The 57,671-nt window shown below is 38.6% G+C and carries 53 protein-coding genes and 1 riboswitch (2 of these 54 cut by a window edge); of the genes, 3 read left to right on the plus strand and 50 right to left on the minus strand.

The window, feature by feature from the left end:
- The 9 genes from essC to ABC255_RS28535 all read right to left on the minus strand — a co-directional run.
- Nucleotides 1-888 carry the 5' end (the start) of a type VII secretion protein EssC gene (gene essC / locus ABC255_RS28495; protein ID WP_412998687.1) on the minus strand. It extends 3,732 nt beyond the left edge of the window, so the window shows 888 of its 4,620 coding nt (coding positions 1-888); its start codon is at nucleotides 886-888; its stop codon lies off the left edge, out of view.
- Nucleotides 889-1,130: 242 nt separating this feature from the next.
- A complete protein-coding gene (locus ABC255_RS28500) occupies nucleotides 1,131-1,934 on the minus strand; it encodes a hypothetical protein (protein ID WP_412998688.1) in 804 nt (267 codons plus the stop codon).
- Between the two features lie 154 nt (nucleotides 1,935-2,088).
- Nucleotides 2,089-2,424 (minus strand): hypothetical protein, encoded by a 336-nt coding sequence (locus ABC255_RS28505; protein ID WP_412998689.1) that lies wholly within the window; start codon nucleotides 2,422-2,424, stop codon nucleotides 2,089-2,091.
- A gap of 118 nt (nucleotides 2,425-2,542) precedes the next feature.
- The gene (locus tag ABC255_RS28510) at nucleotides 2,543-3,709 is read right to left on the minus strand and encodes a hypothetical protein (protein ID WP_412998690.1); all 1,167 of its coding nucleotides are present in this window, start codon (nucleotides 3,707-3,709) and stop codon (nucleotides 2,543-2,545) included.
- 31 nt (nucleotides 3,710-3,740) lie between these two features.
- A complete protein-coding gene (locus ABC255_RS28515; protein WP_412998691.1) occupies nucleotides 3,741-4,076 on the minus strand; it encodes a hypothetical protein in 336 nt (111 codons plus the stop codon).
- Between the two features lie 774 nt (nucleotides 4,077-4,850).
- Entirely contained in the window at nucleotides 4,851-5,813 is a 963-nt protein-coding gene (locus ABC255_RS28520) for a carbohydrate kinase family protein (protein WP_412998692.1), read from the minus strand.
- Nucleotides 5,814-5,833: 20 nt separating this feature from the next.
- Complete coding sequence (locus ABC255_RS28525; protein ID WP_412998693.1) at nucleotides 5,834-7,309, minus strand: glycoside hydrolase family 32 protein; 1,476 nt, start codon at nucleotides 7,307-7,309, stop codon at nucleotides 5,834-5,836.
- A 58-nt stretch (nucleotides 7,310-7,367) separates the two neighbouring features.
- Nucleotides 7,368-8,819, minus strand: coding sequence for a sucrose-specific PTS transporter subunit IIBC (locus tag ABC255_RS28530; RefSeq protein ID WP_412998694.1), 1,452 nt, complete (start codon nucleotides 8,817-8,819; stop codon nucleotides 7,368-7,370).
- A 185-nt stretch (nucleotides 8,820-9,004) separates the two neighbouring features.
- Nucleotides 9,005-10,000, minus strand: a complete 996-nt coding sequence (locus tag ABC255_RS28535; RefSeq protein ID WP_412998695.1) for a LacI family DNA-binding transcriptional regulator — start codon at nucleotides 9,998-10,000, stop codon at nucleotides 9,005-9,007.
- Nucleotides 10,001-10,746: 746 nt separating this feature from the next.
- On the opposite strand from ABC255_RS28535, the gene ABC255_RS28540 reads away from it, so the two are divergent.
- Together ABC255_RS28540 and ABC255_RS28545 are read left to right on the plus strand one after the other, a co-directional pair.
- Nucleotides 10,747-11,586 carry a hypothetical protein gene (locus ABC255_RS28540; protein WP_412998696.1) on the plus strand — a complete coding sequence of 280 codons (840 nt, stop codon included), beginning with the start codon at nucleotides 10,747-10,749 and terminating at the stop codon, nucleotides 11,584-11,586.
- A 193-nt stretch (nucleotides 11,587-11,779) separates the two neighbouring features.
- Nucleotides 11,780-12,661, plus strand: coding sequence for a YsnF/AvaK domain-containing protein (locus tag ABC255_RS28545; protein WP_412998697.1), 882 nt, complete (start codon nucleotides 11,780-11,782; stop codon nucleotides 12,659-12,661).
- 186 nt (nucleotides 12,662-12,847) lie between these two features.
- Here the strand turns inward: ABC255_RS28545 and ABC255_RS28550 are convergent, their stop codons facing one another.
- From ABC255_RS28550 to ABC255_RS28745, 40 genes are all read right to left on the minus strand, one after another.
- Nucleotides 12,848-13,075 (minus strand): alpha/beta hydrolase family protein, encoded by a 228-nt coding sequence (locus ABC255_RS28550; RefSeq protein WP_412998698.1) that lies wholly within the window; start codon nucleotides 13,073-13,075, stop codon nucleotides 12,848-12,850.
- Between the two features lie 12 nt (nucleotides 13,076-13,087).
- The gene (locus tag ABC255_RS28555; protein WP_412998699.1) at nucleotides 13,088-13,537 is read right to left on the minus strand and encodes a hypothetical protein; all 450 of its coding nucleotides are present in this window, start codon (nucleotides 13,535-13,537) and stop codon (nucleotides 13,088-13,090) included.
- A complete protein-coding gene (locus tag ABC255_RS28560; RefSeq protein ID WP_412998700.1) occupies nucleotides 13,498-13,800 on the minus strand; it encodes a hypothetical protein in 303 nt (100 codons plus the stop codon). Before ABC255_RS28560 ends, ABC255_RS28555 begins: the two co-directional genes overlap by 40 nt.
- A gap of 303 nt (nucleotides 13,801-14,103) precedes the next feature.
- Entirely contained in the window at nucleotides 14,104-15,297 is a 1,194-nt protein-coding gene (gene ystJ, locus ABC255_RS28565; protein WP_412998701.1) for an NADP-dependent malic enzyme, read from the minus strand.
- Between the two features lie 52 nt (nucleotides 15,298-15,349).
- Nucleotides 15,350-17,053 (minus strand): NAD-dependent malic enzyme, encoded by a 1,704-nt coding sequence (locus ABC255_RS28570; RefSeq protein ID WP_412998702.1) that lies wholly within the window; start codon nucleotides 17,051-17,053, stop codon nucleotides 15,350-15,352.
- 63 nt (nucleotides 17,054-17,116) lie between these two features.
- Nucleotides 17,117-18,412, minus strand: coding sequence for a 2-hydroxycarboxylate transporter family protein (locus ABC255_RS28575; RefSeq protein ID WP_412998830.1), 1,296 nt, complete (start codon nucleotides 18,410-18,412; stop codon nucleotides 17,117-17,119).
- A gap of 172 nt (nucleotides 18,413-18,584) precedes the next feature.
- A complete protein-coding gene (locus ABC255_RS28580) occupies nucleotides 18,585-19,292 on the minus strand; it encodes a response regulator (protein ID WP_412998703.1) in 708 nt (235 codons plus the stop codon).
- 2 nt (nucleotides 19,293-19,294) lie between these two features.
- Nucleotides 19,295-20,890: a DcuS/MalK family sensor histidine kinase gene (gene dcuS / locus ABC255_RS28585; RefSeq protein WP_412998704.1), complete on the minus strand. Its 1,596-nt coding sequence runs from the start codon at nucleotides 20,888-20,890 to the stop codon at nucleotides 19,295-19,297.
- A gap of 107 nt (nucleotides 20,891-20,997) precedes the next feature.
- Nucleotides 20,998-21,750: a sulfite exporter TauE/SafE family protein gene (locus ABC255_RS28590; RefSeq protein WP_412998705.1), complete on the minus strand. Its 753-nt coding sequence runs from the start codon at nucleotides 21,748-21,750 to the stop codon at nucleotides 20,998-21,000.
- A 290-nt stretch (nucleotides 21,751-22,040) separates the two neighbouring features.
- Entirely contained in the window at nucleotides 22,041-22,376 is a 336-nt protein-coding gene (locus tag ABC255_RS28595; protein WP_412998706.1) for a molecular chaperone GrpE, read from the minus strand.
- A 35-nt stretch (nucleotides 22,377-22,411) separates the two neighbouring features.
- The gene (locus ABC255_RS28600) at nucleotides 22,412-23,290 is read right to left on the minus strand and encodes a CoB--CoM heterodisulfide reductase iron-sulfur subunit B family protein (RefSeq protein ID WP_412998707.1); all 879 of its coding nucleotides are present in this window, start codon (nucleotides 23,288-23,290) and stop codon (nucleotides 22,412-22,414) included.
- Complete coding sequence (locus tag ABC255_RS28605) at nucleotides 23,287-24,246, minus strand: succinate dehydrogenase/fumarate reductase iron-sulfur subunit (RefSeq protein ID WP_412998708.1); 960 nt, start codon at nucleotides 24,244-24,246, stop codon at nucleotides 23,287-23,289. The genes ABC255_RS28600 and ABC255_RS28605 overlap by 4 nt, the downstream gene beginning before the upstream one ends.
- On the minus strand, nucleotides 24,246-25,955 hold the full coding sequence (locus ABC255_RS28610) for an FAD-binding protein (RefSeq protein WP_412998709.1): 1,710 nt from the start codon (nucleotides 25,953-25,955) through the stop codon (nucleotides 24,246-24,248). Before ABC255_RS28610 ends, ABC255_RS28605 begins: the two co-directional genes overlap by 1 nt.
- A 24-nt stretch (nucleotides 25,956-25,979) precedes the next feature.
- Entirely contained in the window at nucleotides 25,980-26,540 is a 561-nt protein-coding gene (locus tag ABC255_RS28615; RefSeq protein WP_412998710.1) for a Fe-S-containing hydro-lyase, read from the minus strand.
- Between the two features lie 12 nt (nucleotides 26,541-26,552).
- Nucleotides 26,553-27,398, minus strand: coding sequence for a fumarate hydratase (locus tag ABC255_RS28620; protein ID WP_412998711.1), 846 nt, complete (start codon nucleotides 27,396-27,398; stop codon nucleotides 26,553-26,555).
- A 212-nt stretch (nucleotides 27,399-27,610) separates the two neighbouring features.
- Nucleotides 27,611-29,083, minus strand: a complete 1,473-nt coding sequence (locus ABC255_RS28625) for an anion permease (RefSeq protein ID WP_412998712.1) — start codon at nucleotides 29,081-29,083, stop codon at nucleotides 27,611-27,613.
- A gap of 331 nt (nucleotides 29,084-29,414) precedes the next feature.
- A complete protein-coding gene (locus tag ABC255_RS28630; protein ID WP_412998713.1) occupies nucleotides 29,415-30,170 on the minus strand; it encodes a response regulator in 756 nt (251 codons plus the stop codon).
- Nucleotides 30,167-31,774: a DcuS/MalK family sensor histidine kinase gene (gene dcuS, locus ABC255_RS28635; RefSeq protein WP_412998714.1), complete on the minus strand. Its 1,608-nt coding sequence runs from the start codon at nucleotides 31,772-31,774 to the stop codon at nucleotides 30,167-30,169. Before dcuS (ABC255_RS28635) ends, ABC255_RS28630 begins: the two co-directional genes overlap by 4 nt.
- A gap of 357 nt (nucleotides 31,775-32,131) precedes the next feature.
- Nucleotides 32,132-32,620, minus strand: a complete 489-nt coding sequence (gene nrdG / locus ABC255_RS28640; protein WP_412998715.1) for an anaerobic ribonucleoside-triphosphate reductase activating protein — start codon at nucleotides 32,618-32,620, stop codon at nucleotides 32,132-32,134.
- Nucleotides 32,617-34,503 (minus strand): anaerobic ribonucleoside triphosphate reductase, encoded by a 1,887-nt coding sequence (locus tag ABC255_RS28645; RefSeq protein ID WP_412998716.1) that lies wholly within the window; start codon nucleotides 34,501-34,503, stop codon nucleotides 32,617-32,619. Before ABC255_RS28645 ends, nrdG begins: the two co-directional genes overlap by 4 nt.
- A gap of 255 nt (nucleotides 34,504-34,758) precedes the next feature.
- Nucleotides 34,759-34,955, minus strand: a riboswitch (cobalamin riboswitch).
- Nucleotides 34,956-35,171: 216 nt separating this feature from the next.
- A complete protein-coding gene (locus ABC255_RS28650; RefSeq protein ID WP_412998717.1) occupies nucleotides 35,172-36,290 on the minus strand; it encodes a hypothetical protein in 1,119 nt (372 codons plus the stop codon).
- Nucleotides 36,291-36,306: 16 nt separating this feature from the next.
- Complete coding sequence (locus tag ABC255_RS28655; protein WP_412998718.1) at nucleotides 36,307-37,323, minus strand: hypothetical protein; 1,017 nt, start codon at nucleotides 37,321-37,323, stop codon at nucleotides 36,307-36,309.
- A gap of 717 nt (nucleotides 37,324-38,040) precedes the next feature.
- Entirely contained in the window at nucleotides 38,041-38,256 is a 216-nt protein-coding gene (locus ABC255_RS28660) for a hypothetical protein (protein ID WP_412998719.1), read from the minus strand.
- A gap of 136 nt (nucleotides 38,257-38,392) precedes the next feature.
- Complete coding sequence (gene nagB, locus ABC255_RS28665; RefSeq protein ID WP_412998720.1) at nucleotides 38,393-39,154, minus strand: glucosamine-6-phosphate deaminase; 762 nt, start codon at nucleotides 39,152-39,154, stop codon at nucleotides 38,393-38,395.
- Complete coding sequence (locus ABC255_RS28670; protein WP_412998721.1) at nucleotides 39,126-39,806, minus strand: bifunctional 2-keto-4-hydroxyglutarate aldolase/2-keto-3-deoxy-6-phosphogluconate aldolase; 681 nt, start codon at nucleotides 39,804-39,806, stop codon at nucleotides 39,126-39,128. Before ABC255_RS28670 ends, nagB begins: the two co-directional genes overlap by 29 nt.
- 19 nt (nucleotides 39,807-39,825) lie before the next feature.
- Nucleotides 39,826-40,764: a shikimate dehydrogenase gene (locus tag ABC255_RS28675; RefSeq protein WP_412998722.1), complete on the minus strand. Its 939-nt coding sequence runs from the start codon at nucleotides 40,762-40,764 to the stop codon at nucleotides 39,826-39,828.
- A gap of 22 nt (nucleotides 40,765-40,786) precedes the next feature.
- Nucleotides 40,787-41,755 (minus strand): phosphotriesterase family protein, encoded by a 969-nt coding sequence (locus tag ABC255_RS28680; RefSeq protein ID WP_412998723.1) that lies wholly within the window; start codon nucleotides 41,753-41,755, stop codon nucleotides 40,787-40,789.
- Between the two features lie 34 nt (nucleotides 41,756-41,789).
- Nucleotides 41,790-42,776, minus strand: a complete 987-nt coding sequence (locus tag ABC255_RS28685) for an ABC transporter permease (protein WP_412998724.1) — start codon at nucleotides 42,774-42,776, stop codon at nucleotides 41,790-41,792.
- 17 nt (nucleotides 42,777-42,793) lie between these two features.
- On the minus strand, nucleotides 42,794-44,284 hold the full coding sequence (locus ABC255_RS28690) for a sugar ABC transporter ATP-binding protein (RefSeq protein WP_412998725.1): 1,491 nt from the start codon (nucleotides 44,282-44,284) through the stop codon (nucleotides 42,794-42,796).
- Nucleotides 44,285-44,347: 63 nt separating this feature from the next.
- Nucleotides 44,348-45,361 carry an ABC transporter substrate-binding protein gene (locus ABC255_RS28695; protein ID WP_412998726.1) on the minus strand — a complete coding sequence of 338 codons (1,014 nt, stop codon included), beginning with the start codon at nucleotides 45,359-45,361 and terminating at the stop codon, nucleotides 44,348-44,350.
- A gap of 50 nt (nucleotides 45,362-45,411) precedes the next feature.
- Nucleotides 45,412-46,074, minus strand: coding sequence for a fructose-6-phosphate aldolase (fsa, locus tag ABC255_RS28700; protein ID WP_412998727.1), 663 nt, complete (start codon nucleotides 46,072-46,074; stop codon nucleotides 45,412-45,414).
- Nucleotides 46,058-47,008: a phosphoglycerate dehydrogenase gene (locus ABC255_RS28705; RefSeq protein WP_412998728.1), complete on the minus strand. Its 951-nt coding sequence runs from the start codon at nucleotides 47,006-47,008 to the stop codon at nucleotides 46,058-46,060. Before ABC255_RS28705 ends, fsa begins: the two co-directional genes overlap by 17 nt.
- Nucleotides 47,009-47,077: 69 nt before the next feature.
- Nucleotides 47,078-47,656 (minus strand): glucose-6-phosphate isomerase family protein, encoded by a 579-nt coding sequence (locus tag ABC255_RS28710; RefSeq protein WP_412998729.1) that lies wholly within the window; start codon nucleotides 47,654-47,656, stop codon nucleotides 47,078-47,080.
- A 69-nt stretch (nucleotides 47,657-47,725) separates the two neighbouring features.
- Nucleotides 47,726-49,255, minus strand: a complete 1,530-nt coding sequence (xylB, locus tag ABC255_RS28715; protein ID WP_412998730.1) for a xylulokinase — start codon at nucleotides 49,253-49,255, stop codon at nucleotides 47,726-47,728.
- A 25-nt stretch (nucleotides 49,256-49,280) separates the two neighbouring features.
- On the minus strand, nucleotides 49,281-50,021 hold the full coding sequence (locus ABC255_RS28720; RefSeq protein ID WP_412998731.1) for a GntR family transcriptional regulator: 741 nt from the start codon (nucleotides 50,019-50,021) through the stop codon (nucleotides 49,281-49,283).
- 701 nt (nucleotides 50,022-50,722) lie between these two features.
- Nucleotides 50,723-51,676: an aldo/keto reductase gene (locus ABC255_RS28725; RefSeq protein ID WP_412998732.1), complete on the minus strand. Its 954-nt coding sequence runs from the start codon at nucleotides 51,674-51,676 to the stop codon at nucleotides 50,723-50,725.
- Between the two features lie 372 nt (nucleotides 51,677-52,048).
- Nucleotides 52,049-52,198, minus strand: coding sequence for a hypothetical protein (locus ABC255_RS28730; protein WP_412998733.1), 150 nt, complete (start codon nucleotides 52,196-52,198; stop codon nucleotides 52,049-52,051).
- A 210-nt stretch (nucleotides 52,199-52,408) separates the two neighbouring features.
- Nucleotides 52,409-53,362 carry a phosphoglycerate dehydrogenase gene (locus ABC255_RS28735; RefSeq protein ID WP_412998734.1) on the minus strand — a complete coding sequence of 318 codons (954 nt, stop codon included), beginning with the start codon at nucleotides 53,360-53,362 and terminating at the stop codon, nucleotides 52,409-52,411.
- 13 nt (nucleotides 53,363-53,375) lie between these two features.
- Nucleotides 53,376-54,338, minus strand: coding sequence for an AEC family transporter (locus ABC255_RS28740; RefSeq protein ID WP_412998735.1), 963 nt, complete (start codon nucleotides 54,336-54,338; stop codon nucleotides 53,376-53,378).
- Nucleotides 54,335-55,744 (minus strand): FGGY-family carbohydrate kinase, encoded by a 1,410-nt coding sequence (locus tag ABC255_RS28745; protein ID WP_412998736.1) that lies wholly within the window; start codon nucleotides 55,742-55,744, stop codon nucleotides 54,335-54,337. Before ABC255_RS28745 ends, ABC255_RS28740 begins: the two co-directional genes overlap by 4 nt.
- 266 nt (nucleotides 55,745-56,010) lie before the next feature.
- Between ABC255_RS28745 and ABC255_RS28750 the strand changes: the two genes are divergently transcribed.
- Nucleotides 56,011-56,964, plus strand: coding sequence for a dihydrodipicolinate synthase family protein (locus ABC255_RS28750; protein ID WP_412998737.1), 954 nt, complete (start codon nucleotides 56,011-56,013; stop codon nucleotides 56,962-56,964).
- Between the two features lie 102 nt (nucleotides 56,965-57,066).
- Here ABC255_RS28750 and ABC255_RS28755 read toward each other — a convergent pair whose 3' ends face one another.
- A protein-coding gene (locus tag ABC255_RS28755; RefSeq protein WP_412998738.1) for a LacI family DNA-binding transcriptional regulator crosses the window boundary here: on the minus strand, nucleotides 57,067-57,671 show its 3' portion. 376 nt of this gene lie beyond the right edge of the window; 605 of the gene's 981 nt are visible here — the last part of the coding sequence; its start codon lies beyond the right edge, outside the window; its stop codon occupies nucleotides 57,067-57,069.

The raw sequence follows: 57,671 nt of genomic DNA on the forward strand, positions 1-57,671 counted from the left end.
GTACATTATGTCACCATTTGTTCTCATGACATTTTGAACCGCAAATAGTCCTGTGAACAGAGACGCCATCCCCATCGTAATCGACGGACCAAGCATCAGCATTAACGGTGTTTCTTCGGAATTATTTTGTTGCGGCGGGGGATCAATTTTAATGGTCTTTCGCTCAATATCCCGTTTAAACCTCGGTGAACGAAAAAACAAATCATCCTGTTCTTCTTCAATTAGAAAATCATCGAGCTCCTCTTCCTCTTTGACAATTGGCTGGTCAACAACAAAAGGTTTAAAAGCATTTCGATTTAATAACACTAATTGATGAGGGTTATTTAACGAAAGTAATCGTCCATTGTAAATAATCCGTAAGCCCATAATAGAAATCACATCACCAATGGAGAGCAATTTTTCCTTTATTCTTTCACCATTGACATATGTACCATTTGAACTATCATTGTCCCGAATTACAGCTTGACCTTTCCCATCATATTTAACGGTACAGTGTGAGCTGGATACCAATTTTTCGGTAAAACAAATATCATTATCTTTGGCTCGCCCAATCCTAATTACATCGGCTGAAGCCATATGTCTAGTAAACTCATTTCGTCCTTCACTTGCTGGTTCCACATATAATAGTGCAGTCGAATCTTGATCACGGTAGATTGTATACGTCATAAAAGGCTCTACTGGGACTTTTCCAATCTTTTCTCCAGCAGCGCCTTTCAGGTAGGCATATTTATTTGATTTTACATACCACTTGCCGTTATCTGCTTCAACAGCAATTAAATCCATCGTATTATCATCTTTATCAACCGTAGAGAGAACGTATCTCCCGGTTATTTTTTCAGGTAAAACAAGATTAAAGGCTTTACCTCTATCAAACAGCGTTACTATCAAAACAATTCTCTCCCTGCTCCAGTAGAAACAATTTCCTATATTTGTTATTATAAAGCAATTTTTCATTTGGTCCGTCATACTTTAGACACAATTTGACAAATCCATTCCAATCTTCTCAATGACTGATACAGAGCCATTCTAGCCTTTTGTTCCTAGTGATTTTTCAAAAATGAGATAAGAATAAAGAACCATTGGTCCCATAAAAAAAATCCACATGAGAGTTCTCATATGGATTTTCGTTATCATCTATTTACACTTGAAGCTTCAAGCCCTACACCATTTAACAAATCACACCACTGCTCAAATGTATTTAATTCAACCTTTACTGGTGCGGTTGGATGGTCCGTATATTCTACGACCCAAATCCCTTTCGCTGCGGGAAGAAAGAAGACAATATTTTCAAGAATCGGGTCTCTTTCAATACTTGGATTATGAAACATTGAAATATTATAAAGAGACCAGCCCTCTGATTCTAAATCATCGAGAAACAATCGAAAGCTCTGCTCTTCTATAGGTGAAAAACTGCTTAGTTTCCTTACTTTACCTGCGTTTTGATTTTCACTAAGCAAATCAAATGCCTGATCGGTGAGATGAAACATCTGGGCTCTTTCAATACCCTCTTCCGAAAAAGAATAATAGTTTCGGATTATGCTTGGAATATCTGCACCTTTGATATAGGCGAATTCATGGATAATGTCCCGATCGATGATATGAGACATCCATGTATCGTTTTCAATATGGTGTAACATTAGAATGTTGGATTGTCCCTTATTTGAGCAGCGAATCATCCATTTCGATTCAACATAGCTCTGAATAAATTGCTGAATTTCATCCTTTAATGGAATCTCTCCCTTTAACTCTCTTTCGTCATCCCAGAGCTGCTTTAGGATTAATTGGTGAGTAGTCACCTCCATAATCGCTTCCCACTCTTTTGGACCTTTCTCTCCAACAGAAGCCTCCGCAATACCTTTTGCTACACCAGGATATCCACTAAGCGTTACTAAGAGGGCAAGCTCCGCAGATGTACAAGTCATAATATAATCCATTTATTTCACATTCCTTTTTTCATTATGAAGACCAAGACCATAGGGACGGTTCTCATGGCTTTTCGCAAAGCTAGTTAAAGACCACTGGGACGGTTCTCATGGCTTTTCGCAAAGCTAGTTATGCCACAAGAACCGTCCCTATGGTCCATAGCGTTTATAGAAAAATCGCCCGAAGCAGATATTTAATCCCATAATAAACAATAACAGAGGCAAAAAGTTGGACAATAATAGAAATTAACATAAAGAACTTTCTTTTAAAAAAAGAGTACTTTAAAAATTTCTTGTTCAGATATGGTCCTATACCAAAAAAAGCATTGATCACAAACGTATACGTCCGTTGAAATACCGTTTTTGGATTTTCAGAAACACCCGCCTCGTACACATCAAGCATGATCCTGCCAAGTAAAAATACTAAGATACTGAAAATTACTTGAACTCCGAGAAAATAGATTAGTAATTCTTCGATTCGTTCCAATGTTTCTAAAGTCATTTTTCTTTCCTTATCCTTTATTCTGAGATTTGTTGTCAAGAAAACCACAAAAACCACAGGGACGGTTCTCGCGGCTTTTTTTAAAGCGAGTTATGCCACTAGAACCGTCCCCTGTTCTCTAGTTGAACCAGCTTCCAACGGATTTAAAGGTGTTATTAATCCCCTCACCAATATCTTTTATTCCTGTTTCAACTGCTCCTCCAAGCTTTTCGCCAACATCTTTAATCTGGTCTTCAAAGACAATACTTCCGACTCCACCGACTAAGGCACCCACGGCACCGCCCACTACGATTCCGGCTGGTCCGCCCACACTGCCAATCATTGCACCGACCTTAGCCCCTGCTCCGATTGCGACTAAATCGCTGGTAATTCCAGCAAATGTTCGTCCCATTCTTTCTCCACGGGTCTTATCCGCATTGTCAGGATCCCAAATTTCCGCAGCGTTGGCAGCAACTGAAATTACCATGCCAGCCAATGGGACTTTCTTTGCTACCTTGGTCCATCCCTTTGCATCGATTAGGTGCTCAGCAATTTCCTTTGTTCCCGTCGTTATTCGTTTTTGAAATGTACCCGATAAAGTATCTGCTTTTAACAGATTCAAATTCTTTGGAAAACCAGCAGCATGCTTTAATAGAGCTGAAGGATTATTATAAGAAGCTGCTATCTTTTGAAGTTGCTTTACAATCGGATTCGTAGGGCTCGATTTTGAAAAATTGTAAATGGCACGAGCCAACTTCGAGTCATATCTTCCTCTTCCTCTACTCTTCCAGGATGGATGAGCTCCAACTGTAAATTTATAATCACCCTTAATTTTCTTCCAAAACCCTGGCTTCCCGCCTATGTAATTAATTTTAAGCTTCCGTGAAATCCCAGCACTAAGTGCGATTGTGAACAGTTGTGTTCCAACTAAGGCTGCATCCCCGATACTAAGTTTTCCATTGATGTAGTTAAAGACATTTAAGATATCTGCGATGGTTGATTTCTTAGATTCAGGGGTTGAGGCAGATTCCGATTTTTTGGTTAGCTCCGTTTCTGTCCGGCAATACTGATCCATGGATTGAGCAATAAACCGGTCCAAGTTTTTTATCCGCGTCTCTAATTGATTAGCTGACGTGATAGCAGCATTGAACCTTGAACGTAAATTCCCCCGATTCATGATTTCATGATCAATTGAATACCTTAGAACGCTTAAACCATCACTAACCTCTGATACTTTTTGTGACATTGGACCAATACTGGCTCCAGTCTGTTTAACATAATCTGTTTGAATCTTTATGGGCGGCAATGTTTTGCACCTCCTATAGTTACCTTTTCAGTTAATTTCCAGCGGCGTTCGCTTTTTGTTCTGCTTCTGCTTTTGCCTTTGCTTCTGCCTCCGCTTTTGCTCTTGCTTCAGCTTCCTCTTTACGCTGAATCTGCTGTGCAGCCGAGAGGACATCCGATCCGATAGAGTTTAGTTTTGAGGAAAGGGCTGCAATTTCTTGATTAATACTGTCAATACTTTGGTTTATGTACACCATTTCTTTTGCGTTCCAACCGTTGTTGAGATCCCCTTTCACCCTATTTAAGTTATTTTTAACCTCAATTAGTTTAGAGGAATAATCGTTGATTTTATTTGCCTGCGACGCGGCTAAATTAACGTTAATACTCACATCATCACCTGCTCTTGGGTTGCCAGGTGCCATGGGGACGGTTCTTATGGTTTTTTATAAACCTAGTTATTGCCACAAGAACCGTCCCCTCGGTCCACCCTTAGTGCATTCCCTCTATTTTCCTATTTATTATAAAAGCTATTTTTTTATTATTCTATAAAAAAGAAGAAATTGGTTATTTTGTACCGGTAGTCCTCCAAAATTTATAAAAAATAACGCCTGAAGACCTAGGCGTTTTCAATGGTTCCTTTATCAACAATTTTCTTCCCACTCAGGAGGATAAAACTCACTCCCTTTTTAATAAGAAAAACAATGAAAAACCATTGGATTTGTAACCGCTTTTTAGATAAATGTTTCCGTTTTCTAGAGCTTTGTCAAAAGAAAGTTTATAAACGATAATAAGAGTATAAATTTTGAAAGGTGGTAATTTAAATGAAAAAATTTGAAAAGTTTATCGGTACTTATGGAAAATACCTAGTTTTAGCTTCTTTTGCACTCAATCCTAACTCCGTAAACCCTGCTACAATTAAAGAATTTATTGACAACCACTGATTCAAATTGATTCTCTAAGAAAAATGAGGATCTTTTTTTACCCCAAAAACCTACCTCTTTGATTTCATACGATAATTAAATTTCGTAATTCATTAATAGCACCACTTACGATAATCCACTATTTAGATTTCTCGTAAAGAAGCAAATGGGACAGTTCTTATGGTTTTTTATGAATCTAGTTCTTGCCACAAGAACCGTCCCCTTGGTCACGCTCCGATCCTATCACATAAGCTCTTCAACTTCCCTCTTACTCGGCAGTGCAGAGATAGCTCCTTTTCCTGTTGTAGTAAGTGCACCGCTAGCATTGGCAAATTTGAGGATATGTTCTTGGTGGTCACGCAGTACCTCTTCAAGGTTTTCCGGATTTGATTGCAATTCTAGCAATTGATATAAAAATCCGCCAATAAACGCGTCACCCGCTCCGGTTGTGTCCACTGGTTCAACAGAATATCCACCCGATTCAAACCTTCCATTCTTTAAAAACAGATCCGCCCCGGCAGCTCCCTTTGTGTAGACTACCGCCTTCACGTTTCCAACGAACAACGATTGTATCGCCACCGATTCATCCTTTATACGCGTAATAAATTCAAGCTCTTCATCAGAGACCTTAACGATATCAGCAGACGGTAAAAATTCTAGAATTGCTTTGCGACATTCCTCAGGGTTCTCCCAAAGCGGCAGCCGCACATTTGGGTCAAAGCTGACCAAGCCACACGCAGCAGAAACAGCAGCAATTGCTTTTTTATGAGCCTGTTTCATCGGGCTTTCCACTAAATCAACCGAACAAAAATGGAGAATATCCCCCGCTTGGAACCAAGCTGGATCGATTTCCTCTTTGCTTAACAATAAATCAGCAGAAGGATTACGGTAAAATGAAAAATCACGTTCCCCGTTTTCTTTTAATGAGACAAAAGCCAAGGCCGTATTCGCCTCACTAGTCCGGTATACTTTGTCCGTCTCAACACCAGCCTCGACAAGCTTTTCGACTAAAAAGTCGCCAAACGCATCGTTGCCTAATTTAGAAATCATCGCTGCTTTCTGCCCATATTTGGCAACGGCAGCAGCGACATTTGCCGGTGCCCCTCCTGGAGCTCTCTCAAAGGAGATAACATCCTTTAAGGCCACCCCTTTTTGAAGAGGAATAAAATCAATTAACACTTCACCAATCGAAAAAAGCTTTCCCATTTCCTCACCTCTCGTATAGCTTACTTAATATCCCATTTAACAGCCTGTACATTCGTTTGGCCACCGCGGGAAAACACAGTGATTCCATTACTAGTTTTACCAGGGAAAATCCTTCCGGTAAATACTTCCTCTCCACCATTTACAAACACTTCAATAGAGGAAACATCAACAAAGATACGGAACGAAATCTTTTCAGCGTCCAACGTGCACTTCCGAACGGTACCAAACTCCTCAGCAAAGGGTTCACCTGACTCAGTCCGATCAAACACAACCTTTTTCGCAATACGATCATATTTAATTACGGATTTCTCATTTTCTCCAACCCGGAGTTCCAAACCAAACTCATCAGCCGTATTATTAGAGAATTCCGCAAGAAGCTCATACACGTCTCCCTCAAAGTTATCCAAACAAATCGCTTCATTTTCAACCTTTTGACTAGTTTCTACCTTTTTCCCGCGAAGCAATTTCAGCTCATCGACTGGCTGCTGAATGAGTTTTCCTCCTTTAACTGTTAACTCACGAGGAAGTGTTAAACAGTGTGCCCAACCATTTTTATCGGTAGGATAGTCGATTTCCGGTAATCCCATCCAGCCGACTAAAATCCGCCTTCCCTGGTGATCCACCGTTGTTTGCGGTGCGTAAAAATCAAAACCACGATCCAGCTCATGGAACGCACCATGCTTTAATTCCATATTTTCTAAATCTATTGGACTTCCAATTACATACCCTGATTGATAAATATTTTGATAGCTATCACCTTTTGCTTTTAACCCTTGTGGAGAGAATAGGAATACGCCTTGCCCTTCTATCTCAAAGTAATCCGGACATTCCCACATATAACCGAAATCTTCACCTAACCCTGTCTTCACTTCGCCCATAAACTTCCAATCTTTTAAATCCCTAGATTGATATAAAACAACACTTCCAGTCTCATTTTCCCTTTGAGCGCCAATCACAGCATAGAAGAGTTCCCCATTTTTCCAAACCTTTGGATCACGAAAATGATCAGTATAGCCGCTAGGAACCTCTGTAATTACCGGTGCATCCATTTTGACAATGCCTCCATCACGAGTCATCACAGCCAAACATTGATAGGGATGCCGATTCCAATCTTCATCACGAGTATTGCCCGTGTACATGAAGTATAATTTCCCATCATGCTCAATTCCGCTTCCGGAATATGCCCCATGACTATCAAACTGATTCGACGGCTCAATACCCATTCCAACATTTTCCCAGTGTACCAAGTCTTTAGACTTCGTATGATACCAATGCTTTAACCCATGAATCGGTCCGAGCGGGAACCATTGATAGAATAAATGATATTCCCCATTAAAAAAACTAAATCCATTCGGGTCGTTTAACAATCCTGTCTCCGGCTGTATATGAAAAGACTGGCGCCATGGGCATTGACTCACTAGTTTGGCTAACCCTTGGATTTCCTCTTCGGACACGTCGTTCAAGGTTCTATATCGCTGCTCTTTTGTCCATTCCATGCTGTTCACTCCTAATGCGCAAAAGGAGAATCACGGGATTCTCCTTTTCATTATTTTATTATGCTGCTGCTTGATCAGATGTTTGTTTACCTGCTTTTTTTTCTTCCCTTTTCGCTAAAACAAGTGTGACGATAAAAGCTACGGCACATGCGATGGCCATACCAATAATATAAGAAATAATCGTATCTGGGCGAATTGAGATGACCCCTGGAATACCTGCTGCCCCTAGTGCAGTCGCTTTAACCTTGAACAATGTAACAAAGCCAGATCCAACCGCAGAACCAATAATTGCCCCGATAAATGGATAGCGTAATTTCAAATTAACCCCAAACATTGCTGGTTCTGTTATCCCTAGTAAAGCAGAGATACCAGCTGCTGAAGCAGTTCCTTTGATCTTGGCATTTTTCGTTGTTTTTAGTACCGCAAGAGTCGCTCCTCCTTGTGCCATGTTTGACATCGCCGCAATGACGAAGATAAATGATCCACCTGTTTTCGTGATATCTGCAAGCAATTGTGTCTCTACCGCAATAAAGCTATGGTGCATACCTGTAATAACAATTGGTGCATAAAGTAAACCGAAAATGATCCCGCCAATGACACCTGTTGTGTCATATAACCAGACAATTCCATCTGTTAATAGATTACCAGCTGAGCGTGTCAGCGGCCCTACCAAAGTAAACGTTAAAACCCCGGTAATAAAAATAGACAATAACGGTGTTAATAGGTTGTCTAAAGCAGATGGAACAACCTTACGTAAGGAAGTTTCAATTCTTGCTAGAATAAAAGAAGCGGCTAGTACAGGAAGTACGGTTCCCTGATAGCCTACCTTTTCTATTTCTAGACCAAAAAGATTCCAAACTGGGACTTCATTATTCAGTACTGCTGCACCGTAACCGTACCCATTTAATAGGTCTGGATGAACCATTAACATTCCAAGAGTAGCCCCAAGGAAAGGATTCCCACCAAACCGTTTCGTTGCTGAAAAACCAATTAAAATAGGTAAAAAGACAAAGGCAGCGTTTGCAAATGTATTAATAAGTGCCGCTAAATCAGCCATTTCTGGATTGGCATCCACTAAGGATTTTCCTTCAATAAACAAGTCTGGAGCAGTTAAGACATTGTTAATCCCCATTAATAAACCGCCAGCTACGATCGCTGGAATAATCGGAACGAAAATGTCTGACAGCATTTTGACAAATTGCTGAACTGGGTTCAGTTTCTTCGTCGCTGCGTCTTTTACATCACTCGTTGACATTTCCGTTTGACCTGACATCTCCGCCAAGTGCTTATAGACCTCGTTCACTGTTCCAGACCCTAAGATAATTTGAAACTGACCTCCTGTTGAAAAGGTCCCTTTCACGACATCCATGTTGTCCAACGCAGCTTGATTAACAATTGATTCATCATCTAGTACAAGACGTAAGCGTGTGGCACAATGCGCTGCAGCTGATACGTTTTCCGTACCGCCAATGGCATCCAGTACTTCCCGAGCAATTTTTTTATGATCCATCTTAATCCCCCTCTTTTCATCCGTAATAGGAACCGGTTCCATAAAAAACCAAAAAAATAAATCTTTTCAAACGTGGAACCGGTTCCGAAATTAACTAAAAAAATAACTGGTTAAAAGAGAAACCACATTCAATTGTTACCAAGTGAAATAGGCCCTCTTTATTGGAACCGGTTCCGATATCTTTATTATAGGGGAGCATTAAAGAAATTGTCAACGCTTTCCCGCTCAATTATTTCAAATTTAGAAAGTGTTACTTTTTCCACAGACCGTTCATTGACTAACTCAACAATATGTCTTGCAGCGGTTTCCCCCGCTTCTTTGTAAAAAAACTTCGCCGTCGTAATCCCCGGATGAATGATTCCTGTCACATCATAGCCGCCAAAGCCTGTAACAGCTAAGTCCTGTGGTATCGTAATCCCCTCTGAATATGATGCCTTCAAAACACCAAGAGCAATATTATCAGTTGCACAAACAAAGATGTCAGGCTGAAATCCATGGATGATCTCCTTTGCACTGGCTTGTGCAGCTGGAATGTTGAATAATGTCTCATAGAATTGAACATCACAATCGTCTACTTCATCTATCGCCTTTTTAAAACCCTGCTTTCGTTTCACGCCTACTGAAATATCCCGTTCAGTTACGCCTAAATAAGCAATTTTCCGATATCCTTTTTCAAGAACATACCGCCCCATCGCATAGCCAGCATGTAAATCATCATGAATCAGACTATGAAAGTCCTCATGTTCTTGTCCAATTAACAGTACTGGAACCTTAACACTTTCAAAGGCATGGATATGCTGTTCGGTGATTTCAGTAGCAAGCAAAATAATCCCCGCCATCTTTTGATTAGCAAAGCTATAAATACTTTCAATCTCTCGCTCTAAATTTTGACTAGTATTGGAAATAAGCATCTGATAATTCATTTTTTTTAATTGTTCATCGATGCCAATTAACGTTTGTGAAGAAGCAAAGGAATCAAGTCTCGGGACAATCGTGCCAATAATATTCGTTTTCTTCGCTTTTAAACTCTGCGCAAATGGATTTGGAATATACCCGGTTTCCTTGATGGCATGCTCAATTTTCTTCTTTGTCGCATCCCCAACTGACCCGCCATTTAAATACCGAGAAACCGTACTTTTTGCCACACCTGCAAGCTTGGCAATATCTACAATTGTATTCATTACTCTACCTCATAACATTTCAATTTCGATATCATTATAGTAACATAAATGGCACCGTCCACCATGGACCAATAAATACCCATCTGAACGCAGGGATATAAATCTATCAATAAAGCTAAAATGTTTACCACCGTTTTTTAATAGTCAACTTCTCTACAAATTCTGCCTGACTAAGGTGGATTAAACACATGATTAACAGCATTTAGAGCTTTTCTAATCAATCGTTTGGTTAAAACTAAATTAGCAAATTAAACGTTTGATTGAAAAGTGGGTAAACTCTTTAAATAAACTACTTAGGGCGGTTTTCAAGAGAAATAACTGTCGAATAATAGTTGTGGTTGTTAGGAATTTTCTTCAAAACTGACAATAGAAACTAGTAGAATACATATTCCAGCAAATAGCAACAAATTGTATACTAACTAATCGTTTGCTTAAAAGTGCTGTAAACTCTTTTAAATCAAGCTATTATCTATTTACTAAAAAAATTTATTGTCGAGGAAATATATGTGGAAATTTTATATTGAAAAGTGGTTTGGGCAATCAGTATCATACCAGCTTTAACGGGATTTTAATGTTTTTCACTGAATTGCGTTAGCAAAATGTTAGTGAATTTCACAAAAGCTACATAATTCAACCATTCTATACGTTTATGAGAAGTATATACTACAAGTAGTCCCAGCAAAATTCTCCTTTAACCCTCTCTTTTCTTTTCCAAAAAACAATTCACTATGGAAGCAGGTTGATTTATGAAGAATAGCAACAATACGAAGGATATTTGTGACGAGAATGGAATGCAAGTGAAAGTATTAATGAAGCATTTTGAAAATCCAAAAGAGCGTGAAGATCTATTAAAAAATATAAAGATAAGTGCTGAATTTGACATGAGGTACCGAGGACACTTTTTATATTATGGCAAGGATTTTATCGACTATAAACTTATACGCCCCTATGACAAAGACCGCAATGAGTTTCTCCGTATCTTATCAAACTTTATGACCACCGTTTTGGAAGATGACTGTCCATCCTCATGGAAAAAATGCAAACGACCATTCTGGGAAGAACTGATTTTCACCCACTTTCCTCATGTTATGAGAATTACCCCTGATCAAAAACAAGTAGAAACCTTCCTTTCCCAATTAAAGATGTTTATCCAGTGGCTTGATAAGCGTGTTGGCACAACATGGTTTGCAGTTGTAGATAAGTATTCAAAGGAGGCAATTTCCGACCTGAAAGTATGTGAGCAAGTGCTGAATACCATTTTTTTAAGAGACTTCCCACAACTCCATCAGAAAGATTTTAGCCCCGAACAACAAATCGAAATAGCTAACCAGAGTTTCAAGCAATGCACCAAAAGATGGGATAGCCTTTTTGAGGTCACAAGTATCATTGACCAGATTACTGTATTAAAAGAATTTAACACAAACATAACCTATTATGTAAAAGGCTTGCCGACCCATTTAATCGTTCCTGAACTTATTATGAGTGGCTGTATTGGCCGAAAGAGCGGCACCTTGCTCTGGGAGTGGTTTCAAACCGAAGGAATCTATCCACAAAAAGGGAGAAAATATCTAAAATTGCTTAATTAATTTAGATTTGAGTATAACATCAGCCCCCGTCCCGTTAAAAACAGCAGCTTTCCCCAAAAAGATCAATCTAAAAGACCCCTGGAGGATTGTTCATGCAGAGAAAATTTGTTTGCACTGGTGTTAAACCGGGTAAGTATATTTTGTATGCTTTATCAGCAAACAAAAAACAAAAAGGGAAATGGAGGCTATAACTATGGGTAAAACAGTTTTAGGGGTTTATAATTCCAGTGATGAAGTAATTCAGGCCATTGAGGTGTTCCAAAACGAAGGATATTCCAGAAAAGACTTTTCAATTATTGCCAATACAGCAGATGTCCCTTCCACCATCGAAGAGGAAACAGGGGTGGCTTCTCAGGAAATAACCACAAGGAATAATCCACCTTCAGAAGACCACCTAGGGTTCTTAGCAAGCCTGTTTACCCCATTTGTGGATAATACCGTCCAAAATGACGGCAGAAATACCTATTATGATCATTTGATTGCTCAAGGTATTAGTGAAGCAGATGCGTTAAAATACGAAGAGGATATCAAATCCGGAATGATTCTGCTTCTCGCTGAAAAAGGATTAGAGAACGTTAGCGCTGCCGACCGTATCTCTACAGAAGATTTTGCTCGTAATCAAACAGGTCTTGTTGATACTTTTGACACAGATAAGCAGCAATCACTAGAGCTGCGGGAAGAACAGTTGGATGTGAATAAACAACGTGTTCAGACCGGTGAGGTAGAGGTAAAAAAAGATGTGGTTGAAGAACAGAAAACAGTAAATGTCCCGGTAACACATGATGAGGTCTATGTAGAAAGAAGGTCAGTCGACAATACTGAAGCAGAAGCAGACACAACCATACCAATCGGCGATGAAGAAACCATCCGCGTTCCAATTGTTGAGGAGAAAGTAGAAGTGACAAAGAAACCCGTCGTTGCTGAAGAACTGGTGATTGGCAAGAAACAAGTTACGGAAACCCAACAGGTAACAGAAAATATTAAGCGTGAGGAAGCAAAAGTGACCCAAGAGGGAGACGCTACGGACATTGAAACCACTTCTGACAGAAATAGTGTGGATACTGATAAATTCTAATGGATGTTGTCCTAAGAGTTATCTATTAGGGATAGTGGGCCAGTCACCCCCGCATTAGCATTTTAGCAGTCTGGGGGACTGGCCCTTTTTCCCTAAAATATATATTGGATATATATTGGTATGATAATGTAAATAAGGATTACTAATTGTAGAATCCAATTCAATTATCAAATAAAATTTACAATGTTACTCCCTGCCTTGTCCCATTAATTCCCATGGTGTGACTTCTGGCAATTCCAATGCAAATCTCTTTTCCAACCATGCTTCTGCCTCTACAATCCATCTTGAGGCATCTTGATAGATTTGGCTTTTTGCCTGTGCTGTTGCTTGTGTAGCAAGACTTAAGCCGTGTGGACCTTTCTCATAAACATGAACTTCAAAAGGAATATTTTTATCTGCCAAAGCAGTAGCCATCTTTAATGTATGCTAGACTGGAACCAATGTATCCTCTGATGTAGCCCATAAGAACATAGGTGGGGTACTCTCTGATACATGTAAAGCTGGGCTTACTTCTTTAAGCTTTTCCTCATTAGGATTTTTGTTACCTGTAAACGCAAGATTAGATGTTTCAAACAGTTTCTGATCTATAGGGCTTTTTGGTAAGGAACGCATAAGAAGATAATCACTTAATGTGTACCCAAGAATTGTAGCAGCTGGTTTGAACGCTTCCGGTTTTTCATTGAAATATTCATGGATGATTGGCTTATCCCAGTACACCGAATACATTGCACAATTGTGCGCGCCCGCTGAAAATCCGCAGATAGCAATTTTATCAACATCTATTAGCCATTCATCAGCATGTTCTCTTAGCACGAGCATTGCTTTTCCAATTTCTCTCATAGGTGCAGGATGTATGCTTTTTTCATTGACTTCCAATTCTTTTTGAAAATCAGGAAATCCAAACTCCCCTCCCATATAAGTTGAATAACAAGAACAAATGCATGATATCCCATGGCTGCAAATCTTAGTGCTACCGCTTCGCCTTCCCTATCGGAACAAGATAAATAGGCTCCACCTGGACAAATAATAATTGCAGGCCGCTTATTACCTCCTAATAATTCCGGCGAATCTGAAATCACATAGGTTGTTAAGGTTACATCTTCTCGATCCTCATAAAACTTAATCACTTCTGATTTCATTGTTTTCTCCTCCTATATATTTATCTGAACCTATCACTAATACAGAAAAAGCACCTTATTAAGTCTTTACTTTTTATAGTATCAAAATAAATAGGATTAAATAATAATAGAATGAAAGAATTAACTTACTCGAATCAAAGATTCATCCATATAAAAAGCGATGCTATTATTTTTAAGCATCGCTTCTGTTAATTAATACACTAGGTTAATTTCACCGGTTGAAGCGCTTTAATGATGTTGACAATCTCATCCTTATAAAGACATTTGTCCATTTAGGTTGCCTGATACCTAGATTTATTATTTTTACAAGGTTACAAAGGATTTCCTCGCTACTCCTGTTTCTACTGCTGCAGTTGCAACAGCTTTAGCTACCGCTGAAGCAACACGGTCATCAAAAGGACTAGGAATCACAAAGTCTTCTGATAGTTGTTCTTCTGAAATGAGTGAAGAGAGGGCATATACTGCAGCCTTTTTCATTTCTTCATTTATATGTGTCGCTTGAACATCTAGAGCACCTCTGAAAATCCCTGGAAAAGCTAGCACATTATTGACCTGATTCGGAAAATCAGAGCGTCCGGTGCCGATTACCTTTGCTCCAGCAGCTTTTGCTTCATCTGGCATAATTTCCGGAATAGGATTTGCCATAGCAAAAATAATAGCATCTCTTCTCATTGTTCTAATCATATCCTTTGTTACTGCACCTGCAGCAGATACACCAACAAAGACATCTGCACCGACAACGACTTCCTCTAAGCTTCCTTCTGCATTGTTACGGTTTGTTTGCTTGGCAATTTGATCTTTAAATGGATTCATGCCAAACTGGCGATTTTCATAAATTGCACCTTTTGTATCACATAAAATGACATCATACACGCCAAAACTTAATAGCAATTTAGCAATGGCAACACCTGCTGCACCCGCACCATTAATAACCACTTTTATTTCTTCTATCTTTTTATTTATTAGTTTAAGAGCATTTACTAATCCAGCAAGAGTAACAATTGCTGTACCATGCTGGTCATCATGAAAAATGGGGATTTTTGTTTCTTTCTTCAAACGTTCTTCAATTTCAAAGCATCTTGGGGCAGATATATCTTCTAAATTCACTCCGCCAAATGTTGGTTCAAGACGCTTTACCGTTTCAATTATTTCATCAACATCTTGTGTATTTAAACAAATAGGGAATGCATCCACGTTAGCAAAACTTTTAAATAAAGCTGCTTTTCCTTCCATGACTGGCATCGCTGCTTCAGGGCCAATATTACCCAGCCCTAATACTGCTGAACCATCTGAAACAACTGCAATGGTATTTCCTTTCATCGTATATTCATATACTTTATTTCGATCTTCATATATTTCCTTACACGGCTCCGCAACACCAGGTGAATACGCTAGACTCAAATCATCTTCATTTTTAATCGCTACCTTAGCTTTCACTTCTAATTTCCCTTGTTTGTCCCGGTGCATTTGTAAAGCTCTGTCACGCAATGTGTTCATGATACCTCTCCCTTTTCCTAAAATGTTTTTGCGCTTTATTTCACATTAGTTTTTAAATTCTTGTCCAAATGCCCACGCTGTTTATTTTTTTATACTCAGGTTTCCACATAGCATTTTCAATAGCAGCCTCAATATCCTGGATATCCGCCCTTGAAATTCCTTCGTGTATTGCAGCATTGGCTACTTCAATGGCTACGTATTTTGAAACTTCATGAAGTTTTTCAATTGGTGGCAAGAGAGATGCCCCCTGTGTGCTAGTGTCTGACATTCTTGCAACCGCATAAGCAGCTGCTGCAAACATTCCTTTTGAAATCTTTTCAGCCTTTGCAACAATAGCTCCCAATCCGAGACCTGGGAATACAAATGCGTTATTAGACTGTCCAATTTCATAGGAAACGCCGTTGTGTTCTACATTGGCAAACGGACTGCCGGTTGCAATTAAAGCCTTTCCGTTTGTCCATTTGATCAGGTTATCCGGAACTGCCTCAGCCAAGGAAGTAGGGTTCGACATAGGCATGATGATTGGGCGTTCGATGTGTTTAGACATTTCTTTAACAATTTCCTCAGTGAAAGCCCCGGCTTGTCCGGAAGTACCGATTAAGATCGTTGGCTTCACCCTCTGAACTACTTCTATTAATGAAATGATTCCATCCTCATCCTTATCCCAGTCCTTTACTTCTTCCGCTTTTCTTACATAAGGTCTCTGGAAATTAAGGACATCTGGTGTTTCATCAGTTAGTAAACCCCGATAGTCGATAGCCCAAAAACGGTCGTGGGCTTCTTCTCTGGTCAGCCCTTCAAGAACCATAGCATCTGCTATTTGATCAGCGTTACCGATACCGGCAGCCCCTGGCCCGAAAACAACAATACGCTGCTCTTTCATAGAAGTACCTGATATTTTCAATGCAGACATTACAGCAGCAAGAGTAACTGCACCTGTTCCCTGAATATCATCGTTGAAGGTAAGGATCTTGTCACCGTATTTGTCCAGGATCTTTCGGGCATTCACATTGCCAAGGTCCTCCCAGTGAAGAAGTACTTCTGGAAAGAATTTTCTTGCAGTCTGAATGAATAAATCAATGAAATCATCATAACGATCACCGCGAACACGCGCGAATTTGTTACCGATATAAAAGGGACCGTTAATCAAATCCTGATTGTTCGTACCAACATCCAGGACGACTGGCAGAACACGACTTGGATCAATACCGGCTGCTGCTGTATAAACGGCAAGTTTACCAATCGCAATATTAATACCACCTACACCCTGGTCCCCTATACCTAAAATGCTTTCGGAGTCGGTAACGACGATTAAATCAATGCCATCTTTAGGTTGTCCAAGATTAGAAAATGCCTTTTCGATGCCCTCAGGATTCTCAATTGAAAGATATAAGCCACCTGGGCGACGATAGCTATGGGAGTATGACCTGATTGCATCCCCGACAGTAGGAGTGTAGATGATAGGAAGCATTTCTGCTAAATGTTCTTTCAAAAGTCGGTAAAACAGAACAACATTACGGTTATATAAATCATAGAGAAGACCGTTTTTAAACAGATCCGTCGTCCGCATAGAATATTGCTCATAAGCTCTGTTCACCTGTTCATCCAGGGTGAGCACCTGGGGTGGTAACAGGCCGTCGAGTCCAAGCTCTTCCCTTTCCTCTTTAGTAAAAGCCGTTCCTTTATTCAAAAAAGGATTAGAGAGAATCTCTTTTCCTCTTAATGTTGTGATAATTATATTCTCATGAACATTCATGAAATTTCCTTCTTTCTTTAAAAAAATAGCTATTTGCTGCCTGTCTTTAATCTTTGTTTAAAGTTAGCTTAAGAGCTTTAGCAGCATGATTGCCAGGATAACAGTAGATGCTCCGCCAAGTCTTGTAGATATTTGGGCAAAAGGCATCAATGACATACGGTTAGAAGCTGAGAGGATTGCAACATCTCCTGTTCCTCCAAGACCGCTATGGCAGCCTGTAACAATGGCAGAATCCACAGGATACATTTTCATAAGTTTTCCAACAAAGTAACCAGTTGTGACCATCGCAACCACTACAGCAACACAAACAATTACGTATGAAGGAGTAACGATTTTTACCACGTCTTTAAGTGGAATGTATAGCATTCCAAGTCCGACCATCAATGGCCAGGTAAGACTTGATGATACAAATTTGTACAAATGGTAGGCACCTTGTTCCATTTTTGCCGGCATGAGCTTAAGGCTTTTTACCAATGCAGCAGCAACAATCATAAGTACAGGGCCTGGCATTCCCAATAACATGTGTCCAAGTCCTCCAAGGATAAAGAATGTACACGCCATTAAGAGACCTGCTCCCATCAGCGGGAAGTCAACTGGCTTATTAATGGTTGCGGATTCAGTAATACCATCTCCGCCTTTTGTTTTAACCAAAACACCCTTGCCAGTTAGGTGTGGTTTCTTTTGACCGAGACGAGAAAGGAGACCTGCACAAATGATTGCCGCAATATTTCCGATAACAGCAGCCGGAATCAATTGGCCCACAAATGTTTCTGGAGCTGCTCCGAGAACCTGGCCGTAACCAATGGAAAGTGGCAGGATCCCTTCACCGATGCCCCCACCGATTATAGGAACAACGATATAGAACAATGTATGTTTTGCAGAGTATCCACACAACATGCCAACTAATACTCCAACACCTACAGAAGCGAGTGTACCGAGAATAAGCGGGCCGAACATCTTAGAGAAGCCCTGGAGCAGGACTTTACGGTTCATCCCAAGAATACTTCCTACTACTAATATACTGATATAAAGATAAAGGAAGTTTGAGGTTTTCATTAACTGAGTAACAGCGTTGATCCCAGTATCATTAATAAAACTAAAATAGACTAAAATCGATGGAATAAGTAGCGCCATAATAGCTGGACCGCCAATATCTTTTAGGACAGGGATCTTCATCCCAATTTCCCCCAGCAGAATACCCATAGTAATAATAATTGCAAAGCCCCCGATCATATCTGCCGGTAATACTTCATAAACCGTTGCGAAAAAGACAACAGCTGCAATAATAATGTATAGCGGAAGTGGGACAGCGCCAATATTCAACCCGAATATCTTTGTGTATAAACTTTTTTCACCAATAGCCTCAGCAACCGGTGTAATCGGTTCCAATTTTCTAGCAGTTTGTGCCACAAGTAATCCCCCTTTAATATGTTATGTGTCTATCATATTCTCAGATAAAACGTTTTCATAGTTTATGAAAGTTTAGTAATTCTTCTTGTAAATAAAAAAAGTAAGCAGTTTCAATCACTGCTTACAGAAAGTTTTTAATTAAATGCTCTTTATATTGATTATATTCATGCTGATAAACTGGCCTTCCGACGGTTCCATAGATAACCTTAACATCAAGGATTCCTAAATCCCTAAGGAAGTTAAGATACTTTCTAGCAGAGACTCTTGAGATGCCTACAAGATTTGCTATTTCATCAGTGGAAAAAGGACCTTCCTTCAACTCCTGAACCACTTCCCATACCTGCTTTAATGTATCCTTTGTTAGCCCCTTTGGAAGTTCCTCTGCTATTGTATGTTCCTCTCTGTTTAAAAGAAAATTATCAAGTTCCTGTTGACTAACAGCTTTTTGTTTATCGATAAACATAGTTTTCTGCTGGTAACTAGCTAGAGCAGCATTAAACCTTTCAAACTCAAAAGGTTTAATTATATAATCTACAACACCGTACCTCAATGCCTTCTGGATTCGCTCTAAGTCCGAAGCAGCAGAAATAATGATTACATCAATTTCAAGGTCATTTTTCCGAAGATACGCCAACAGCTCAAGTCCAAGCTTTCCCGGCATAAAATTATCCAAAAGAATAAGCTGTATTTCTTCCTTTTTTAGCAAACGGATCGCTTCATCTACTGAATTGGCTGTTGCAACCAAACGGAACCCGTCCATTTTGGAAAGGTATTGTTTATTGATTTCTGCTACCATCAGGTCATCTTCGACAATCATTACACTGATCATTTCTATTCATCCCCTACTTTATAAGGTATATACACAGCAAAATTAGTTCCCTTACCAGGCTTGGACGAAATTATCATGTCCCCTTCAAGCCTTTCAACCGCCTGTGCCAAAAGATATAATCCAAACCCACGGTTATCTCCTTTCGTAGAGAAGCCCTTATCCAGTATTTTATTTTGGATTGATTGTGCCATTCCCATCCCTGTGTCTTTAACCTCAATTGTTAAGATATCCTCTGCGTAATCCAGTTTTAGTTCGACCTTTTTGTTTGGACAGTTCGCAATTGCCTCCATTGCATTATCGACGAGATTTCCAATGATTGTAATTAGCTCATGTGTAATTTTCTGGTCCGCTGGTTTGGAAAGTTTACTTGTGCAATCAATTGATAGTGAAGCTCCTGATTCTCTTGCAAAGCTTAGCTTTCCAATCAGAAATCCTGCAAGAACAGGATCAAGGACCTTCTTCGTTACAAAGCCCACTTCCGTTTCACGGTGGTTAACCGTTTCACTCACATAGTTAGCGAGTGTCTCGTATTGTTCTGTACGAACCAGTCCAAGAATGACATGAAGTTTATTCATGAATTCATGCGCCTGTGCTCGAAGAGCATCCGCATAATTGCGCACACCAGTGAGCTGTTCGGCCAAAACTTGAACCTCGGTTTTATCACGAAATGTAGCGATTGCTCCCACCGGTTGATTTTCAACAACAACCGGCACCCTGTTTACTAGGATCCTTACCCCATGCAAGTTCTGTTCTTGGTCTAACTCCGTTTCATCCGATTTTATAATGCGAGTTAACCGAGTCTCTGGCAAATAATCTTCAATGTTCATCCCCATAGGATTTCCTTTAAGCCCAGCTTTTTTAAAAAGCTTACTAGCTGCCCTGTTTACAAGGGTAATTTTCCCTTCCTGATCAATAGCTATAATTCCTTCTCGCACAGACTGCAGCATGGAACTTCGCTCTTCAAGCAGCTTAGCAATAGCGAATGGTTCGAGTCCTAAAAGGATTTTTTTGATGTATCTCGCAAGTCCCACCGCACCGACTACCCCAAACATTATTCCGATTAAGGTGCCAATAACCATACCCATCTGACCTTTATGTACCGCCTTTGTTACATTTTCTAATGAAATTCCTACTGCGATTGCACCGACTTGTTTTCCTTGTGAATTCATAATTGGAGTAAACGCCCGCATTGATGGGCCAAGTAAGCCTTTTGAGATCGATACGTACTCCTTACCTTGTAAGGCTGGCCCTTCATCTCCACCCCTGAAGTGCTTTCCAATTTTACCGGGATCCGGGTGGGAATGCCGAATTCCTTTCATATCCATAACCACAACAAAGTTAACTTTCGTTAAAACTTTTACCCGATTGGAAAAATCTTGAACTTCTTCCTGATTATTTTCCCCTTCAAGAACCCCAACCACTTGTGGGCTAATGGCAACCATCCTTGCAACATTCAGGGCCTTTTCTCTCTGTGTTTCTTCCACACTAGAGGTAATCCCTTTGCTTATTAGCAAATCAGTTATTCCAAGTGATAAAGCGACGACAATGCATACAAATATAATAATAATGGCTTGTAAACTTAATTTGGCTTTTTTCATGATATCCTCCAGGCATTTGCTAAATTATAAAATGAATATGACTATTCCATTAAATGACAAGAGACCGCTAAGCTAGTAAATAAGCTTCAAGCAGTCTCTATTTTAAATCATCGAATCAGCAAAATTGCACCCGCCATAATTGGTGTGAGAACCATAGCACTTTTTAAAATTAGCAATGGCACACTGTTGGTAAATTTGGCTCCAATATAAGAACCGATCATCGTTCCAGTAAGCACCTGAACCAAAAGCAGAACGTCGAAGTAACCCTCAAAATAGTAGCCTGTCCCGCCTGCCATAGCGATCGGAAGAATAACAAGCATCGTTGTGCCGACTGATTTTTGTACAGAAAGACCCAGCACCATCATCAATCCAAGCTGAATGAATGGAGCCGACCCGATACCAAACGTACCAGATAAAATACCAGATACTATACCGACTGCAGCTGCCCTAAATAAAAAGCTGCCAGTTGATTTAGTTTCTCCTTTATTTGTTTCTTTAAGCTTATTTACAATAAAAAGGCGAATCATTAGCATAATAGCGGATAGAAATAGCATTCCCGCTGTAAGGAAGTGGAGTGAATGGACCGGAATCCATACGGCAATCTTGGAACCAAGATATGACAAAATCGCCCCAAAAACACCTACAGTAATTCCTGCTTTCAAATCAATATTTCCCTGCCGGTAATGGCTATAAGCTCCAGACATTGTAGTAAACACCATAGCAGCAAGAGACGTACCTAACGCTGTGTGGATTGACACTCCAAAAACAACGGTTAAAAGAGCAATAATAAAACCTGATCCTCCTGCCCCAATAAACCCTAGTAAAATACCTATTAAGAACATTGTAAGTGTGATAATCAAAGTTGCCCCTCCCAAACACACTTCCACTTGGTTAGTGAAATTTGTCAAAATTTATTATAGTACTTGAAACCAGCAGGGCGCTTTTTGTAAATAAAAAAAGTGTTTGGGTCAAAGAAATTTTCCATTTGCGTAAGATATTAACTTTGGTATAGTCTTGTAACTTTAGAAAGTAATAAAAGAAGCTTCTCAAAGTTTGAAAAACTACTGAGAAGCTTTTTTATAACTTATTAATAAATACGTCTTACTTTCTATGGATTCGGTGAAGCACCCATATGTTCTAATTTGTGAACCTATTTCTTAAAGTATTTATAAACACCGGTTTTTAACTTAATTTTAATGAAGTCTTCAAGTCTAGCCGCCCAAGAGTCAGCCATGTTCTCTGGATTAAAGACTGCTGCACCATTCCGAACCTTAATCCATTTCTTCGTGTCTTCATCTTGAAAATAGCCGGTAATCGATGTCGACAATGGATGAAATGGGTCGCGAGAAGAATAAATCGTCCCATGAAAAATATAGCTTTCACCATACTGGTCATGAATCCAATCATCATGGACATTTAGAAGCCAGAGACTTCCTTTATCCATTTTCCCCACCAATTTCGCTCTTTTTTCCAAAACATATTGCATAGAAACTCCCCCCTTTTAGCGGACTAGAACCTTGACTAAACCAATACCTCATTAAGAATCGGAATTGCGTTAACAACATGCCTTTGAATGGCAAGCTCTTCTGGAGAGAACCCTAATGCCAGCCCGATCAGCTGCGGCAAGTGAAGAATTGGCATCGTAATATCTTCACCAAAGCCTTTCTGTGCATCCGGCTGATAAGCATCAAGCTGCATTTGGCACAAAGGACATGGGGTAACAATACAGTCGGCACCTTGCGCCTTAGGTGATAAGCAATTCTTTCCTGTAAGATCCATTACTTCCCGTTCGGCTGGAAAAACAGCATGGAATCCGCAGCAGGCAAGACGCTGATCAAAATCAACACTTTCTGCACCCAATACACTAGCAACCATTTCCATTGACTGTGGGTTCATATGGTTCTCAAACCCCATGATATTTGGCGGCATCAGGATGTGACAGCCATAAAAGTTGGCTACCTTTAAGCCCGTCAACGGACGTTTCACCTTCGCCCTTAGATTTTCTAAACCATAGTCTTGGATTAATGCCCAAAGTAAATGAGTGACTTCAACGGTTCCTTTATACTCCATTCCCGCCCGGTTAAGACCTTCATTCACCTTGGAACGCATCTTTTCATTTTTATCCATTTTCAACTTGGCCGTACGAAGCATTAAGGTACACGTATTACAAACGGTGATAAGTTTATCCACCTTTAGCTCTTCTGCCAAAGCAATATTTCGGGCATTGATGGATGTGGCTAAAAGGTCATCGACATCCTGAATATGACTCGCGCCGCAGCAAGTCCAGCCGTTCAGTTCAATTAATTCGATTCCTAGAGCCGCAGCTACTTTTTTCGTAGAAATCATCAGCTCTTCTGCTGCAGACTCGAGCGTACATCCTGGGAAAAATGCGTATCTCATGATTCACTTACCTCCTGTGCAAACTTATAAAGTTCTCTGACACCCTTAATCCCTTCTACTTCTTTTGGTATATGGAATGGATTTATTTTTCCTTTCCGAATCATCCTTAGGGCAAATGGTACCTTGGTCATCGCAGTTGTGATTAAACCATCTGTTTTGACCGGGAGCATGACTTCATTTAAACGGCCTTTTTTCTTAACGTCATCATGAAATGCAAAGGCATGCTTTGCACCTTGGTTTCGTACCTCCCCCATCTTAATCGTTTCTTGGCGAAGATAAGAAATTTGCTCGGTTAACGGAATTCCCTTTGGACATTTCGTCACACATTGCATGCAATGCAGGCATTTCCATAATTCATTTTCAAAAGCCGGCATAATATGCTCTTGTGGGGCAGCGTCCCTTGAATCGACGGCAAAGCGGTAGGCCCGGTTTAGGATAAATGGATCTAAATACGTACCATCATTGACTGCTAGCTGATTACATTCAGAAGTACAAATTCCGCACAGGATACAATCCGTTGGGGCTGCAATCTGATGAAAGTCTTCTTCACTCTGAATAAATCCATCTTCTTTGCTGCCTTTCTCAGAAGGAATAATCCACGGCTTGACTTTCTCCATTTTCTCCATTTTAGGCTCCCAAGCGACAGCTAAGTCCTTGATAACTTCAAAGTTATTTAATGGATCAAATACTAGCCGATTCGTCTGGAACGTCTCGAGCACCTCATCCAGTGAGGTTTTACAAACTAAAAATGCATTATCATTGATTCTGATTGCGCAGCTTCCACAAATGGCATGCCGGCAAGCGGATGTAAACGCGAGAGTTGGATCAAGCTGTTCCCGAATGGTGGTTAAAACCCATAAAATGGTTTTTCCTTTTTCAAATGGCAGTTCATAATCCTGATACCATTCTCTTTCGCCATCAAATCTCTTAATTGTAAAATATAGGTTAGTATACATTAGTATTTTCGCTCCTCCGGCTGATATTTCGTAATTTTCACCGGGCTATATTCCAAACGGTATTGGTCCCCATCCTGATAAATCATTGTATGTTTAAGGAAGTTAGCATCATCACGAGTCGGGTAATCTGCACGAGAATGAGAACCCCTGCTTTCTTTACGGTTCAGCGCTCCCATGGAAATGGCTTTAGCCAGCTTCAAGATATTTCCGATTTCTACGTAATTAATAAAGGCCATATTATACTGTTCAGAGGAATCTCCAATCATAGCTTCTTTATATTCTTCCAGAAGCTCGGACACTTTTCGATAAGCCTTTTCCATATCACTTTCCGTTCTAAAAATACCTACATTATTCCACATCGTTTCCGCAAGCTCATCGCGAATCTTGAACATATTAATACCCGTTTTTTTCTGACGGATGCTGTTGAACTTCTCCACCCACACTTCTGTATCACGCAGCAACTTTTCCGTAGAAGTAAACGAACGACGCTTCGCACTTTCCTTTGCACCCAATCCAGCGTACTTTCCAAAGAGTACAACGTCGGCCACGGAATTGCCTCCAAGCCGGTTGGCCCCATGAATCGAGACACTGCAGCATTCGCCTGCAGCATGAATGCCTTCAATCGGCGTACTGCAAGTCCTAAAGTCACTGATGTGAATTCCGCCCATCGTATAATGGCAGCTCGGACGAATCGGAACCGGTTCTTTAACCAAATCGACACCTTCAAAATCCAACGCCAGTTCCCTAACCTGTGGCAGGCGCTCCATAATTTTCTTTTCGCCTAAATGGCGAAGGTCCATCAGTACATAGGAGCCCATTCCTTCACCAAAACCGCGACCTTCTTTAATTTCGGTCTCAATCGATCTTGACACTAGGTCACGCGGACCAAGCTCCATTTTTTCCGGAGCATAGCGAGCCATAAAACGCTCGCCATCCTTATTGATTAAATAGCCGCCTTCTCCGCGGCAGGCTTCTGATAAAAGAACACCCGTAGATGCTAGACCGGTTGGGTGGAATTGCACAAATTCCGGGTCCTTCAATGGAATTCCTGCATTAAAGCAGGCTGCGGTTCCGTCACCTGTCATATTTATAGCATTCGTGGTTCGGCTCCAATACACACGGCCAAAGCCGCCGGTGGCAATCACAACAGATTTTGCTTGTATCGCATGGATTTCACCGCTGCGAATATCCATTGCGACAATTCCTTCAAAATTGCCATTTTCCACAGAAAGGGACAACAGGTACCAATCGTTGTGGAACTGGACGCCATTTTTCAAACATTGTTCATAAAGGGCGTGCAGGATAACGTGTCCAGTTTTATCTGCTGAATAGCAAGTCCTTGGGCTGGAAGCACCGCCAAATGGCCTCTGGGCAATCCGGCCATTCTCATCTCTTGAAAAAGGAACACCAAAATAATCGAGTTCAGAAATTACCTTTGGCATATTTGTGGTGAAAAATTCAACCGCATCCTGGTCGGCTAAAAAGTCACTGCCCTTGACCGTATCGCGAAAATGACTTTCAGGAGAATCCTTGGCATCCCGATAGCCCATTGCTGCGTTAATTCCACCTTGTGCCGCTCCCGTGTGGGAACGTGTTGGGAAAATTTTTGAAAGGCAAGCGACGCGTAGGTTTTTGTCCTCACTGGCGGAGAGGGCTGCCATCATACCAGCCCCACCCGCTCCTACAATTACGACATCATAGCTTAGCATGGTTGTTTCTCCTCGATTCATGTTTTAATCTACTATTCTATATTTCTCTACTCCAAATTTGTATAAATCGTTTCCTTCACTGTCCACTGCGACAATGCAAGGGTAATCTGTCACTTCCATGCGGCGGATCGCCTCTGGGCCTAGTTCTTCATAGGCAACAATATCTACTTTTTTAATCGTATCGGCAATCAGGGCTGCCGCACCGCCAATGGCCGCAAAGTAAACGGCTCCGTTTTTTTTCATCGATTCAATCACTTCTTGGCTTCTAGGGCCTTTACCAATCATGCCCTTTAAGCCTTGGTCGAGCATTTGCGGAGAGAAAGCATCCATCCGCCCGCTTGTCGTCGGGCCGCAGGAACCAATTACCTTTCCCGGTTTAGCAGGAGTCGGTCCAGCGTAATAAATGACTTGTCCTTCGACATCGATCGGAAGAGGCTGATTCTCTTTCAAGGCATCAACCATATTTTTATGAGCAGCATCTCTTGCTGAGTAGATGACGCCGGTGATCGATACTTGGTCGCCTGCCCGTAAGTCTTTAATTTGTTCATATGTTAATGGTGTAGTCAATTTTTTAATCGTTGTCATGTTCTGCACCCCTTATAAAATGGCTTCTTTATGACGTGCTGCATGGCAGTTTAATGTTACACAGACAGGCATCATGGCAATATGAGTTGGATATGTTTCAATATGAACAGCAAGAGCCGTTACCTTTCCGCCAAAGCCTTGAGGTCCAATACCGAGCTTGTTAATCCGCTCCAAGAGCTCCGCTTCCATCTCTGCATAAGCTGGATTAGGATTCGGTTCACCTGCTTTTCTTGCCAATGCTTTTTTCGCGAGTAACGTACATTTGTCCATAGTACCGCCGATGCCGACTCCGACAATGACCGGTGGACAAGGGTTTCCCCCAGCTTGTGTGATCGAGTTGACGATAAAGTCTTTCACGCCCTCTACTCCCTCAGCTGGCTTGCACATTTTAACGGCTCCCATATTCTCGCTCCCTGCGCCTTTGGGAAGCACCTCAAGCTTTACTTTGTCCCCTGGGACAATATCCACATGAATGACTGCAGGCGTATTATCTCCTGTGTTTTTGCGGTCAAACACCGGATCTTTTACTACCGACTTACGCAGGTAGCCTTCCTCATATCCCTGACGAACTCCTTCATTGATAGCGGCTTTTAAATCACCATCAACAATCCGTGCATCTTGGCCAACCTCAACGAATACGACGGTTATGCCGGTATCCTGGCACATAGGGGCATGTTCGTCACGCGCTAATTTTACATTTTTTAAAATCTTTTCTAAGCTATATTTACCAAACTGTGATTCTTCTTTTTCCAGACCTGCCGCAATTAGAGCTTCTACATCCTCCGGAAGGTCACAAGCCGCTTGCATACAAAGTTCTTTTACTGTTTTGGTAATTAATTTCGCTGATATTTCTCGCATTGCGTTCTCCTCCTGTTATCTTAGCAACCTTTTTTTCTTCACTTTCATCTATATATTGAAGGTTAATCGATCCGCATTTTGTACAGACCAAGTATGGAATCCATAACTCATAATTATCATCAGCTCTATGGTAAAGTTCGAGCGATTGCCGTGTCTCTAAGCTTTCAAAGCAACAAGTTGATCTAATGTTCTTCTCCCCCTCCAACACTGCTTTACCAAAGACCTAATACTTTCCACCACAGTCCGCCGACGCCTAACCAGACGACAATATGAATGATGGAAATAATGAATCCAAGCGACCACCATTTATTTTGGGACACATATCCGCTTCCGAAAAATACCGGTGCCGGCCCGCAGCTATAATGAGTGATACAGCCAAATAAGTTGCTAAATACACCTAACACTAAAGCCGATACAACCGGCGGTGCTCCAGCTGCAACTAATACCGCAAGGAAAGCAGAGTACATCGCACTGACGTGGGCGGTGTTGCTGGCAAAGAAATAATGAGAGTAAAAATAGACAACAGACAGAATAATTAATGTCCACATCCACGGCATACCGTCTACGGCACCTTGCATGGTTTCACTAAACCATGGAATTAATCCTAATTCGTTTAGGAAACTTGCCATCATAACAAGGACAGAGAACCAAATTAACGTATCCCAAGCTCCTTCTTCTTTTTTAATATCCGACCAAGAAAGGACTTGTGTGACGAGCAGTGCTCCTAAACCAATAAAGGCCGTTGTAGTTGCACTGATGTTTAAGTTGGCTCCAAAAATCCAAAGCGCTAAGATCAAGAGGAATACCCCGATCATGTAGTACTCTTCTTTTTTCAATGGACCCATTTCTTTTAATTTCTTTTCTGCCATTTGCGGTGCTTGTGGTGTTTCTTTAATTTCTGGCGGATATAGCTTATAAATCACATAAGGGATTAAGATTAAGCTAAGTAGACCAGGGACGATGGCTGCTGTTGCCCAGCCCATCCAGCTGATGTGCTTTCCTGTAATATCTCCGGCAATTTGGGCTGCCAAAGGGTTAGCCGCCATCGCGGTTAGGAACATAGCTGAAGTAATCATGTCACCTTGGAAAGCAACCTTAGTTAGAAATGCTCCCACTTTTCTTTCCGTTCCGTCTCCTACCTTTGAACCGTAGGCCACGGATAGAGAGCGGATGATTGGGAGAAGGATGCCGCCCGCACGAGCGGTGTTCGATGGCATAGCCGGTGATAAAATTAAGTCGCTGGCAATCAGTGAATACGATAATCCAAGCGTTCTTTTCCCGAACTTTTTAACAAACATATAAGCAACCCTTGTACCCAATCCTGTTTTAATAAATCCTCGTGAAATGAAAAAGGCGATGACAATTAACCAAATCGTTGTATTTTGAAACCCGCTAAGTGACTGCTCGATCGTAAGTGTCTTTGTTAGGACGGTCGCCATTAAGGCTAAAATCGAAACACTTCCCATTGGCAGCGGCTTGATTATTAAGCCGACAATCGTCGCCACGAATATCGCCAGTAAGTGCCATGCTTGGTCTGACAAGCCATGCGGCGGATGAATGAACCAAATAATCGCTCCAATTCCCACGGTTATTAATAATGGAACTAGTTTTACCTCTGCAGGAAGCTTTTCTTTTACTTGAATTTTTTTCTGTTGCTGCTGTAATTTCGAAATAGGAATAGCCATCATTTCAACTCCTTTTTGGTTTAAAATGCTTTGTTCACAAATTGTTCAATATTGTGAATTCCTTCACAAACATCTTTAATAAAATAACTGCTAATCCAAGATTAGAAGTTTCCTATAAAGCGGCTGAACTGTACGGATATAAAATTTTTAACCATCCCCCGTCGCCTATATTATTCTTAAATCTGTAATTCAAGAATAATAGATTTGGCAGACTGTTTATAGTTTATGGAAGTTGTTAAAAACTTATGTAACTAAAGTTCTTAACGTTATCTCATATAAGTAAAAAAGCAGTACCTCCATTCGAAAGGGAGATACTGCTTTGGAATTTTTATCATTTAATACACACCTTTTCATTGCACTTTAAACATTTTTCACTAAGCGGCCGGGCAGCCATTATTTTTCCGGCATCAGTTGTCATCCTGTGCATATACACTGGACGACCAACTGCGCCATATTCAATTTCCGTTTCCAGAACTTGAATGTCCGCTAGAAAATGGACATATTTTCTCATTGAAACTCTTGATATGCCAGTTTTACTGGCAAGCTCCTCTGTTGAGCAAGTGCCCCTGCCCATTTTGATGACCTGTTTCCACACTTTACAAAGTGTGTCTTTTGTCAACCCTTTTGGTAGCTCATAAGCCTCTGAAACCAATTGTTCTTTATGAAGTAATAATTGGTCTAAATCCGTTTGATTAAGCTGATCCTGATCATCCATCACTCTTTGTTCTTTTTGATAGGTAATGAGTGCAGACTGGAATCTCTCAAACTCAAACGGTTTAATTAGATAGTCTACTGCACCAAATCGGAGCCCTTTCTTGATGCTTTCCTTGTCGCAAGAAGCAGTAATAACGATGACGTCCATTTCGCTTCCTAAGCCGCGGATTTTCGACATTAAATTCCAGCCATTTTCTCCCGGCATATGAATATCCAGCAGAAGCAATTCAACTTCTTTCTTTTCCAGGATAAATAGGGCAGCTTCTATAGTTCCAGCCATTCCAACAAGCTCAAATCCCTCGATTTGTTCTAAATAACGGCGATTGATTTCGGCTACCATCGGATCATCTTCTACTATAACCGTTTTAATCATAACTCCTGCTCCTTTCCCTCCAATGAAATCGTTATATGAATTGTCGTTCCCAGTTGGTGTTCGGATGAAATCGTCATTTTTCCATTTAACTTCTTAATCGTTTCAAAGACCAAATAAAGTCCTATTCCTCGGTTATCTCCCTTTGTGGAAAAGCCTTTTTCAAGTACCTGCTCTTGAACTTCCCTATTCATTCCCATTCCTGTGTCAGAAACTATGATTGATAGTTGATTGTTTTCAACCGGACGCACCTCTACCTCCACCTTTTTCTCTTTGCAGCCCTGTAAGGAATCTATTGCATTATCAATTAGGTTTCCTAGGATGGTGACTAAATCTTGTATAACATCATTATTATTTGATTTTGGAATATAGCTATTTTCTGTGACCTTAAGCTGTGCTCCATTTTCCCTCGCATAACTGGCTTTACCAATGATAAATCCTGCAATAACAGGGTCTTTGATTCGTTTCGATAAATAGCCAACCTCGGTTTGAAAGGAGTGAGAGATTTGTTTTACGTAATCAGTCAGCTTATCATAAATTTTCATTGTGACCAATCCTTGGATGACATGGAGCTTATTCATGAATTCATGCGTTTGTGCCCTTAGTGCCTCCGCATATTCTCTTGCTCCTGTAAGCTGTTCAGCCAATTGTTTGATTTCTGTTTTGTCACGAAAAGTGGCTACAGCCCCAGTGATTTGCTGATTTACGTAAATGGGCACAATATTGGCAACAATGACAATACCCCGAAACGAGTATTCTTTATCAAGTAATTTTTCTCCGCCGCTTATCAATGAGGACAACTGAAACTGAGGCATCACCTGTCCTATTTCCATTCCAATTGGATCGTTATAAATTCCCATTAACTTTATTAATCTGGAAGCCTCCTTATTGAGGAGTGTGATTCTTGAGGATTGATCAACTGCGATAATCCCCTCACGTGCATACTCCAAGATTGCACTCCTTTGCTCGAGTTGATGGGCTATTTCTACTGGTTCCATTCCAAATAATATTTTCTTCACCTTATTTGCTAAAACAATCGCACTAATTAAACCAATGAAAATTCCTAATATCATGCTGAAAAAGATCACTCTTGTACTCTTTGCGACTTGCCGCTCCACATCGTCTATTAAAATACCTACCAAAATAGCTCCTATTTGCTTGCCGTTTTGATTGTATACTGGAGTAAAATATCGTAACGATTTTCCTAATGTTCCCTTGGCAATTGATATATGTTCATGACCTTTAAAAACTTCCCCTGCATCACCGCCTGCATATTTCTTGCCAATTTTACTTAGCAGGGGATGGGACTTTCTAATTCCATTCATGTCTAGGACAACAAGGAAAGAAACACTTGCTGCCTTCTGCATTTTCTCCGCATATTGTTGGATGGCTGGATCACTTATTTTCCCGCTTAGTCCATTGACAAAAACCGGAGAAAGTGCAGCTGTTTTAGATACCACCTTTGCTTTTTCTTCTATATTTGCGATGATGGTTTGCTCAAAATTTCTCTGTATAAAATAATTCGTTACTAATAAACATAGAATACTTACCCCACATACTAGAAACGTGATTTTATAACGCAGGGGGAGGTTTAATTTTAACTTCATAAGAAATGGCTCCCTTTAATTTATATGACTTTCCTTTATTGTAATGGTGTTAAAGGAGTATAGGTGTTTCAATATTGTGAAGGCGAAAACTACTTAATCATCCAACAATAAAAATGTGCAAAAAGAAAAGGCCTCCCAACAGTTTTACAAACTGATGGAAGACCTTCTCCAATTATTATTTTGCTTTTGTCATTTAATTCCTAGCTAAATTCAATACAGTGCGATAATTGCTATCATCGTACCCTAACAATATTATTATTTTTTCTAGCCAGGGTAAAGGAAACTGTGAAATTGGAGCAAGTGAAAAGAGTAAAGGATGGAAAAGGATTTCAACCTCTATAAGTAGCTTGTAATTAGTTAATGAAATTCCAGTATCAAGTCTCCTTGTTTATTTTCAAGACTTTTTGGAACGTTAATAATCCGTTGATTTGAACTTCCTTTATAACATAAAGATAGGTCTCGCTTCGTTAAATTAAATCTCCCATCAACTAATACATCAATATGTTCAAGCAGTGCAGCATGATCATGATTTTTCAATAATTCCTCATACAAATAGCCTGTATAACACCAAATATTCTTTCCTTCTTGTTTCAATTTATTTGCCAAGGGAGCAATTTCCTTTGCTTGCAGAAAAGGTTCGCCGCCGCTGAAGGTTACGTCAGAAAGTTCATTTTGCAGGATTTCTACAAAAACCTCTGTTTCTGTCCATTCGTTTCCATTACTATAGTTCCATGAATCTGGATTCTGACAGCCATTGCAGTGATGAGGACAACCAGCAAAAAAAATCACCGTTCTCAATCCTACCCCATCAACAATGGAGTCATGAAGGATGTTTAATATTCTCATCTAAGCTCCTTGTTAGACTGTTTAGGATGTTTGACACTCGCTACCTGATGTTTCAATCGATCACGTTCCTCATTCTGCTTGCTTAAATTCCATCTATCCAATGAACCTACTAAGTATCCAGTAATTCTTCTAATCCGTTCAATCTTTGTTTCATCATCATTTTCACATTTCGGACATTCATTATCAATGATTCCTTGAAAACCGCATTTAGTGCATCGATCTACAGGATGATTAATACTTCCGTATCCAATCCCATATTTTTGCATAGCTCGAACTAATGTATCGAGTGCATCAATATTACGGGATGCATTGCCATCCACTTCAATATATGTGATGTGCCCAGCATTCGTTAAATTATGGAAAGGAGCTTCGATTTTGATTTTATCAATAGCACGAATCGAATAATAAACTGGCACGTGGAAGCTATTTGTAAAATACTCCCGATCTGTTACACCTTGTATTACTCCGTGTTTAGCTCTCGCTGCCCTTAGCGCTTTTCCGGCATAAGATTCCGCAGGAGTAGCTAATAAAGAATAGTTTAAGCCATAATCTATTATAGCTTGGTCCATTTTCGACCGTAAGTATTGGATGATATCATATCCTAACTTGAAGGATGCTTCACTTTCACCATGATGTTTACCGGTTAATTGCACAAGTGCTTCTGATAAGCCAACAAAGCCAACAGAAAGCGTCCCTTGTTTAAGGATTTCAGTTAATTTTTCTTGGGGATCTAATTCTTCCCCATTCCACCAAACCCCTTGCCCATATAGAAACTTAAAATGTGAGGGTGTCCTCGAAGCTTGGTAGAGATAGCGTTCATATAGTTGTTTAATACAAAGATCTGTATACTTTTCTAGTTTTACTTTGAAATCGTCTAATGAGTCAGATTCAATTGCAAGTAGTGGAAGGTTGATTGTTGTAAAAGAAAGATTTCCTCTTCCCACTGACGTTTCCTTTCCATTTACATTCCCAATCACACGTGTCCGACATCCCATCGTCGCAATCTCTGATCCTGGTGTTCCATCATAGTATTGTAGGTTAAAAGGCGCATCAACAAATACGTAGTTTGGAAATAATCTTATCGCTGTTGTTTCTAATGATAAGCGATACAAATCATAATTTGGATCTACTTCGTTAAAGTTTACGCCTGCTTTTATTTTAAAAACGATGATAGGGAAAATAGGTGTTTCACCATTTCCTAATCCTTTTTGTGTAGCTAGGAGAAGATTTCGTGTAACCATTCTTCCTTCCTTCGATGTGTCCGTTCCAAGATTAATTGAAATAAAAGGTGTTTGGCCACCGCCGCGTGAATGCATGGAGTTACTGTTATGTACAAATGCCTCACATGCTTGAAATACATCTTTATCGGTTAAATCCCAAGCTTTATTTACCAAATATTCTTCCCTAACACCTACAGCCAACTCTTTAACTAACTCTAGCTTTCTTTTAAATGTCATCCGAACATAGGGAGCAAGATCGTAATCGAAACATGGAATGGATTGTCCACCATGCTGCATATTTTGATTAGCCTGGATAATAATACTTGTTAATGCCATTGCACTCCCAATGGATTTTGGCTGCCTCATATGTCCATGCCCTGTATCAAATCCATTCTTTAATAGTTTAGATAATTGAATCTGGCAACAGGTTGTTGTTCCACTGGCATAAAAATCCAGATCGTGAATATGAATATAACCATTTAAATAGGCCTGCTTTATATCCTCTGATAAAAGATTTTCTACGGTATATTGTTTTGCTGATGCAGAGGCAAACAGCCCCATCATACCCATGGGGGACAATCCATCTACATTCGCATTTTCTTGAACTAGATCTTGATTACTGCTGTTAACGATTTCATCAAATTGTTCTAACAACTTGTCCATTTTTTCCACTACCGTTTCTGATTATTGTTTAATCTAAATAAGTGTAAATCTATCGAACAACTCTACTTTATTTTTTACCCGTTTCGTATAAATCACGACCGAACCACAGTTTTAATCCGTTTTCCTTCCCTTTGCGCAAAAAAATCCACCCAGGGAACCTGAGCGGATAGATGAAACGATAACATCACAAAGAATCATGGAGAATTACATTCTTCTTTTGGCCACCATTTCATCTTCTCAAGTCCCCGAAGAAGTTGAAACAATCAAAATAAGACAGGTCTCCTGACTCATGCGTCCTCCTACTTTAAACCCTTCCCATATAAGCACCTAAAACTAAGCTATCTTATACAGTGGTCATTTATTTCGTCAGCATTTACAGTTGCGGGGGCAGTTCCGGCTTCCCACCGGATTCCCTATTAAGCGATTATCGCATCTTATTCTCAGACAAATACTATATATAGTTTTTTATATAAACACAGACATCAATATGTAGTAATTACTATATATAATAGTAAATGATACTTTTTTATTTTACAAGTATAATATTTTTATTCATTTTATCTCTAATCACTTTTTCGTATCCTTTTGATACGCAAATTTTAAAAACACAAAAAACCACTCCTAATTTTTTTATTGGAAGTGGTTTTTGCTATTGCCTTATATTTCGTTTATGGTAGTTTCCAAGCTACATTATAGTCATCATATCCACCATAGTACTGCCAAATTTCTGCCTTTTCGTTTGTTCCAGGGAAATTAAGCCAATCTGAATTGCTTGTTGTCAAATTTGTAGGAATGTCACTCGGATAATAAGCGACCCAATAAGCCCCTGGAGTGCTTGGTGAAAAGTCCCCCATTGTGCGTTCCCAGCTCCCTGGAGATGAATAGGTACCAGGTTTAACACCTTGTCCATATTGATTTAGATAATCCACAAATGCGTTATAAATCATTTGATTATTTGCATAGTCATAGTCTTTCATACCGGTTAGAGCCGGTTCTACATCAACAAAGATAACAGGTCTAACTTTTGAACCATATACACTTTTCATAGTTTCATAGGCTTGTAATGCTAATTTGGCCTGATGTACACCCCAATCGCTTGCCGACATTTCTGATGGCGCAGTTTGCATACCGGATAAAAACCAGTAACCGTAAACATAGGTAGCATCCTGTGCTCTAGCGCTACTGAAATAAATTGCACCGCCTGTACTTGCATCAAATTGCACATTGTTCCCAAAGCCTAACTTCCCTATATAAAAATCCTGTCCTTCAGGATTCGCTAATGTAGCGGAATCTGATCCGAAAAAATATTCCTCTGTAGCATCCGTTTCGTTCAATTCTGCCACTGAAGGATTAGAAAGGTCATTTGGGTTTTCGGAAGTTTCATTATATTCTGCTACTGGTGTTTCGGAAAAGATGGCAGAGTTTTCTGAGGCATTCTCTTTAGCTGTTTCACTGGCATGTATACTTGCCTGTGATTTTCCGATACTACCTTTTTCCTTATGTTGACTCTCAGCTTTTACTTCTTTATCCTGAGCAGGAACTTCAGGTTGCACGGGAGACTCAAGTTGTACAGAATCCGTATCTTGTGCAGGAACTGCAGGGTTTCCTTTTACATTAGCATGTACATTTACGGAACTGTTTGCTTGCGCAGCTTGAACAGGCTCCACTTTGGCTTTATCAATTTCAGCCGCCGCAGTAAAAGGGCCTCCTGCCATAAGTCCAAATGACAATACTCCAGTTAATACAAAAGATTTAATAAGTTTATATGGTTTAGAATAATGTTTCATTTCCAATTTTGCTCCTTTATTTATCGTTACCTGTGGCTAAGTTAACAGTAAACGTTAAGTAAAAAGGAGCTGCTATTGGTGGTGGTGAAGGTGGAGCATTCACCCATTGATTATTCAACCATGTATGCTGAGAGAGATAAGATTGGACAAGCTGGATTTCATAATATGGATTCCATACAAACCATTTATCTAGAAAACTTATAGTATTTAATCCCTGACTGCCCCGGTCATTTGATGGTCCCCCGTTAGTGCCCGTCCGCTGAGTTAGGGTCGGCACCTCACTGACCTTTGGAATCTTTTCCTCAGCTGATGGGATACCACTCTTTTCTAGTGACTCCTGCAAAAGGGGTTCAGAACGACTTTCCTTTTTGACTACTGATAAAACTGTGTCCTTCCCTTGAGGTTCAAAACTTGCAGGGGAGACTTGTTTTTTTACTTCAGTTTCAGAATTATGTAAAGAATCTAAATCAGAATTTCCAGACCCATTTTTAGGAGTCGGCGTATTCTTTTCTAATCCATTATTATGTTCCTGAACAGCTGACACTTTTTCAGGATCGCGAGCCTCATTAACGGCCTTTTCAGTCTTATTTAAAGCAGACTGCACATGACCTTTTGCCTGATCATGCAAATTTTGTGATGCTGCAGCTGACTTTTGGGAAGCTGGATTGTTAGGAGGGACTTTAGATTGCTGCTGCTTAATCCCACCTTGATTTTTCATAGAGGGATTAGATGCCATCACAGCTTCTTTTTTGGCGGGAACGTCTGGTTTCACAGCTGATGGTCCCACCATAGCTTCTTCCTTGGCCGGCACATCTGGTTTCACAGCTGCGGGTCCCACTATAGCTTCTTCCTTGGCCGGAACGTCTGATTTTACTGCTGCGTTATCAATTCCCACTGAAGGACTAACTTGTCCAGGAGCTTTTTGAGAATTCTGCAGTCCAATAAGTTCGTTCTCTTCAGCAAAGACATTGCCCGGTAAAAACATGGCGGCTCCAACAATTAGACCTGATATAAATAAATGCCGTATGTTCATTATTTCACCCCCTTCCAAAAAGGCAGGGCATCATAACCCACATAGACATTATTCTACATTACTATTATTTTTTTTGTCGATTTTTCGTTTCTTTAACAAAGAAAGAGTTCTTTTAACCTAAGCTGATTCTATAATGGATGAATCAAATCTACTTAAACAAATGGGCTTTACTCACATACAACTGAGGAAATCGAAACTATTAGGTCAAGGTAATCTCTAAGAAATATATGACTGCCAATACGAACGAAAAGGCCACCCATCAGTTTAGTAAACTGATGAAAGACCTTTTCATTTGAACGGTTTTCCATTGTCCAAAATATCCTTATCCGAGGACACGAGCACAAACAAAACCGAAATATTGAATTAAACGTTGATGCAATAAGGTTTTTAACCCCTTATTACATCATGCCGCCCGTAAGGTGAGAGTGTGTAATATCTTTAACATTGTGTACGAAAAGTGCGGTATTTCAAGGTTATGCTAATTTCTGTCTGTAACATCTTTAACGATATTTAACCGTTTTTTATTGGATTGCGTTAGCAAAATGTTAACATTCAACTCAAAAACCCTTATATATCAAGGGATTGCTCAAATAACCATTGATTACATGTCCTTAACAGGCTGAGAGCCAGCCAAGCTTGACGTGAATGCTCTAATAAAGCATTGTGATCCAGCTTTATCTAAATATAAAATGACTCTGCATATCATAACCAATCATATCACTGAATTGCAAGATCAATCCACTGCCACTTGTAAAGCCTATTTTCAAGCATTTCATGAACATCCAAATAAATTTTGGGATCATAAATTGACTTTAGGAGGGGAATATCATTTTCTTTACTAAATGAGAATGAAGTGTGGAAAATTACAGGAATTACTATGACAGCTAAATGAGGATCAGGGAATCTAAATCTCTTCGCTGAGTAATTATCCATTATATTGATAAGATTTTTACAAAAAAAGCCTTACGAAAACAAAAATTGTTTTCGTAAGGCTTTTTCATCAATATTAATTACACCAACATGGACCTACAAGTTGTAATGAAGACCAAGGTTAACAAAAATGATACATCTAAATATATTGAACATCATAAAAATCGTTTTTTACATCCAATTCCGATGCAGCTTTTTCATCTAAAAATACTGTACAGTTAGGGTGCAGCTGTAAAAGTGAAGCAGGACATTGTGTTGTAACTGGACCTTCTAAGGCTTGTTTCATAATCTTAGATTTTTCTTTCCCTAAGGCCATAAATAGAATCGATTTTGAGCGAAGTATGCTTGCTACTCCCATGGTAATAGCATGTGTTGGTACTTCATCGAAGGAAGAAAAAGCCGGGGAGTTCACCCTCCTGGTTTCTTCCGTTAACTTAACAATATGCGTATGTGGTGAAAGTGCAGCACTTGGTTCATTAAAACCAATATGCCCATTTAACCCGATGCCTAAAATTTGTACGTCAAATTTGCCGGCTTGAGCAAGGATATGATTATATCTTATACACTCCTGTTCTGGAGAAGCTATATTACCATGGGGAATATTGATATGCTCTTCTTTTAAGTTCAAATGGTCAATCAAATGCTTCCTCATAAACGAATAAAAGGAAGAAGGATGGCTTTTCGGTAATCCTAGATATTCATCGAGATTGTATGTTCTTACATTTGTAAAATCAACTTCTCCTGATTGAAAAAGAGAAACAAGGGATTGATAGATTCCAATAGGAGTGTTCCCCGTTGCCAGGCCTATTTTCGCATTATTCTTTTCCTTTATACATTTTGAAAGTAAACCTGCACAATAATCATTAAGTGTTTTAATAGATTGAGATATGATTAATTCCATTACTTTTCATATCCTTAAATTTTTTTATTTTCTCACAAAGTTCACGGGAACGATTTACAATTTCAGAGTAATCACCTTTTTTAGAACTCTTTATTAATGAACTACCTAAGCCAACTGCAACAGCGCCAGCTTCAAGCCACTGTTCAACATTATCAACTGTTACTCCTCCAGTAGGCATCAGTTGAGCTTGGGGAAGGGGTCCTTTTATTGATTTAATCGTGCTCATTTCAAACGCTTCTCCAGGGAATAATTTCAAAATATCTACTCCCTGCTCTAATGCTTGTAACGATTCTTTTATAGTCATGACTCCAGGCATATAGGGAATCCGGTAACGATTACAAATTCTTGCTGTCTCATCATTCAAATAAGGGCTGACAATAAATTCAGCACCAGATAGCATTGCGATTCTTGCTGTCTCTGAATCAAGAACACTTCCTGCACCAATTACAATATTACTATCTTTATATTTATCTACTAATCTTTCAATTACACGTGTTGCTTGCGGAACTGTAAAGGTAACTTCGATAATGGATACTCCACCTTCAATACAAGCCTCCGAAATATCAAATGCCTCTTGAGACGTTTCTGCCCTAATAATTGCAACTACCTTTTTTGCGATTATTTCTTTTAATATAGCTTCTTTCGTTGCCATGCCTTTACCTCCAAGCTTTTTAATTCCTAAGTGAGTTTGCAATTTGTACTAATCTGTTAAATTTATTTTCATCCAAATTTATTTGGAATACTTCAGCAATGACTTGGGACCACCCATGGATAAAGTAAATCCAACCATCTTCAACATGTAAACGCATTTCATTTCTTTGCTCATTTGCCTGGTGCAAAAATAGTAAATCACCACGATAATTGAGTTCCCACACAAAATTATTTTTTGGAAATTGACAACCGTTTGAAAGTGGAGAGCCTGGACGGTCTTTTCCTAATCCTGTTGCATTTACAATTAATGAATGCTCTTTTACTTTTGCTAGGATCTTATCATTGTCTTCGGCCGTTTGGGCTAAAAGATATTCTATATTTGCATCTGGATTAATTTTATTTATAATATCCTTCATTGAATCAAGTCTAGGTTGGCTTCTATTACTTACATATATTTTGCTAGGAATGTTTTCCCCATTTTCGGAATTTAATAAATACGCAGCAATAGCAATTGCGCTACCTCCAGCGCCCATAATGAACACTTCTCCACGGTATTCCTTCCAATAATTCTCAGGAATGAAAGCCTCTAATGATAATCCACTTGTAATTGGGTCCTTTGCAAATCCTCTGAATTGTCCATCCTTCTTAGAAATACAAGATAATTCATGGAAATTTACCGCATAAGGATCCAGGTAATCAAAATGATGTGATGCCGCTTCATAAAGGTCAATTTTATGGGTAGTAACCAGTGCACCTAGCGATAATTCATCATCTTTTAGAAACCTTGTTACTTGTTGATATTCTGTTTTATCTGCATGAATCGGAATGTCAATACCTTTAATGTCAGCGTCGATTCCCATTTCCTTGGCCCATAAAGGAAATAGTTTCATTATGGACGATTGCTGTGTCGTAACACCAATAAAATAAAAAGTTGGTTTTTCTGCTTTCACAAGTTTCATTTCTTCGCCTTCTTTCAACTTATTACCCACAATTATTTCTTACTAAAAGCGCTTGTTTAGGATTTTCGATTGTCATGATAGTAATCAATGATTCAGGACAGCCACGCTCTATTAAATAGGGTATGAATTTTTTAAGTAAGTAAGATAAGCTAATCGAGCCACCATATGCGCCAAGACGCTCACGTGTTGTATCTAAACTTAAAAGTATTTGCCGCACATATCCAGCTTCAATCATGTTTTCAATCAATATTGCTTCCATAGAATCCTCATGATATTTAAACCGACCGATGGTATCGTACTCTACAAAAATACCAGTTGCTAAAATCTCTTTATGTAATTGATAATCAAAATGGGTACGGTCAAGATGGCAAAGGATTAGTGAATCCAATGGAACAGAACGTTCTTCAAAATAACGGATAACCTGAAAAGGGTCCGCTCCTTTTTCCATATGAACCATGATTGGCAATCCTGTTTGAAGCTGGGCTTCAGCTGCAGCACTGAACATCTTTTCATTTCTAGGCTCAATACCATTAGGGCTAACAGCCGTTTTAATCATCCCTGCTTTAGCAGTTATTTGACTGACAGGCTCACCGTAATCAGACCCAACAAACATCCCTTTCAGAGCTTCTGAAATAAATATCTCAGCCAATTTTGTTTCATCAAATTTGAATATCCAATGGTTTGCCTCATAAAAATCAAGGCGATGGAAACCTGTTGATGCAACAATATCCACACCTGTTTGCCTTGATAAACAGGCTAAGTTCTCTTCCATCCTCCCACAGCCAAGAGGTTGTGCATCGACAAGAAGTGTCCCACCATTTCTTTTGTATTCCTCCACCTCAGCTAAAGTAAGACCGTAATCGTCAATCAATAGAACCTTGTTCAGTGTTGAAGGCTTTCCTTTTGCTAAAAATAAATGCTCATGACATTGAGAAAAGCCAATGTCACTAGCAGCTTTTTGATTTAAAACGGTTTGCACATATGGTTTCAAGGAAAGACTCTCCTTTTATAAGCTTTCTTTGTTATTAGCTGCGTTTTTTCTGGATTTGATCAAAGAAAACAACGATAATCAACAGTGCTCCGATTGCAATTTGTAACCAAAATGGTTCAATTCGAAGCAGGTTCCCAGCATTACGAAGAGTAGACATAATCAATGATCCAATAATGGTACCGATTACACTTCCTTGGGCACCAAATAAGCTTGCACCACCAATTACAGAGGAGGCAATTGCATCAAGCTCATAGGATGTACCAGCAGTAGGAACACCACTTGCTAAGCGTGAGGTCATCAATAATCCAGCGAGAGCGGAAAGTAAACCAGAAATCATATAAGCTCCATACGTTGTTGTTCTTACACTTACCCCAGAAAGACGTGCAGCCTCATCACTACTTCCGATAGCAAATAAGTTTCTCCCGAATACTGTATAACGCAAAATGACCATAAAAATGACTGAAATGATAAATAGGATAACAATCAAATATGGAATGCCAAAAATATCTGAATTAGCAATTTGTATAAATTCTCTTGGAACACCAGATATAATCTTGCCTTCACTGAATAAAAGTGTGGCACCTCGGACAATCGTCATCGTTCCCAAAGTCGCGATAAACGGAGTAATTTTCATATCGTAAATAATGAAACCATTTAATAATCCAATCAATAATCCCATAGCCAAGATGATTACAAATGTCATAAAGATTGAAACACCAGATACAAGTAACATTGCAGATGTAATGCACGATATCCCTAAGGTAGATCCTACTGATAAATCAATCCCTTTGGTAATAATGACGTAGGTTTGACCAATAGCAACGATAGCAATAATCGCTGTTTGCCTTCCCAGGTTTGATATATTATTCAAAGTGAAAAATCTTGGTTCTAAGAATGAGATTACTAGCCACATTAGAAATAAAATTAAAGGTAGTGATAACGAAAATATTAATTTATAATTCAGCTTAATTTTCTTTAACCCAACCGTTTCTTGTTCGACAACAATAGATTTTTCTGCCATGGTTTACCCCTCCATTCCTAAGCATATGCTGCTGTCATGATATCTTTTTCGACAAACCCTTCAGATCGCTTAAATTCACCCGTAATCAACCCTTCACTCATTACAAGGATTCGATCACAAACCTCGAGTAGTTCTGGCAAATAGGATGAACAGTAAAATACACATTTCCCTTCATCTGCAAATTGCCTTGAAACCTTAAAAATATCTCGCCGTGCCCCAACATCAATCCCTGCTGTTGGTTCATCAAGCAGCAATACCTTAATATCTGTCCCTTTCCATTTTGCAACTACAATTTTTTGCTGATTTCCTCCACTTAAATCATCAATATCCTGCTCTAAAGAACTATATTTCACATTAAAGTCTTTCATAATCTCTAAAGCTCGATTCTTTTCAAGGTTTGAATACGTGAATCCAAGGGTCGAAGCTTTTTTATAGGATGAAATATTGACATTTTTATAGATAGAAATTCTCGTTAAATACCCTTCCGTTTTGCGATCCTCAGCTACAAAACCAATCCCCTTTTTAATAGAGTGACGAGGATTTTTGGGATGAAATTCTTCCCCCTCAACCAGAATATCCCCTGATTTTGGCGGAATTGATCCATAAATACCTTTAAGTAATTCAGTTTTTCCTGCTCCTACTAGACCAAATAAACCAACCACTTCACCTTGTTTAAGTTTTAATGAAATTTCTTTATAATAGGGCTCATTCGAAAAATTCCTTAACTCGATTAAGTCTTCCTTTATCTCAGCAGTATAGTAAGCATCCCCTTCACTTTGCATCTTACCTGCAATTGCATCGATTAGCATATCGTTATTGACTTCAGTAATTGGCTTCGTCCAGATTTTATTGCCATCACGTAAAACGGTAAGTCGATCACATATTTGGAATATTTCCTCTAAGCGGTGGGAAATGTAAATAATAGAAACTCCTTGGTTAACTAATTCCTTCAAAATTTTAAACAGCTTTTGAACATCGTCCTCTGCTAAAAGAGCCGTTGGTTCATCAAGAATTAATAGATTGGCATTTTTAGATAATGCTTTTGCAATTGCGATAATTTCTTGATCCGCCATCTTAAGATGACCTACTTTTTCGTTAGGGTTAATATTACCGATACCGGCTTTTATCAGTGCATCTTTTGTAATCTTTATTGCTTTCTTTTTATTTACAAATAATCCGAAGTGTTTCGGCAGCTTTCCCATCATAATATTTTCCATGATGGATACCTCAGGTGCCAATTTTAAATCCTGATACACTACCGCTATCCCTAGATCCTCTAGCTCTTTTACAGGGATAGACTGGAAAACATGGTCTTTAACAATAATTTCGCCTTCTTCGGGAGAATAAGCGCCGGTCAGAATTTTAATTAATGTACTTTTACCTGCACCATTTTCACCAAGCAGCGCATGAATCTCTCCCGGCATGATTTCAAAATCTATTCCCTTAAGAGCAGTAGTACCCTTAAATTTTTTCACTATTTTTTTCATTTCGACTAGAGGCTTATTCAAGCAGATTCCCCCTCTTTTGATTCGCGCACACCCCAGAACTCTAGGGTGTGCGCATTTATGTTCTTATCGCTTCTCTGGATACAATAACTGTTGCACTTCTTCATCCTCGAAGTTTTCCATTGACACTGCTGTTACACCCGTATCTACTTCTTTTTCAACTTCTTTTCCTTCAAGTTTCGCGATCACATTCATGACACCTTTGTAACCCATTCCAAATGGATCTTGTACAATTAGATAGTCAATCGCACCAGATTTTAAAGAATTGATTTGCTCTTCGTCAGAATCGTATGCAATTACCGGAATCGAATCTTGTAAGTTCTCTTCTGAAATCGCACGCGCTACACCGATTCCAGTGTGATTATTATCAGCGAAGAATCCAAGAAGATCAGGGTTACTTGTAATAATATCTTGTGCTGTACCAAGTGCTTTTGTAATGTCATTGTCAACATAACGGGTATCAAGAACTTTGATATCAGGAGCTATTTCCTTCAAACGGTCAATAAATCCTTTATCACGATCCGTTAATACCTGTACACCAGCCATCGCACTGACTACTGCTACTTTTCCTTTTAATTCTTTTCCTGATTTCTGTAATTCTTCAACCAATTTATCAGCTGCAATCGCTCCACCCTTAAGGTTATCCGTTGCAAGAAAACTCACGAACTGATCGGTATTCACTCGATTATCAACTAAAACAACTGGAATATCTTGACTCATTGCATTTTCAATTCCCGGTACTGTTGCATCTGAGCTTGTTGATGCAATAACAATCCCATCCGGCTGACTGGTAATAATATTTTCTAAAATCGATACTTGCTTATCAATATCTGCCTCAGACGGGGGGCCATCAGTCGAAATTTTCACTTTATCTCCAAGTTCTTCTCCAGCCGCCTTTGCACCTCGTAATACAGTTTGCCAAAATCCAGAATCCGTTGCTTTGATAATGACTGCAATATCACGAGGTTCGTTGCCTTCTTCCTTTGAATCTTTCCCATTAGATGATTGACTACAAGCTACTAATCCACCCATTAAAGAAACTGCTAAAATCATTGAACCTACTTTTTTTCTAATCTTCATATAAATTCCCCTCCAAATTTTAAATATTTTAGTAGATATAACTATTATTTTTAGAAATTTTCTATAAGCTGGGCTTGGTAGGCTTTCCAATCCTCCCTAAATTGAATCAGACCTATGTCTGACATGGGATGATGTAACATTTGCATCAATACCTTGAAAGGCATGGTTGCAGCCTTTGCACCAAGTTCCGCAATGGAAACTATATCTTGAGTTCCTCGTAAACTAGCACCAATTACTTTTGTTTGAAATCCTTGAATGGAATACATCTGTGCGATATCTTTTATTAACTGATGTCCAGACCAGCCAATATCATTGATCCTTCCAACATATGGACTAACGTAACTTGCACCAGCTTTTGCTGATAGGATTGCCTGTGCTACCGAAAACACTAGAGTCATATTCGTTTCTATTCCTTGGTCCGATAGAATTTTGGAAGCTTTAAGGGACTCCGCTCCCATCGGCAGCTTAATCACTGGCTGGCTTAATAAAGCTGCAACCTCTTGGGCTTCCTTAACCATTTCCATAGAATTGTCACTTACGACCTGGTACCAAACCTTCCCATCCACTATTTCATTGATTTCAGCCAAGCGTTCCTTGTATGAGACACCTTGCTTTAAGAGAATGGAAGGATTAGTTGTAACTCCATCTAAAATCGATAAAGTCATCGCTTGCTTAATTTCTGTTAAATCTGCTGTATCAATGTAGATTTCCAATTAGCTCTCCCCTGCCTTGATAAAATCTCAATACTTTATCAGTAGTCTGGGTTGTCATACGCTGAGTTGCTTCTTCGCTTGCTGAGGCATTGTGTGGTGTTAGAATGATATTTTCTAGTTCTGCTAAAGGGGAATTCTTTAGTGGCTCTTCTTCAAATACATCAATAGCAGCCCCGGCGATTCTCTTTTCTTTTATGGCTTCATAAATTGCCTTTTCATCAATAATTCCACCTCTGGCTGTGTTGATAATAAATGTATTCGGTTTCATTTTTGCAAGACTATTTTTATTAATTAAGTGCTTTGTTTCGTTATTTAGAGGTAAATGAATACAGATTACATCACTTTGTTCAATAATCTCTTCTAATTCGCAGTAAGTGACTTCAAATTGATTAGCAAAGCTTTTATCTTGATAAAGATCATATGCTAGTATTTTCATATTAAATCCATATGCGCGTCTAGCAATCGATTTCCCTATCGCACCAAGTCCTAAAATTCCAATTGTCTTTTGATAGATTTCAGTGCCTGTTCGCTTTTTCCAAAGACCTTGTCGAATTTCCATATCACTAATATGAATTTGTCTCGCTAAAGATAGTAAGAGACCAAAGGTATAATCGGCTACTGCTTCTGTATTAACTCCAGGAGTATTTTCAACTTTAATTCCTTTTTCCTTTGCGAATTCTAAATCAATATTGTCAAGACCTACTCCATACTTTACGATTAATTCCAATTGATCAGCCGCTTCTAGCACTTTTTTTGTCACTTGATCAGTTCCAACAATGGCTGCGTGAACGCCTTTCAATCTCTCTGCGAGTTCGTTTTCCCTGAACGGACCTATTTCTCTTAAAATTTCAAATTGATTGGGATCAAATTGCTTTAAGATTTGACCCTCATCAAAAAAGCCATAGGATCTTGGGGTAATTAGTATTTTTTTCAAAAGAATTACCTCCACATTTATTATTCTCTAACGGTCAAAATACTTTTTGGCTTCTATTAAACTTTAAATCTATGAAAATTGGTAACGAGGATTATCTGCCGTTTTTACTGTGCCTGCCTCATTAACTATTACCTTTTTGAACCCTATCTTTTCAATTTCGCCATAGTTATGACCTGCATCTCCAGGGTAAGCTGCAAAGAATACAAATGGTTCATTCCCTGTATTTACAGTACGATGTGCCCAATTTGGGGGGACATAAGAAATGGTCCCTGGTTTCATATCCAACTCGTCATAGTCACCATCTTGGGTTTGCATTACTAGTTTACCTTCACCTTTAAAACAGAAATAAATTTCGGCTCTATTCAATATTTCATGGTAATGGCCCTTTGTCATAAAGAATTCTTCTCCGACTTTTCCAGGATATAAAACCGTGATACAGTGCTGGATATGCTCAATATTCTCGGGAACTTCTACATTAAATACTTCATAGATAAGGGGATTTTCATCTAACAATGCTTGGGCTGCCTCTTGATCCTGATACATTTCGACCATATCTGAAAGTCTTCTTGTTATCTCTTTCCCTTTTGGCTCTAAGATAGATTGAGAATCAATATAAAGTGTGTTAAAAGGTTTAAAATGTTTAGTCATTTTCAATTTTCTCTCCATTCTTTTTTTGACAATTTCTAAATATTAATCTACAACTAATATTTAGAAAATTTAAATTGTAGATAATCGTTCATAGACGGGGACAAGCTGCTCATACGCCTGATTGGAGGTTCTGTATAAGTTCTGATAGATTAGCTGATTTTCCCGAATCGGCATAATGGTTTCCTTTATATGAACCCATTTCTTCGATTCCTCAAAATCCTTTAAAATTCCAACTCCAACAGCTCCGGCAATTGCAGCACCCATTGATGTGGCTTCATCAAGTAAATGTGGAACCATGATCTCTACTCCATAAATATCTGCAAAAATTTGTTTCCACAGCTTACTTTTTGCAGCACCACCTAATACCCACATTTTTTCTATATTTACTCCAGCATTTAAAAATGAGTCCATAATAACCTTTAAGTTAAGCGTTACACCTTCCATTACTGCTCTTGTCAAATCAGCGCGATTATGTGTGATATGAAGGCCGACAAAAGTACCTCTAGCATCTGGATTCCACCTTGGAGAACGTTCCCCCATTAAATATGGAAGGTAAAGCAAACGATTCGAACCAGGTGGAGATAATGAAGCTGTATCATTCATGAAATCATAAACACTTTTTCCATTTTGAATTTCCTGTTGCTTCTCATTTAGATAAAGTTGATCTCGTACCCATTGATAAGATGCTCCCGCAGCTTGCATCGTTCCATTAGGAGAATATTTTGTAGGATCAAGATGGATCCATGTATACGTTTTCATTTCAGGGTCAAAAATAGGTTCTTCTGTTGCTAAGGCAATCCATGATGAGGAACCAATATAATTAAAGGCATCACCATTGGAAACAACACCCACACCCGCTGCTGCACAACAACCATCTCCACCACCAATGACAACAGGTGTATTGGGCATAAGCCCAGATTCTTGAGCAGCCCTTTGAGTGACCCCTCCAACAATATGAGTTGAAGGAAATACGTCAGGTAAAATACCTTCATCTATTTCCCATGTCTGTAAAATTTCTGAGGACCATTCTTTTTTTCTAATATCAAACATGTTCATTCCTGATGCATCAGAGTAGTCGGTAGCAAATACATCGGTTAATTTATGTACAAGAAAGTCTTTTGCATGAAGTATTTTATGGGCTTCACGAAAAATTTCCGGCTGGTTATTTTTAACCCAAACCAGCTTTGCACCTGAGTAGGAAGAACTGACCCGGTGACCTGTTATATGGTAGACTTCCTTCATTCCCAAGTTTTCTCTTAGTTTATGTGCTTCTTCCTCAGCCCTCATATCTGCCCAAATAATCGCATCACGTAATGGTTCTCCCTCACGATCGACAATGACACACCCCATCATTTGACCACTGAATGTAACACAAGCAATCGAACGAGCGTCAATCCTAGATTTTCGAATTAAAAGTTTCGTAGTTTCACAGACTGCTTTCCACCAATCATTTGGATTTTGTTCCGCCCAACCAATCATTTGGAAATTAGTATCATACCCACTGAAAGTACTCCCAACAATTGAACCATCTTCTGAAAATAAAGTGGCTTTATTTCCAGTAGTGCCAATGTCATGTGCAAGTATATAGCGACTCCTCACATGAATCCCCCCTATCTATACATCATTAAATTGATAAGTTGACGGTGAAGTTTGTTAAATCTCCTCGGTAACGGGCTAATGAATATTCAAAGATTCGGTTATCTTCCAAAAATCCTGTTGTTTTAATAAACATAGCAGCCGACACTTTTTCTAATTCTAACCATTTTGCATCTTCATCCGAAGCAACTACTGCTTCCATTACCCGCTGAGCTCTTTGAATTTTCAAGTTATAATTTAATTGAAGAGTTTCGTACAATGAAGCATTTGTTAAATCTGCATTTATCAAATCAGGAGCTAACTGTTTTGGTATATAAGTAGAAACAACAACCACTGGATTATCTTTGATATAACGCAATCTTTTTATAAAAATATAAGAAGAATAACCCTCTCCGAACACGCTTTCTAATTCTGGTGATGATAGAACTTCCTTTTGTTCAATAACCTTCGTTGAATATGGAAGCCCTTTTGCTTTCATTTCATTTTGAAAGCTAGTTAGATTTTCAAGGAATTGCTGACTGATTTTTGGTTTTGCAACAAAAGTCCCTAATCCCTTTTTCCGATTTAGGATTCCTTCATTTACTAGCTCATTAATTGCCTGCCGTACTGTCGGCCTGCTAATTTCAAATCTTTCCCCGAGATCTCGTTCAGAAGGAATCATTTCTCCTGGTGTTAATTTCCCTTCTTCTATTTCCTTTTTTATTAATTCTTTTAATTGATAATAAAGTGGCAGCGGACTCTCTTTATTAATAGAATCATTTAATAACAATTAATTCACCCCATCTACATTAATATCCTGTCATCCTGACAGGTCAGCGTGACGTTAAGTTGTCTTTACCAGTGACCTTGTAATTAATATATCAACTGTTTAAGCAATTGTCAATTTTATTTTTTGAATATTTAATCATTATTTTTCAAAATTTATTTTCAAAGTATTTGAATCTGATTAGGTCTTCAAGTTAGAGGCAATATTGATAGACTTCGAAGGTCTTATCAAGAAGAGAAAGAAATACTCCTAACTTTCGTTTATGTAAAGTAACCTACTATAACTTGCATCATAGATGAAAAATGGTATACCTATGATGAATACTATGATTATTTTATAAGTACGGAAGGACAAAGATTTTCTAAGAAGATACTAAACAAGGAATGACTGTTTCATTCGAGAAAGGGAACTATTATATATGAGCTCTAGATTTTCACTGAATTTCGAAAACAAAATAGTGCATTTAATAAAGAGAAAAAGTGCCTTGTTCAAAATAAGGCACTTTTTAGTAATTTGTTTCATTACTTTACTTATTAAAGAAAATATATGAATATATTGAATTTGATAATTATATACTCCCTTTGATTCCTCTGCCACTAATATAGATTTACATTGTCTTATAACACTGAAAATATGAGTGCCGTTTCAAGTCCACTCCAGAACCCAATCAAGCCTATTTTTTATTAAACACATCAATTAGATTCCTATTTTATCCTTGAAACTATTTCATTAATTTTTCTAAATAGCTCTAAATTCATCTGCCATGATAAGGAATCAAGATTTTTTTCCAGGTGTTCTGCTTTTGTCGCACCAGCAATAACAGGACCGACCTGATTCTGTGAGATTAACCAATTTAATGCAATTTCATGAATAGGCTTATCGATAACGGTTTCAACTTCTTTAGCAGCTTTGATGTAATTGTTTACTACCTTACCTTGAAGCTTTGGATTATTAATTGTTACACCTGTATCAAATTGTGTTTTTCCAGCAAGCAACCCTTGCATTAATGGACTATATGGCAAGAAAAATTGATTATTTTCTTCTAAGAAGGATAATAATGAATCTTTCACTTGATAGTTCAATGTAATTCCATGATAAGTATCTGCGTTTTGTTCAAATATATTATATAAACCTTGATGTGATACAACCTCTGTAATTTCCATTGCCTGTTTCATTAAATCAAGCGAAAAATTGGAAACTCCAATGTAGCGAATTTTCCCTTGATCCTTTAATAGAGCTAGAGCTTCCATCGACTCACGAATATCAGTATTCGGATCTGGCCAGTGAATTTGATACAAATCTATGTAATCAACTTGGAGTCGGTTTAAACTATCATCAATTTCTTTAAAGATGTTTTCTTTTGTTAAGTTATTGCGAACTTCTTTGTTTTCATTCCAAGCAAGACCTACTTTTGTTGCTAAAAATACTTTGTCTCTTTTTCCTTTTACTGCTTTTCCAACAACGGTTTCAGCATGGCCTAAGCCATAAACAGGAGCTGTATCAACGAAATTAATACCTCTATCAATCGCTGCATGAACGATTTTAATTGCTTCAATCATATCAAATTGTTCCCAATCCTGTGTTCCAGAAAATTGCCAAGTTCCTAGCCCTAGTATTGAAAGCTCTTCATCAATTACTTTATATTTTTTATATTTCATATTTATCCCTCCAAAATGTTGTAAATTATTACTTAATTCTGTCTGCAACATCTTTAACGGTAATTCACTGTCTACTTTAAACACTTTTTAATTATTCACAGTTCGGTTATAACTATGATATGAAACGGAATGAAGGATTATTAGAGTATTGGTTGAATGGCAAATTAACACCATACTTGTTTCCGTATTCATTGAGTATTGAATCCTTATTGTATCTATTAATATCCTAAAATGTTCCGTCCACAGCAACTATACCATAACCCAACAAATTATCGAATGATTTTATTTGCTTGCGTAGAAAGTATTTGTTTGATGTTTTTGAATCCTGAAATACATCAATACAAGGATTCAGCAGAGAAATTCTTAAACGCTTTAAGGGTTTAATTGAATTGGTTTTATTGGTTTTAACGGAACTAACACTTTAACTTCTGGTATTTTAGAAGTATCTCTTACAACCCTATCATCATCTACTATAAAACCAACGTAATATCCGTATTGGTTATAAACCCGGCCAAATTGCATTAGAAGTCAATAGATTTATTTATTAAATATACTTTTCAAACCTTGGATTTCCAAGTAAGGTATTGCAAGGTTTGTATGAAATATTTGACTTTTGTAAAATCCCCGATTTATATAGATTTTGCACATGCCTGGCACATCAAAAGGACAAATCAGTCTGATTTGTCCTTTTCTTAATGTATCCGCAAAGATGTCAATTAACTTAAAACGTTTTTATTTAGTTTCTACAATGCTCAAATATTTAATTACGTTTTGTGCAGCTTGTATTCCCAATTTTATGCTAGACTGAATAGACTGACCTCCAATATGGGGTGTGGCAATAACATTTTCAAGTTCAAGCAACTTATTATTTAATGGAGGCTCCCCTTCAAAAACGTCCAATCCTGCCGCTTTAACTTTCCCACTAATAAGGGCTTCGTATAAATCATCTTCGCAAATTAGTTCTCCTCTAGCAGTATTGACAATGATAACTCCATCCTTCATTGTACTTATCGTTGCTTTATTAATCATATGATGGTTTTCTTTCGTTGCAGGTGCATGAACTGAAATGAAGTCCGAAGACTCAAATAGCTTATCCAAAGAAACCATCTCAACGATTCCATAATCTTTTTCTACTATTCCCAAAGATTTAAATGGGTCGTAGGCCTTTATTTCCATGCAAAATGCTTTACCAATTCTGGCAATCGTTTCGCCGATTTGGCCAAATCCAATAATCCCTAATGTTTTAATATGTAAATCATTTTGAAGGACCGATGCTTTGTAATCCCCTTTATTTTCCTTTATACCCCTTGCCTCATTATAAAGATTTCTATTGGCAGCCATTAACAAGCTCCATGCCAACTCTGCAGTACTTTGACTGTTTGCCCCAGGGGTATTGGTGACGATAATTCCCTGCTGTTTTGCTAGGGCTAGGTCTATATTGTTTAATCCAACGCCATGCTTTGAAACGACCTTTAAATTCGGACACTTTTCAAAGACAATGGAACCAATTTTATCCGAACCGACTATACAAGCATCCGCTTCACCTATTAAACTAGCAATAATTTCTTCATCATAGACTTGATGATTCCTTTTTATTTCCACAATAAATCCTGCATTTTCAAGCAAACGGATGGGTTCATCAGATAGCTTGGCAAATGATCTTGCTAAACTAACAACCTTTTTCATAGTAAAAACTCCTTTAGCTCATTACATTTAAGATGGCGATTAGCCAAATCGGAGCGGTTACGGCTGAGAGCACTGTTGTAAAAGTGATTAATGATGCCGCAAGTTCTTTTTGAATATTATATTGCCCTGCAAGGATACCACCTGTTGCGCATGTTGGCATCGCTACAATCACGGTAGGAATAGCTAGGATCCAATCACGGAAGCCTAAAAAATACAAAAGACTGAATACTAAACCAGGAATTAAGATAAGTTTATTGAAAGCAAAATACCAAACTTCTTTATCCGCTATAACCTTACCAATCTTAGAGTCTGCCAACATAGCACCAATAATAATCATAGAAATAGGGGTATTGGTCGCACCAACTGCACCAAAGACATCTTTTATTGGAGTCAGCACAATATCAGCAGAAGCAGGAACGAAGTTTTGCAGCAACCACCACGCATATCCTGATAAACAAGCAATAATGACGGGATTAGTAAAAGTTGCTTTGATTCCATCTTTGTTCATTGGTTGTTTCGTAAATTGAGCAAATCCAATTGACCATAAAAATATATTATAAGGTAAGTTAAAAACTGACGCAAAGAATAATCCATCATTTCCAAAGAGCGCCTGTGCAAATGGGTATCCCATGAAAACAGCATTAGAATAAGTAGTATCAAATTGAAAAAGTCTCTTTTTATCTGCATCCTTTGGTGCTTTCACATATAAAATCTTTGTAATGATCAGCTGCATAGCTGGATAGAAAATAATGGCTATAATAATCAGGGCAACAGATGTTTTTGCCTTTCCCCAATCAAACGGAGCTAAAAATGAGTTAAATACAGCAAAAGGAATGATGACTTTAATTAATAAATCCGTTATCCCCTTTTGAAGGGCTGGTGTGATGACATTCTTCTTTTTCAGAACAAAGCCTAATAATATAAGTAAAATAATGGTAAATATTTTTTGATAGCCCGCAACTAGATCTAAACTCATACTAATTGAACCTCCTGTTGATTAACGTCCACCGTATCATAGAATTTTGCTAGTTTATCCCCATTTTCTTTCCATTGACCGTATAATTTCGCGTATTTTATGGTTGGATTGTAGATTTTATACAGGTTTTTCCGTTTACTTGGTGTGAGACCAATTGCCTCAGCAGCCACAAAAGCAGCCCCACAAGATCCTAAATAATCGAAATCTCCAAGAATACCAATCGGAACTGGTAAGGTACCTGCAAGATACTCCATAAGAATTTCGGATTTGGCCCCGCCACCAGCTACCACTAACATTTCTTTGTTTTCGCTTACCACTTTATACACTTCGTTATACATGGAAGCAATTGAGAAAGCCACGCCACGAATGATCGCACAGCTATAGTCATTCTTAGTAGTATCCATTCCTCCACCGACAATCGTTTCTTTTAAAGAGCTTGACCAATATGGTGTCCTCTCTCCATATTTCCATGGGTATACCATGATTGAATTGTCAGCATTACTTGGGTCAAGCTCCCAATCTTTTAGAATATCTATTTTTCTAAAGTGATCTAATACTGAAGACCCATTAGAACTTATACCGCCAACAACCCAAGTTTCTTCATCAACCACGTATGTCCATACTTTATTAAAATCAATTTTGGAAATATCCTTTACAAAGCCTCTTACAGCCATGGAAGTTCCAATATTTGCAGCCATGGAGGAAGTTCCACTTGAAGCATAGGAAGCGGATGGGCCATCTCCCAGTCCACAAGCAAGGTATATTGGGTAATCAACATGAATCTCAGGATGAACAATCATTCCCACAGAATGGTTAAATTTTTTAATTTCTGGCATATCTTCTATTGAAAACCCAGCTAACTTAAGAAGTTCTTCATTCCATGTTCTATTAACAACATCTAGGAACCCATAGGAAGATAAATTACAGTAGTCTCCAGCAAGATGGCCAGTCAGCTGCTTAACAATCGCTTCCTGAAGTCCAAAAGGCATAATTTCACCTTTAAAATTTGGATCATTTTTTGCAGATAAAATTTTATAAGCAGGAAACAATGTATCAGTTGGACAGCCTGAGCGGTCTGTAAATCGCTCAAGTATCTTCTCCACTCTAGGATCTTTCTCCCAAGGGACATTCCACTGATAAACAATATCCTCCTCATTACGTCTAACAACAAAAGAATACATTTGTGTTGATAATGCTACTGATTGAACATTATTAGTTTCTGCAACCCTATTAATAGCTGTAATAATGGTGTTAACAAATTTATTAACCGTAGAAATTCCTATTCCAATTTCATCTTCTTGATATTTCATTGAAAAATTTTCAACCAGTTTATCATCTGTTATGGAATAGACACTTACCTTTAAAGCTGAAGTTCCAACATCAAGCCCGATTGTTACACTACTCATTACTGTATCCTCCTTAATTGACTTTTTCAGAAAAGCGCTTTCTTTTTCAATGTTTATATTAACTTCATCTGAAAATAATATCAATAGCATTTCAGATATTTTTCACTAATCACTCTATTTTTTCACAATTTTTTCACTAATTAACATCATTTTTGCAATATTTATTGAAAATATATAAATTTTTTTCATTTTTTTGTTGACTCATACTGAAAATTTTTCTATAATCCAGTTGTGAGTTAAAGAAAAACAATTGGAGGTTACATAATATGAGTAAAATTACTGGAGTCATTTCCCCTTGTATTACTATTTTTAATGAAAATAATGTGATTGATCAAGAAGCTACATTGAATTTATGGATGGATCTCTTTGAGAACAAGGTGGATGGTTTATTTGTCACTGGTTCATATGGACTTGGCCCACTCATGACTAAAGAGGAAAGAATTACTCTATTTAATATTGCGGTAGAAGCAAAGAAAAACTATCCGGATAGATCGATTATTGCCCACGTTGGTGCACCAGATACAGAAACTGCCGTTTTCCTGGCAAAAGAAGCGGAAAAGATGGGATTTGATGCCGTAGCTGCTGTGCCACCTTGGTACAATAAATATAATGAAGAACAAATATTTAATTATTTCAAAGCCATTATTAAGTCGGTTAACATTCCTGCTTACGCCTACAATAACCCTAATACATCAGGCTATATGTTTACTTTAAAGTTCGTAAACAGACTTCAAGAGATTGGTTTGAAAGGCCTCAAAGATGCATCAGTAGATTTTAAATTCTTATCGGCCGTATATTACGATGCAATGATTCATAATAAAGATTTTCATGTGATTCTTGGAACAGAAAATTGCTGGTTAACTTGGAGCCAAATGGGGGCAGATACCATTATTGGAGGGATGACCAACTATGTCCCTGATGTTGATTATAAAGTGAAAGAAATTTTCAAAACAGATAACTATACAGCAAAAGTGGAGGCATATACACTCCTTTCCCAATTTAGATCAAAAGTATTATTCACGGATTCTACTATTTGTTCTCACCTTGCACTGAATGCACAAGGAAAATATTCAGGTTATACAAGAGCACCTTTAGCAATTCCGGAAAATCCTACAAAAGTGGAAGAACTTGCAGGTTTCATTCAAAAAATCAGAGAAGACATCGACTCAGTTATTTTAAAATATGATTTAACTATTGGACTAGAATCTGCTCTAGCCTAATAACAGCAGATCCTAGCTTCAAAAGGAATACTCCCCCATCAAAGGACCTATGGGGGAGTTTTTTATATAAAAAAAGCCATGTTTTGAAAACTCAACATGACCTTACATGGACTCCCTGCGAATGATTTCATAGGGAACTATATAATTGACGGAAGTAAATTGCTCCTTGACTAACCGTTCGAGAATAAATTCTACCACTGAGTTTTTATCCAGATCAACAGTTGTAAGGGATGGCGTAACTACCCTAGTTATTTTATTGTTCCCAACACCTGATAGCAAAATATTTTTACCTGGCCAGATATTTTTTTCTAAAAGTCCTCTATGAATTCCTAACGCTAAGTTGTCGGTAGCACAAATAACTGCATCATACAGACTAAAGTCAGTCGTCTTCGAAAGTTTGTACGATTCTTCAATATCACATCTACATTCCATATACTGATAGGAAACTTCCGACTCTGTTACCGCTTGTAAAAAACCTTCAAACCTTTTAAAACCCACTTCAATATCTGTCTTAAATGTTCCAATATATAAAATCTTCCTACTTCTGTTTTCAATTGCTATTTTTGTTAAATCATACATTAATGAAAAATTATTATAGTTAATATTGATACAATTTCCATAAACCTGCCCATAAGAAAATATTGGAACCATAGATTCATTGATAACCGCCTGAACTTCCTCATGAACCCTTAGTGGCTTATACACTA

It is taken from the genome of Neobacillus canaveralius (assembly GCF_047237705.1).
Lineage (GTDB): Bacteria > Bacillota > Bacilli > Bacillales > Cytobacillaceae > Neobacillus > Neobacillus niacini_K.

Bases quoted from the DNA above. Each gene is read 5' to 3' on its own strand.
- ABC255_RS28500 (WP_412998688.1), bottom strand. From the start codon at position 1,934: ATGGATTATATTATGACTTGTACATCTGCGGAGCTTGCCCTCTTAGTA.
- ABC255_RS28505 (WP_412998689.1), bottom strand. From the start codon at position 2,424: ATGACTTTAGAAACATTGGAACGAATCGAAGAATTACTAATCTATTTT.
- ABC255_RS28520 (WP_412998692.1), bottom strand. From the start codon at position 5,813: ATGGGAAAGCTTTTTTCGATTGGTGAAGTGTTAATTGATTTTATTCCT.
- ABC255_RS28525 (WP_412998693.1), bottom strand. From the start codon at position 7,309: ATGGAATGGACAAAAGAGCAGCGATATAGAACCTTGAACGACGTGTCC.
- ABC255_RS28530 (WP_412998694.1), bottom strand. From the start codon at position 8,819: ATGGATCATAAAAAAATTGCTCGGGAAGTACTGGATGCCATTGGCGGT.
- ABC255_RS28535 (WP_412998695.1), bottom strand. From the start codon at position 10,000: ATGAATACAATTGTAGATATTGCCAAGCTTGCAGGTGTGGCAAAAAGT.
- ABC255_RS28540 (WP_412998696.1), top strand. From the start codon at position 10,747: ATGAAGAATAGCAACAATACGAAGGATATTTGTGACGAGAATGGAATG.
- ABC255_RS28545 (WP_412998697.1), top strand. From the start codon at position 11,780: ATGGGTAAAACAGTTTTAGGGGTTTATAATTCCAGTGATGAAGTAATT.
- ABC255_RS28550 (WP_412998698.1), bottom strand. From the start codon at position 13,075: ATGGCTACTGCTTTGGCAGATAAAAATATTCCTTTTGAAGTTCATGTT.
- ABC255_RS28560 (WP_412998700.1), bottom strand. From the start codon at position 13,800: ATGAAATCAGAAGTGATTAAGTTTTATGAGGATCGAGAAGATGTAACC.
- ystJ (WP_412998701.1), bottom strand. From the start codon at position 15,297: ATGAACACATTGCGTGACAGAGCTTTACAAATGCACCGGGACAAACAA.
- ABC255_RS28570 (WP_412998702.1), bottom strand. From the start codon at position 17,053: ATGAATGTTCATGAGAATATAATTATCACAACATTAAGAGGAAAAGAG.
- ABC255_RS28580 (WP_412998703.1), bottom strand. From the start codon at position 19,292: ATGATCAGTGTAATGATTGTCGAAGATGACCTGATGGTAGCAGAAATC.
- dcuS (WP_412998704.1), bottom strand. From the start codon at position 20,890: ATGAAAAAAGCCAAATTAAGTTTACAAGCCATTATTATTATATTTGTA.
- ABC255_RS28595 (WP_412998706.1), bottom strand. From the start codon at position 22,376: ATGCAATATGTTTTGGAAAAAAGAGCGAAATTGGTGGGGAAAATGGAT.
- ABC255_RS28600 (WP_412998707.1), bottom strand. From the start codon at position 23,290: ATGAGATACGCATTTTTCCCAGGATGTACGCTCGAGTCTGCAGCAGAA.
- ABC255_RS28605 (WP_412998708.1), bottom strand. From the start codon at position 24,246: ATGTATACTAACCTATATTTTACAATTAAGAGATTTGATGGCGAAAGA.
- ABC255_RS28610 (WP_412998709.1), bottom strand. From the start codon at position 25,955: ATGCTAAGCTATGATGTCGTAATTGTAGGAGCGGGTGGGGCTGGTATG.
- ABC255_RS28615 (WP_412998710.1), bottom strand. From the start codon at position 26,540: ATGACAACGATTAAAAAATTGACTACACCATTAACATATGAACAAATT.
- ABC255_RS28620 (WP_412998711.1), bottom strand. From the start codon at position 27,398: ATGCGAGAAATATCAGCGAAATTAATTACCAAAACAGTAAAAGAACTT.
- ABC255_RS28625 (WP_412998712.1), bottom strand. From the start codon at position 29,083: ATGGCTATTCCTATTTCGAAATTACAGCAGCAACAGAAAAAAATTCAA.
- ABC255_RS28630 (WP_412998713.1), bottom strand. From the start codon at position 30,170: ATGATTAAAACGGTTATAGTAGAAGATGATCCGATGGTAGCCGAAATC.
- dcuS (WP_412998714.1), bottom strand. From the start codon at position 31,774: ATGAAGTTAAAATTAAACCTCCCCCTGCGTTATAAAATCACGTTTCTA.
- nrdG (WP_412998715.1), bottom strand. From the start codon at position 32,620: ATGAGAATATTAAACATCCTTCATGACTCCATTGTTGATGGGGTAGGA.
- ABC255_RS28645 (WP_412998716.1), bottom strand. From the start codon at position 34,503: ATGGACAAGTTGTTAGAACAATTTGATGAAATCGTTAACAGCAGTAAT.
- ABC255_RS28650 (WP_412998717.1), bottom strand. From the start codon at position 36,290: ATGAAACATTATTCTAAACCATATAAACTTATTAAATCTTTTGTATTA.
- ABC255_RS28655 (WP_412998718.1), bottom strand. From the start codon at position 37,323: ATGAACATACGGCATTTATTTATATCAGGTCTAATTGTTGGAGCCGCC.
- ABC255_RS28660 (WP_412998719.1), bottom strand. From the start codon at position 38,256: ATGGATAATTACTCAGCGAAGAGATTTAGATTCCCTGATCCTCATTTA.
- nagB (WP_412998720.1), bottom strand. From the start codon at position 39,154: ATGGAATTAATCATATCTCAATCTATTAAAACACTTAATGATTATTGT.
- ABC255_RS28670 (WP_412998721.1), bottom strand. From the start codon at position 39,806: ATGGCAACGAAAGAAGCTATATTAAAAGAAATAATCGCAAAAAAGGTA.
- ABC255_RS28675 (WP_412998722.1), bottom strand. From the start codon at position 40,764: ATGAAACTTGTGAAAGCAGAAAAACCAACTTTTTATTTTATTGGTGTT.
- ABC255_RS28685 (WP_412998724.1), bottom strand. From the start codon at position 42,776: ATGGCAGAAAAATCTATTGTTGTCGAACAAGAAACGGTTGGGTTAAAG.
- ABC255_RS28695 (WP_412998726.1), bottom strand. From the start codon at position 45,361: ATGAAGATTAGAAAAAAAGTAGGTTCAATGATTTTAGCAGTTTCTTTA.
- ABC255_RS28710 (WP_412998729.1), bottom strand. From the start codon at position 47,656: ATGACTAAACATTTTAAACCTTTTAACACACTTTATATTGATTCTCAA.
- ABC255_RS28725 (WP_412998732.1), bottom strand. From the start codon at position 51,676: ATGAAATATAAAAAATATAAAGTAATTGATGAAGAGCTTTCAATACTA.
- ABC255_RS28730 (WP_412998733.1), bottom strand. From the start codon at position 52,198: ATGCAATTTGGCCGGGTTTATAACCAATACGGATATTACGTTGGTTTT.
- ABC255_RS28735 (WP_412998734.1), bottom strand. From the start codon at position 53,362: ATGAAAAAGGTTGTTAGTTTAGCAAGATCATTTGCCAAGCTATCTGAT.
- ABC255_RS28740 (WP_412998735.1), bottom strand. From the start codon at position 54,338: ATGAGTTTAGATCTAGTTGCGGGCTATCAAAAAATATTTACCATTATT.
- ABC255_RS28745 (WP_412998736.1), bottom strand. From the start codon at position 55,744: ATGAGTAGTGTAACAATCGGGCTTGATGTTGGAACTTCAGCTTTAAAG.
- ABC255_RS28750 (WP_412998737.1), top strand. From the start codon at position 56,011: ATGAGTAAAATTACTGGAGTCATTTCCCCTTGTATTACTATTTTTAAT.